This is a genomic window from Arthrobacter pasteuri, from assembly GCF_054510955.1.
Map to the genome: position 1 here is coordinate 2,207,858 of NZ_JBTNDO010000001.1, position 55,748 is coordinate 2,263,605.

Genomic DNA, 55,748 nt, shown 5'->3' on the forward strand with positions numbered 1-55,748 from the left:
GGCCAAGGTGCTCCTTGCGACCCGCGGCTACGACCCCGCAATGGGAGCGCGGCCGCTGCGCCGCACCATCCAGCGCGAGATCGAGGACCAGCTCTCGGAGAAGATCCTCTTCGGCGAGCTGAAGTCGGGAGAGCGCGTCGATGTGGACGTCGAGGGCGAGGGCGTGGATGCACGCTTCACCTTCGTGGGACACGGCGCCCCCAAGGAGATCGAGGACGCTCCGGCCGCGCTCGAGGCCACCGTCCCGGAGTAACCAGCAGCATCTGAGATACGACGGAACCCGTCCTGGGCACCAGGGCGGGTTCCGTCGTTGACGGAAGCAGGAGAACTGGTGCCCTCGGCAACGGGATTTCCCCGAAAGGTGGAACGGTGGCCATCCGCGGTGGTAGAGATGACGCATGACCACCCCCTTCTCCTCTCTCGAGGATTTCGTCGCCCTGCCCCGCCTCAGCGGGCTCGTCCTCAACCGGGACGGCACGCGCCTCGTCACGTCCGTGGCCACCCTCAACCCCAAGAAGACCGCGTACCAGTCCGCGCTGTGGGAGGTCGACCCGGCCGGGGGACAGCCCGCCCGCCGTCTGACCCGCAGTTCCGAGGGCGAGTCCGGGGCCGCGTTCCTCCCGAGCGGAGACCTGCTCTTCACGTCCGCGCGTCCCGACCCGGACGACGCCGACGGCGAGAAGCGCCCAGCCCTGTGGAGCCTGCCCGCGTCCGGAGGCGAGTCCTCGCTGCTCCTGACGCGCGAGGGGGGTGTGGCAGGGGTGGCCGCCGCGGAGGCGGCCGACGTCGTCGTGGTCACCGCGGCCGTCCTGGCCGGTTCGGCGGACGAGGAGGACGACGCCGAGCGCCGGAAGGCGCGCAAGGAAGCCGGCGTCGCGGCAGTCCTCCACTCGGGCTATCCGGTCCGGTACTGGGACGCCGACCTCGGGCCGGAGGAGCCACGCTACTTCGGGCTGCAGGACCTCGGCGAGGACCGCGAACGGCCCCTCACGGACCTGATCCCCTCCGCGCGCGGCGGCCTCCGGGATGCCCATCCCGTCCTCAGCCCCGACGGTGCCCTGCTCTTCACCTCCCTCACCGTTCCTGAGGAGCGCGGCTCGCAACGCACGGTGCTCGTGCGGGTCGACATCGCCACGAAGGAATCCGTCGTCCTGCTGGACGACCGCGGGAACGACTACGCTCCCGGTCCCGTGAGCCCCGACGGCCGGTACCTCGTGGTGGTCAGGGACCGGCGCACCAGGGCAGACCTCGCGCCCCGCACGAGCCTGCTGCTGCTTCCCCTCGAGGGAGGCGAGCCCTCCGAACTCGCCGCGGAGTGGGACCGCTGGCCGTCTCCTGCGGCGTGGCTGCCCGACGGGTCGGCCCTCGTGGTCACGGCCGACGACGACGGGTCCGCCCCCGTGTTCGTGATCGACGTCGCCACCGGTGCCGTGCGCCGCGTGACGGAGGATGCTGCAGCCTACACGGACGTCCGGGTGTCCCCGGACGGCACGACCGCGTACGCCCTCCGCAGCTCCTACCTGTTCCCGCCCGAGGTCGTCCGGATCGACCTCGCCTCCGGAGCCACCGAACGGCTCCCCAACCCCGCGGAACGCCCCGAGCTCCCCGGTTCGCTCGAACGCGTGGAGTCGGCGGGGGAGGACGGCCAGCCGGTGAGGTCCTGGCTGGTGCTGCCCGACGGCGCCTCGGCGGAAGCCCCGGTCCCGGCGCTGCTGTGGATCCACGGAGGCCCGATCGGTTCTTGGAACGCGTGGACGTGGCGCTGGTCGCCCTGGCTCATGGCAGCCCGGGGCTACGCCGTCCTCCTGCCGGATCCCGCGCTGTCCACGGGATACGGCCAGCACATGGTGGACCGCGGGTGGGGCCAGTGGGGCGGCGTCCCCTACACCGACCTCATGGCCGCCACCGACGGCCTGGTGGCGCGGGACGACATCGATGCGACCCGCGTGGCTGCCATGGGTGGCAGCTTCGGCGGCTACATGGCGAACTGGGTCGCCGGGCACACCGACCGCTTCGCCGCGATCGTCACGCACGCGAGCCTGTGGGCGCTGGACCAGTTCGGGCCCACGACGGACGTCGCGTACTACTGGGAGCGGGAGATGACGCCGGACATGATGAACGAGAACTCCCCGCACCACCACGTGGCGAACATCAGCACACCGATGCTCGTCATCCACGGGGACAAGGACTACCGCGTGCCGATCGGCGAGGGGCTGCGGCTCTGGTACGAGCTGCTCTCCGCGTCGAAGCTCCCAGCCGACGACGAGGGCAGGACGCCCCACCGGTTCCTGTACTTCCCGGACGAGAACCACTGGATCCTCAAGCCGCAGCACGCCAGGATCTGGTACGGCGTCGTCGAGGCCTTCCTCGCCTCCCACGTCCTCGGGGAGGAGCGCGAACTCCCGTCGGAGCTGGGCCTGTAGGCACGGGCGGGGCGGTGGTTTGTAGAGTGGGTCGAATGACGCTGCCCTTCACCATCCGTCCCGCCCGCACCGCGGACGTCCCCGCCATCAAGTCGCTCGTCGCGCCGCTCGCCGAGGATCGCATCCTGATCGCGAAGGAGACGGTGGCCTACTACGAGGGGCTGCCGGAGTTCCGCATCGCGGAGTCCGACGGCGGTGAGGTGCTCGGCTGCGGGGCGCTGCACATCATCTGGGAGGACCTGGCGGAGGTGCGCACCCTCGCGACCTCACCGGAAGCCCGCGGCCACGGCGTGGGCCACGCGCTCGTGGAGGAACTCCTCGAGGAGGCGCGGGGCTTCGGCGTGAGCAGGGTCTTCTGCCTGACGTTCGAGGTCGATTTCTTCCGGCGCCACGGCTTCGAGGTCATGGCCGACCAGTCCGCCGTCGACCCCCAGACCTACTCCGAGCTCCTCCGGTCCCACGATGAGGGCATCGCCGAGTTCCTGGACCTTGCCAGGGTCAAGCCCAATACCCTCGGCAATACGCGGATGATCCGGCGACTCTGAAGACCCTCCCGCGGCAGGGTGGCATTCAGCAGGCCCGCATGCATATAGTAAGACTGCTTAGCATCGCGTTCGCGGTGCTGGCAGGCCATCGGAACCGGTGGCCGTACACCGAGCTGAAGGAGGTCCGCATCATGGGACTGGATGACAAGATCGGGAACAAGGGCGAAGGTCTGGGCGGAAAGATCAAGGAAGGCCTCGGCAAGGCGACCGGGGACGAGAACCTGGAAGCCGAGGGCCATAAGGACCAGGCGAGCTCGAGCCTCAAGGACGCCGGCGAGAACGTCAAGGATGCGTTCAAGCAAGGACGCTGATTCGTCCGGGCCGCACCGTTGATCGGGCGGTCCGGCGAGCTGAGGGAGGGCACCCTGCCGGGGCCCTCCCTCAGCCGTTCAACCGGTTCCCCGCAACCGCCCTCTAGCGGTGTGCGGCGGGGTCGTCGGGCCGGTCTTCGGCCCGGGCCGGGGCTGCCTCCGGGCTATAGGCAGCGGCAGGAACGGGCGGTAACGTGTCCAGTGGCCGGGGTGGTCCACGCGGGACGGGCTGCAGGCCGTCAGATGTCCGTTCCCAGTCAAGGAGCAGTCGCCGTGAAGAAGCTCATCAATGACCCCAAGGCCGTGGTCAACGAGTCCGTCGAAGGATTCGGGATCGCGCACGCCGACATCGTCACCGTCCACCCGGACCCCCTGTTCATCACCCGCAGGGATGCTCCCGTGCAGGGCAAGGTGGGTCTCGTGTCCGGAGGTGGAAGCGGCCATGAACCCCTCCACGCGGGCTTCGTGGGACTCGGGATGCTCGACGCCGCGGTGCCGGGTGCCGTCTTCACCTCTCCGACGCCGGACCAGATCATCCCCGCCACCACCGCCGTCGACGGCGGGGCGGGCGTCCTGCACATCGTCAAGAACTACACCGGTGACGTCCTCAACTTCGAGACGGCCGCGGAGATGGCCGAAGCGGAGGGCGTCACCGTGCGCTCCGTGCTCGTCGATGACGACGTCGCCGTCGAGGACTCCCTGTATACGGCGGGCCGGCGCGGCGTCGGTGGCACCGTCTTCGTGGAACGCATCGCCGGTGCTGCAGCAGAACGCGGCGACGACCTGGACGGCGTTGCGTCCGTCGCCCAGCGCGTCGTGGACAGCGTGCGCTCCATGGGTGTGGCCCTGGCCGCATGCACCGTTCCGCATGCCGGGGTCCCCAGCTTCGACCTGGCCGAGGACGAGATCGAGATCGGCATCGGCATCCACGGGGAGCCGGGCCGGCACCGGATCGCCATGGAGGACGCCGACGGCATCACGCAGCGGCTGCTGCAGCCGATCGTCGCCGACCTCAGGCTGACCGCCGGGGACAGGACGCTCGTGATGGTCAACGGCATGGGCGGGACTCCCGCCAGTGAGCTGTACATCGTGTTCCGGAAGGTCGCGCAACTGCTCGACGGGCTCGGCGTCACGATCGAGAGGTCCCTCGTGGGCAACTACATCACCGCTCTCGAGATGCAGGGCGCGTCGCTGACCATCCTGCGCGTCGACGACGAGATGCTCGAACTGTGGGACGCCCCCGTCCGCACGGCCGCCCTGCGGTGGGGGGCATGAGCATGTCCGCTGCCCTCGACACGCAGTGGGCCCTCCGGTGGATGCAGGAGACCGCCCGCGTGGTGGCCGAGAACCGCGCCCTCCTGATCGAGCTCGACAGGGTCATCGGCGACGCCGACCACGGTGAGAACCTGGACCGGGGCTTCAGCGCCGTCGTCGCCAAGCTCGACGCCGGTGATGCTCCCGCCACTCCGGCGGCCGTGCTCAAGCAGGTCGCCATGACCCTGATGTCCACCGTGGGTGGTGCTGCCGGTCCGCTGTACGGGACGGCGTTCCTGCGTGCGGCGGCCTCGCTCGGGGACGCGGGCGAGATCGACGCGGCCGCCGCGGCCGGGATGATCCGGGCCGCCCGGGACGGCATCGTGGCCCGCGGCAAGGCCGAGATCGGCGACAAGACCATGGTGGACGCCTGGACGCCGGCTACCGAGTCGGCCGAGACCGCGGCCCAGGCGGGAGCAACCCCGCCCGAGGTGCTCGCCGCCGCGGCCAACGCCGCCCACGCGGGAGCTGTTGCCACCGAGCCCCTGATCGCCCGCAAGGGCAGGGCGAGCTACCTCGGCGAGCGCAGCGCCGGTCACCAGGATCCCGGCGCCGTGTCGACCGCCCTGATCCTCCAGGCCGCCGTGGAGGCCGCGAGGGAGGGCATCGCATGAGCGTCGGCCTGGTCATCGTCTCGCACAGCGCGAAGATCGCGGAGGGCGTCGTCGAACTCGCTGCGCAGATGGCGCCCGACGTCGTCCTCGTCGCCGCCGGGGGAGCGGACGACGGCGGAGGTCCGGTACGCATCGGCACGAGCTTCGACCGCGTGCAGGCAGGCATCCAGCAGGCGTCCGGAGGCGACGGCGTCGTGATCCTGACCGACCTCGGCTCCGCCGTCATGACCGCCGAGACGGTGCTCGAGTTCCTCGAGCCCGACGAGCGCGCATCCGTTCGCCTCGCCCAGGCCGCGCTCGTGGAGGGCGCGGTCGCGGCAGCCGTCCAGGCCCAAGGAGGATCCTCCCTGGACGAGGTGGTCCGGGCGGCCGAGGCCGCCGTCGTCTCCATCCGGCCGGAGGAACTCGAGCCATTCGTCAGCCACGCGGCAGCGGTGCCGGGGAGCGATGCGGCTTCCGGCACGTCGCCGTCGCCCGGGGGCCGAGCGGTCAGCGGCTCCTGGACGCTGCCCAACCAGATGGGGCTGCATGCGCGGCCCGCTGCCACGCTCGCCACCGGGCTGGCAGACCTCGACGCGGAAGTCACGGTGAACGGCGTCGACGGGAAGTCGGTGATGCTGCTCATGAGCCTCGGACTCGGTCAGGGCCGCACGGTCACGGCCGAGGCGAGCGGCCCGGATGCGCAGGCAGCGGTCGACTTCATCGGGCAGGCGGTCGAGTCGGGCTTCGGCGAGCCCGCCTGACGGGCAGGTCCTGGCCCGGCAGGCGGATGCCCCCCTCCGGCATCCGCGCCTGGGCGCCCCGGTGTCAGCCCGGCAGGCGGATGCCGCCTTCGGCGTCCTCGGCGAGGCCGTCGGCCAGGAGCCCGGCCAGGGCGCGTTCCAGTTGCTCGGCCGGCGCCTGCAGGCCGTGCAGCGCGGTGAGGGCAGCCTGACCGGGGGCGGCCGGCACGCCCATGCTGAGGTCCACCGGGAACTCCAGGAGGACGGACCGCGGTACGGGCATCTCGGCATCGCGCAGCACGGCGACGATCGCGCCGCGCACCTGCCGGTCCGTGCCCGCCCACGACTGCCCCTTGGGGACGTACTCGGGAGCAGGCCGTCCCGCTGCGACCCAGGAACACGCGTCCAGGACGGGGCAGGCGTCGCAGAGCGGGGACCGGGCGGTGCAGATCACGGCTCCCAGTTCCATCACTGCTGCATTCCACCGCACCGACAGGGCGTCATCGGCGGGCAGGAGCTCCCCGGCGCGCTTCATCTCCGCGGCCGTCAGCGCCGGGGCCGGGAGCGCTTTCCCGCCGAAGACGCGGGCGTGCACGCGGCGGATGTTGGTGTCGACGACGGTCTCGCGCCGTCCGAAGGCGAACGCGGCGACCGCGGCAGCGGTATAGGTGCCGACACCGGGCAAGGCCAGCAGCTCGTCGTGAGTGGTCGGCACGGCGCCGCCATGGTCCGCGACCATGGCGGTGGCTGCGGCATGCAGGCGGAGGGCCCGGCGGGGATAGCCGAGGCGGCCCCAGTGCCGGACGGCGGCCCCCGACGGCTCCGCGGCGAGGTGGGCGGGGGAGGGCCATCGTTCGAGCCACTCACGCCACACCGGCAGGACGCGGACCACCGGGGTCTGCTGGAGCATGACCTCGCTGACGAGGACGCCCCACGGCGAGCAGTCGGCGTCGCGCCAGGGCAGGTCCCGTGCCGCCTCGGCGAACCAGTCCGCCAGCCGGGCATGGAGGACGTCGGGCCCCGATGCGATCCGGGTAGCACCGGTAGCACCGGTAGCACCGGTAGCACCGGCAGCACTTGCAGGGCACGCGGGATCCGTCGTGGGTCCGTTGCCGGGGATCATGGGTGGCTCCTGAATCATCGTCGTCAATACTCTATCCAGCGGCGTGGTGGCCGGAGTAATGCGGAGGGACTTCCCTAACCTTGATGGATGGCATCCACGGGCGATCGCGGAACGGGCAGGCGTACAGGCAGCAGGCGGGGGCACAGTCCCGCTGTCTACCGCCGAAGGCGCCTGGCGGTGACCATCCTCGCGCTCCTGGTGATCGCGGCCCTCGCCATCACGGGTCTCGTGCTGGCCGGCGTGCTCGGGAACGGCGCCGATGCTGCGGTGGGCGAACCACCCATGCCGGAGGCCGGTTCCTCCGCGACCACCAGCCCCGCCCCCTCGAGCCCGGCGCCGTCCAAGGCGCCTTCCGCATCACCGGCTCCCTCGCCGAGCGCCACCTCCGCTTCACCTTCCCCGTCGCCCTCCGCGTCGCCCTCGGCATCGGACGACGGCTGTGATCCGGCGAGGGTCGTGGTCTCCGCCGAGACCGACCGGCACAACTACGGGCCGGGTAAGGATCCTGTCCTGTCCCTCGTGGTCCGCAACGAGGGGCCGGAGGCCTGCACGGTGAACGTGGGTACGTCCCAGATGGAATTCGTGCTGACCAGCGACGAAGAGCGCGTGTTCTCCTCCACGGACTGCCAGCACGACTCACAGGACCTCGAGCGCACGATCGAGCCGGGCGGCGAGGAACGCGCGACGTTCGAATGGTCCCGCAACCGGACTGTGCCGGGCTGCATGGTCGAGGAGGACCCCGGGGCCGGGACGTATGCCCTGACCACCCGGCTCGGTGCCCGGAGCAGCAGCCCGGTGTCCTTCACGCTGCAGTAGGCCGTGGCCGAGGTCGCGGCCCAGCGTGCAGGGGGAGGCGCCGCCGGCCGGCGGAGGCGGTGCGTCAGCTCACATGAAGCGGTCGAGGAGGCTGGTCTCGGCGATACGGGAGAGCCCCTCACGGACGGTCCGGGCACGTTGCTCGCCGATCCCGTCCACCGCCATCAGGTCGTCGATGTTCGCGGCCATCAGGTTCTGCAGGCCGTCGAAGTGGTCCACCAACCGATTGGCGACGGCCGGTGGTACGGCCTTGATCCCGGACAGCAGGCGGTATCCCTTCGGCTGGATGACAGCCTCCAGCGAGTCCACGGACGGATTGAAGCCCAGGACGCTCGCGATGGTGCCGAGATCGATGAGGTCCGCCGAGCTGAAGCCCTGCAGGGTCGCCACCCGCTCGTCGAGCGACGCGGTGCTGGACCCGAGGTTCATGTAGTCGCGCAGCACCATCTCGCTGCCCGGTCCTAGACCCGTGGTGAGCTCCTCGACCTGGAGGGACAGCAGGCGGCCGTCGACGCCGAGTTCCAGCACGTACTGCGAGATCTCCTCCGAGATCCTGCGGACCATCTCCTGGCGCTGCAGCGTGACGGCGACATCCCGGATGGTGACCATCGCCTCGATCTCGAGGGCCGAGAGCGAGTTGGTGACCTGGTCGAGCCTGGCCCGGTAGCGCTCGAGGGTGGCGAGGGCCTGGTTGGCGCGTGCGAGTACGGGCTCGGAGCCTTCCAGGACGTGCCGCAGCCCGTCGATGTAGAGGGCGATGATCTGCATCGACTGGCTGACGCTGATCACGGGTAGGCCGGTCTGCTTCGCAACGCGCTCGGCGGTGCGGTGCCGGGTCCCGGATTCCTGCGTCTCGATGGTGTGATCGGGCACGAGCTGCACGGCGGCGCGGAGGATGCGGCTCGCATCCTTGTCGCACACGATCGCACCGTCCATCTTCGCCAGTTCGCGCAGTCGGGTGGGTGAGAACTCGATGCCGATGTCGAAGCCGCCCGAGCAGATGGAATCCACCGTGCGGTCGAAGCCGAGGACGATCAACGCACCTGTGCGTCCCCTCAGGATTCGCTCAAGACCGTCGCGCAAGTGTGTTCCTGGGGCTACTCTGGCAAGGGTGGCTTTGAGTGAGTCCTCCGGACTACGAACCATGGGCCTATCCTTTCAGCGCCCGCGCTGTTGAAGGCCCGGCGCAGTCGGGCGGCCGCCGTCGAGTCTCGGACGGTGGTCGGTGGCGGCGCCTCTAGCCGCGCAGCCGAACATAATACTACTGGCGCGCGCGAAATCCTCCGCACCGGTCCCCGTCGTAGACCAGTAACACCCCGCGGGCACCAGGAAAAGCGGCGCCTAGAACAGCAGGGCCAGCGCCTCCGCGAGGGTGGATACCTCCCGCACCGAGAATCCCTTCGGCACGGGACCCGTGCCGCCGGGGGACGCCGGGACGATCGCGTGGGTGAACCCGAGCCGCTCCGCCTCCTGAATGCGCCGTCCGATGCCGGGGACGGGACGCACCTCCCCGGCGAGGCCCACCTCCCCGAAGGCGATGAGCCGGGCGGGCAGGGGATGGTCGGTCTTCGCGGAGGCGATGGCGAGGGCGACGGCGAGGTCCGTGGCGGGCTCGGTCAGGCGGACGCCGCCCACCGTCGCCACGTAGCTGTCGTCCTTGTGCAGGCTGACCGAGGCACGGCTCTGCAGTACGGCCAGCAGCATGGCGACGCGGGAGCTGTCGAGCCCGCTCGTCGCCCGTCTCGGCTGCGCGTTGGGGGATTCCGCCAGCAGCGCCTGGACCTCGGCGAGCAGCGGGCGGCGACCCTCGAGCGTGACCGTGATGCAGGTTCCCGACACGGGGTCCTTGGTGCGGGACACGAAGAGCCCACTGGGATCGGCGAGTCCCTCGATGCCGCCGTCGGTCAGGTCGAAGCATCCCACCTCGTCCGTCGGGCCGTACCGGTTCTTGACGGCCCGCAGCAGGCGCAGGCGTGAGTGGCGCTCGCCCTCGAACTGGCAGACGACGTCGACGAGGTGCTCGAGCAGCCGGGGGCCGGCGATGGAGCCGTCCTTGGTGACGTGCCCGACGAGCAGGGTGGTCATGCCCCGTGCCTTCGCCGCCCCGATGATCGACGCCGCGACCTCCCGGACCTGCGTGACACCGCCGGCACTGCCATCCACCGCCGCACTGCTGAGTGTCTGCACGGAGTCGACGATCAGCAGCGCCGGATCGATCGTCTCGACCTGGCCGAGGGCCTGGCCGAGATCCGTCTCTGCGCTGAGGTACAGGGAATCGGCAACGGCGTCGATCCGGTCCGCGCGGAGTTTCACCTGGGCCGCGGACTCCTCACCCGTGACGTACAGGACGTCCTTGCCCAGGCGCGCCACCCGCGCGGCGACGTCGAGCAGGAGCGTGGACTTGCCGACGCCGGGCTCGCCGGCCAGGAGGATCACGGCCCCGGGGACCAGTCCGCCGCCGAGCACGCGATCCAGCTCGTCGATCTTCGTGGGCTGGAATCCGGACAGGGTGGCGTCGACCTCGGCGATCCGCCGGGCGGGGGTGGTGACCGCAGTGGCGGCCGTGGTGCGTGCGACGACCTGGCCCGTCTCCTCGACGGTGCCCCAGGCCTGGCATTCACCGCAGCGCCCTACCCACTTCGCCGTCGTCCAGCCGCATTCCGCACAGCGGTAGTTCGGAGCGTTGTTGCGCGCCGAGCGCGCGGCAGGGGAGGTCTTCGTGGCCATTCCTTCAGGCTACCGGCGGCCACCGACAGCGCAGGTCCACCGCCGGTGGTCAGAGCCGGGGGAGGTAGCCGGCGGCGTCGTCGTGGGAGAGGCCCGTGGCCTCGAGGAGGTCCACCACAAGGGGGCGCAGGAGGAGTACGAGCCCCTCACCCTCGAGGCCGCTGATGTCGAGGGTCTCGGGGTGCAGGTCGGTCGCGACGGCGGCGAGTTCATTGCGTGCCTGACGCAGGTTGAGGCGGCGCTCGGCAGGGTCACCGGCGGACAGCGCCCGGCTGAGCGCGTCCACGGCGTCGGCCGTGTCTTCGAGCGACTGGCCGAGGCTCTCGATCGCCTCGTCCGTGAGGGCCGCGTGGTTGATGGCGGAGGTCAGGCGGCGGGAGAAGACACGGCTGTTGCGGATGGCCAGGTCGATCGAATCGATGGCGGTGCGCAGGTCGCCGAGCTCGTCGCGGTGGCGCCGGTAGGCGGGCGAGATCCGGGCAACCTCCTGCGCGGCCCTCATGCTGCCCGTGAGGCCGTCGAGCCGGGACTGGGAGTTCCGTGCGCGGACCAGGGCGTGCCACGCCAGCGTGGAATCACTCTGGCGGAGTGCCGAGGCGCTCTCGCGGAGCACGCCGGACAGTTCGCCCAGCAGGCCCCGGACGTTCGTCTTCGGCTCGCGTCGCGGATCGCGGGGCAGCAGTACGGTGATCACGAGCGCGAAGAGCCCGCCCACGATGGCGTCCACGCTGCGTGTGAACGGCCCGCCCTGCGGTGCCGGGAGCAGGACCACGAGCAGGGACTGCAGTCCGAGCTGCGTGGTGAAGATGGTGCCGCTGTCCAGGAAGCGGGCCAGCAGGATCGAGACGAACAGCACGACGGCGGCCTGCCAGAGCCCCGTGCCGAACAAGGTGAGCAGGAGGTCTCCCACCGAGATGCCGAGGGTGCAGCCGATCGCCACCTCGAGGACGCGCCGCAGGCGCGGATCCCTCGAGAAGCCCAGGGAGATCATCGACGACGTCGCCGCGAACAGCGGACCGTTGTGCCCGAGGACCTCCTCGGCGAAGGCGTAGGCACCGACGGCGCACACGGTCATCTGCACCGCGTTGACGACCGAGTTCGAGCTGCGCTTCAGTCCGATGCGGGAGCGCTTGCGCAGGAAGGCGAGGGTTGCGGACACTCCCTGGCGCGGCGGCATGGACCCAGTCTAGAAGGTAGGACGGGTGGGCTCATTCGTCTCCTTCCGCCAGTGTCCACGGGCGCCGGAGGCCAATGGTCCCGCGCTGTTCACCTTCCGTTCACGTCCCTCAGCCACTCTCTTCACCTGCGGTACCTAGCTTCGAAGATGTACAAGAACGCGTACATCTCTCCCGAGTGCCGCTCGTGCACCGATGAAAGCATCCCTGGAAGGGGCAAAATTCAGTGAAGGTTCTTCGCATTGGCCGCGCTGCGGCAGTTATCTCCGTAGCTGCGCTGGCGCTGACCGCTTGTGGTTCCGACAACGCCACGGGCGAGCCCGCGGCGACCGGAGGTGCGTCCTCCGCTGCAGGCTCCGCCGTGACGGGGACCCTGACCGGCATCGGCTCGTCCGCGCAGAACTCGGCGATGGAAGCCTGGAAGGCCGGCTTCGAGGCCGCCAACCAGGGCACCATGGTGCAGTACTCGCCGGACGGCTCCGGCGCGGGCCGCAAGGCCTTCCTGAGCGGCGGCGCCCAGTTCGCCGGCTCGGACGCCTACCTCAAGGACGACGAGATGACCCAGGCCCAGGAGGTCTGCGGTCCCGAGGGTGCGATCGACGTTCCGGTCTACATCTCCCCGATCGCGATCGCCTTCAACCTCGAGGGCGTCACCGACCTGAACCTCGACGCTCCCACCATCGCGAAGATCTTCAAGAAGGAGATCACCACCTGGAACGATCCCGCGATCGCCTCCCAGAACGAGGGCGTCGAACTGCCCGACACCGCAATCACCGTCGTGCACCGCTCGGACGAGTCCGGCACCACCGAGAACTTCACCGAGTACCTCGCCGCTGCGGCTCCCGAGGACTGGACCTACGAGGCCGACGGCGCCTGGCCGGCCGAGCTCGAGTCCGAGAACGCCAAGGGCACCTCCGGTGTCGTCCAGACGGTCACCGCGACCGACGGCGCCATCACCTACGCCGACGCCTCCGCCGTCGGTGACCTCGGCAAGGCAAAGGTCAAGGTGGGTGAGGAGTACACCGAGATCAGCTCCGACGCCGCGGCCAAGGCCGTCGACATCGCGACGCCGGTCGAGGGACGCTCCGAGTCCGACCTGGCGCTCGACCTCGAGCGCGACACCACCGAATCCGGCGCCTACCCCGTCGTCCTGGTCAGCTACCACATCTACTGCACCACCTATGACAGCCAGGAGACCGTCGACCTCGTGAAGGCGTTCGGCTCCTACGTGATCAGCGAGGAAGGCCAGGCGGAGTCCGAGGCCTCTGCCGGGAACGCCCCGCTGTCGGAGACCCTGCGCGAGAAGGCCCAGATGGCCATCGAGTCCATCAAAGTCGCCTCCTAGCGAAGGCCCGCCGGTCCCGTCTGGTCTAATGGAGACCGGACGGGACCGTCCGCCGTTCACGGCTGGAATAGGCAGTGACCTTCCCTGTCGGCCCGGCACCCGGGCCGATCCTGCACCTGAAATCGACCGCCTGGAAGGCAAAGACGTGTCAACCAACTCGCTGAAAGCGTCGACCAGCTCGCTGAAGGCGCCGGCGGATCGAGGCCGCGCAGGCGACAAGATCTTCTCCGGCATCTCCCTGGCCGCCGGCATCCTGATCCTGGCCGTCCTCTTCAGCGTCGCAGTGTTCCTGCTCGTACAGGCTGCGCCGATCTTCACCGCCGACCCCACCGAGGTCACCGGCGGCAACGGCTTCGCCCCCTACATCCTGCCGATCGTCATCGGCACGGTCATCGCGGCCGCCATCGCGCTGCTGATCGCGACGCCCATCGGCATCGCCGTCGCGCTCTTCATCTCGCATTATGCCCCGCGCAGGCTCGCGAGGGCCTTCGGGTACGTCGTCGACCTGCTCGCGGCCATCCCCTCGGTCATCTACGGCGCGTGGGGCTACATCGTCCTCGCGCCGCAGCTCGCCCGGGTGTACACCTGGCTCGCCGAGAACCTCGGCTGGCTCCCGATCTTCACCGGTCCCGCCAGCCAGACCGGCAAGACCATCCTCACCGCCGGTATCGTCCTCGCGGTCATGGTCATCCCGATCATCACCTCGCTCAGCAGGGAGATCTTCCTGCAGACGCCCAACCTCCACGAGGAAGCCGCGCTCGCGATGGGAGCCACACGGTGGGAGATGGTCCGCATGGCGGTCCTGCCCTTTGCCCGGCCGGGGATCATCAGCGCGACGATGCTCGGCCTCGGCCGCGCGCTGGGAGAGACCATGGCGGTGGCGCTGGTCCTCTCGCCCGGCGCGCTCGTCGCGAGTCTCGTGAAGTCCGGCAACCAGACCATCGCAGCCGAGATCGCACTGAACTTCCCGGAGGCCTTCGGTCTCCGGCTCAACGAGCTGATTGCGGCCGGCCTCGTGCTCTTCGTCATCACGCTGGCCGTCAACATGATCGCCCGCTTCATCATCACCCGGCACAAAGAATTTTCGGGAGCGAACTAGATGTCAGCGAACCAGACGCTTCAGCGTCGCCAGTCCCACCTCACGCGAGGACGGCTCCCCTCGTACGCCGTGTGGGTCGTCCTGGCAGCTTCGGTCGTCCTCGGAGCCGCACTGGCCTCCCTCATCGGCTTCAGCGTCGTCGGCTGGGCCATCATCTCCGCCGTCGTCTTCGTCCTCGCGGCCACCCTGGTGACCGCCGTCGCCGAAGGCGAGCGCAAGGCCAAGGACCGGCTCGTCACGTTCCTCGTCTACGGCGCCTTCCTGGTCGCGCTGCTTCCCCTGGTGTCGGTGCTCTGGACCGTCCTGGAGCGCGGCGTGCCGGGGCTGAGCTACAACTTCCTCTTCACCTCGATGAACGGCGTGACGGGAGCCGTGGACAACGAGGCGGTCGAGGGGGGCGCTCCGGTCCTGGGCGGTGCGTACCATGCGGTGCTCGGCACGCTCCAGATCACCCTGTGGGCCACGCTGATCTCCGTGCCGATCGGCCTGCTCGCGGCCGTCTACCTTGTCGAGTACGGCTCGGGGAAGGGCCTCACCAAGGCCATCACCTTCTTCGTGGACGTGATGACGGGTATTCCCTCGATCGTCGCGGGCCTGTTCGCCGCGGCCCTGTTCGCCCTGCTGTTCGGCCCCGGGACCCGCACCGGCTTCGTGGCGGCGGTCGCGCTGTCCGTCCTCATGATCCCTGTAGTGGTGCGTTCCACCGAGGAGATGCTGAAGATCGTGCCGAACGAACTCCGCGAGGCGTCGTATGCGCTCGGGGTGCGCAAATGGCGCACCATCACGAAGGTGGTCATCCCGACCGCGATCTCCGGTATCGCCTCTGGCGTAACCCTGTCGATCGCACGCGTCATCGGTGAGACCGCACCTATTCTGGTGACGGCGGGATTCGCGAGCTCCATCAACTGGAACGTCTTCAGCGGGTGGATGAGCACCCTCCCCACCTTCATCTATTACCAGATCCTCACCCCGACCTCCCCGACGTCGCCGGATCCGAGTACCCAGCGTGCCTGGGCCGCAGCGCTCCTGCTGATCCTCATGGTGATGCTGCTCAACCTTGTCGCCCGCCTCGTCGCCCGCATCTTCGCCCCCAAGACCAGCCGCTGAGCATCCGCGGAAACGACCCATAAGGAAGCAATGTCCAAGCGAATCGACGTCAAGGACCTGAACGTCTACTACAGCAAGTTCCTTGCCGTGGAGGACGTGAACATCAATATCGAAGCGCGCTCCGTGACCGCGTTCATCGGCCCGTCGGGCTGCGGCAAGTCCACGTTCCTCCGCACGCTCAACCGCATGCACGAGGTCATCCCCGGTGCACGGGTGGAGGGCGAGGTGCTGCTCGACGGCGACAACCTGTACGCCGACGCCGTGGACCCCGTCACCGTGCGCGGCCAGATCGGCATGGTCTTCCAGCGGCCCAACCCGTTCCCCACGATGTCCATTCGGGACAACGTGCTGGCCGGCGTCAAGCTCAACAACAAGCGCATGAGCAAGTCCGACGGCGACGACCTCGTCGAGAGGTCCCTCCGCGGCGCGAACCTGTGGAACGAGGTGAAGGACCGCCTGGGACGCCCCGGCTCGGGCCTCTCCGGCGGCCAGCAGCAGCGCCTCTGCATCGCCCGCGCCATCGCGGTGTCCCCGCAGGTGATCCTGATGGACGAGCCCTGCTCGGCCCTGGACCCCATTTCCACCCTGGCCATCGAGGACCTCATCAACGAGCTCAAGGCCGAGTACACCGTGGTGATCGTGACGCACAACATGCAGCAGGCGGCGCGCGTCTCGGACAAGACGGCGTTCTTCAACATCGCCGGTACGGGCAAGCCGGGCAAGCTCATCGAGTACGGCGACACCACCACGATCTTCAACAAGCCCGCGCAGAAGGCGACCGAGGACTACGTCTCCGGCCGCTTCGGGTAGACACCTACTCCCGCCGCCGGAATGGGCGGCATGGCGACGGCGGCTCCCAAGGGGGGGCCGCCGTCGTCGTTCCGGGAGGGTGCGGGTGGCCGGACGGGTGCCGAACGCGCAGACCCGTGGCGGCGGCTCGGACCCGGTTAAGCGCCGCCCCGGGTCCGGTCACGCGGCGCGGCGGCACCCGAACGGCGAACTTGCGGCATTCGGTCGCGGGTGCCGGACGCGCAGACCCGTGGCGGCGGCTCGGACCCGGTGGAGCGCCGCCCCGGGTCCGGGCACGCGGCGCGGCGGCACACTCGACGGAAGGCCACGCGCTCCCGACGGCTACAGCAGCGGGCTCAGCGCCAGGAAGAAGACGGCTCCCACCAGTGCGGTGAGCGGCGCGGTGCCGAGCCAGACGGCGAGGATACGCACCACCCGCGGCCGCTGGACGGAGGCGAACCGCTGGTTGGCCCCGGCCCCCACGATCGCGGACGTCATGGTGTGTGTGCTGGACAGCGGGAAGTGCAGGGAGATGGCGCCGACGAACAGCATCACCGAGCTCACGCCCTGGGCGGTCATGCCGCGCAAGGGGTCGATGTGCACCAGCCGGTTGCCGAGGGTGTGCGTGATGCGCCAGCCGCCGAACAGGGATCCGGCGGCCAGCAGGACGGCGGCGAACACCTGGACCCAGAGGGGTATACCGGACCCCACCGCGTAACCCGAACCCGCGAGGGCGAGCAGGATGACTGCCATGGTCCGCTGGCCGTCCTGGAGCCCGTGGCCGAGGGCGAAGGCACCCGCCAGCACCGACTGTGCCATGCGGTTGCCCCGGTTGACCCTCGTCGGCGAGCCGTGGCGCAGCAGCCACGTGGCCGGGAACACCGCGGCGTACGCCAGGAGGTAGGCGACGACCGGCGAGAGCACGAGCGGCAGCACGATCTGCAGCAGGAGGGTTTCCCCCGCACCGCTCATCGCGGGGCCGTTGGTCAGCTGCGAGGCCGCGCCGGCACCGATGATCCCGCCCAGCAGCGCGTGGGTCGACGACGACGGCTTGCCGCGGTACCAGGTGACGAGGCTCCAGAGGCAGGCGGAGAGCAGCGCGGAGACGAGGATCCCCAGCCCCGTCGACCCCGGCGGGAGGCCGATCGCGGCATCGGTGAAGAAGAGCGCCAGCGACGTGCTGAGCAGCGCGCCCACGAGGTTGAACAGCGCGGCGAGCAGGACGGCGACGGTCGGCGTCAGCGCCCGCGTCCGGACCGCTGTGGCCACGGAGTTCGAGACGTCGTGGAAGCCGTTGAGGAAGGCGAAACCACCGGCGATGACGACCACCATACCGAGGAGGAGGGACTCCACCTACGATTCCTTGACGAGGATGCTGCCCACCTGGGTGGCGACCCTCCTGATGTCCTTGGTGACGTCGACGAGCTGGTTCGCCACGTCGCGGTGCCGCGCGTAGACGAGGGGCTTGTGGTCGTTCAGGAGTTCGGCGCACCAGCTGCGGTGCGTGCGCTCGGCACGCCGGGCCAGGCGCAGGATCTCGATCCAGTACTCCTCGAGGTCCTCCATCGACGTCAGCCGCTGCATGGCGACCGCCGTCAGCTCGGCCTGCCGGTTGATGACCTCGAGCTGATCGGCAGCCCGCTGGCTCAGCTTGCTCAGTTTGTACAGGGCGATGAGCTCTCCGGCGCCGTCGAGCTTCTCGATCGCCTCGTTGAGCAGCCGGGACAGCACGTAGAGGTCCTCGCGGGGGAGAGGGTTGATGAAGGAGGTCCGCATGGACGTCAGGAGGGCGAAGTGCAGGTCCGTCGACGCCGATTCGTGCTGGTGCAGTTCCTCGGAGAGGCGGTCGTACTCGTCGGTGGACGCGCCGAGGATCGCGGACATCGTCCCGACGCCGAGCACGAGCTGCCGGGCCATGCGGGAGAGCAGTTCGAGCCCAGCGTTCTCCTGCGGGAAGAGGCGTAGTTTCACGGAGTCTTCCTCGGAGGATATGAACGGAGCGACGGCCGAACAGAAGCCGCGCTGTTTGCCGGTGGGCATAGTAGTGGCGTCGAACCGGGAGCGCCTCTCGGCGGAAGGCCGCTCGAAGCGGCTGAGTGTTGAAGCCCGGGGGTTCCACGGTCCGACGCCGTATTAAGTCTTGCCCTCCCCGGAGCTGCTGTCAACATCGGCCACAGCGGGCGGTTCAGTCGAGCTCTCCGCGCCGCCAGGATTCCGCGGCGTGTTCGAGGTCCTCCGCGGTCTTGATGAGCTGATGCGAATTGCGGGTCAGCTTGGAGGCGTGCGGGCCGTTGGCGAGTTCGGCGTCGTCGGCGTGGTTGGCTTGGCCCAGGGCGACGACGCGGCAGAACGCGGCGAAGCGTTCGAGGGCGACGTCGAAGTCCCCCTCGAAGGCGCCGGACAGGATGGTATCCGCCATTGTGGCCATCTCCACTGCGCCCGGCGGCTCGGCGACGCCGGCGACGACCTTCGACACCTGGGCCACTTCCTTACCGGAGGCGAAGTAGGCGGCGATCCGCTCGGGGTTCTGCTGGGTGGCCGCCCGCAGCGCATACAGTCGCCACAGGGCGCCGGGCAGGGACCGAGCTGGGCTCTCGGCCCACATCTCGGCGATGGCTTCGAGGCCCTGCTGGTCGGCGAGTTCCACGAGGCGGCGCGTCACGTCCGGATCGTCGGCGTCGCGCCCGTGGTGCACCAGGGCGTGTGCCGCCATGTGGGCGGCTTCGGAGACCCGCGACGGATCGACTCCACCCGCGAAAACCTCGAAGTCCGCGGGAGCGAATGGCTTCGGCTTGTGGGGCCGCGGGCTGTTGTTCGTGTATTCGCCGTCCATGGAACGAGGATACTCCTGCGGAATTTCGGGCCGTACGCCGCGGCCCTGCGCTGTCTCCGGAGCAGGGGTGATTGCGATAAAGTAAGCGGGTCATCGCACCACGACGGCCGTCTTCGGATGCGCCGGGCGTGGACGGTGGAGTGGGCCCTTAGCTCAGTTGGCTAGAGCAACGGACTTTTAATCCGTGGGTCGTGGGTTCGAGCCCCACAGGGCCCACCTGTGCAGAAGACCCCGGGACGTCGGTCCGGGGTCTTCTGCGTCCTAGCCGGACACCTCGTGGACGACGAACGCGGTGAGGAAGCCGAGCGCGGCGATGAGTCCCGTGAGCATGTGCTGGCGCTCGAAGGCTTCGGGGATCATGGTGTCGGCCACCATCGCGAGGATCGCCCCGGCGGCGATGGCGGTGATGAAGGCGACCGTCACCCCGGAGGCACCCGCCAGGAGCGAGTACCCGGCGAGCGCCGCGAGGCCGGAGATCAGCGCAATCCCGCCCCACAGCCCGAAGACATAGCGCGAACTGCGTCCGGCGTTCCTCATGCCGGCGGTGCTCGAGAGACCCTCGGGCACGTTCGAGATGAAGATCGCGACGAGGACGGCAGGATTCACGGCGCCGCCCGCCACGAGCCCCAGACCCAGGACCACGGACTCCGGGATGCCGTCGAGCAGCGCCCCGAGAGCTATGGCGTTGCCGCTGCCGGCGTCCTCCTCCTCCGAGGGCTGCTGGCCGCCCGATCGCTTCCGGTGCTGGGCGCCCTGCCGGGCGAGGAGGGCGTTCGCGCTGACATAGATCACCGCTCCGGCGAGGAACCCCAGTGCCGTGGGCAGGAGCCCGCCCGCCTCCTGCGCCTCACTGACGAGCTCGAACGCGAGGGCCGAGATCAGGACGCCGGCTCCGAAGGCCATCACGAAGGCCACGATGCGCGGCGGCACCTTCCACTTCCATGCGATCGCCGACCCGACGAGCAGCGCTCCTCCGGCGATCGCTCCCCACAGGAATGCTTGCAGCCACAGCGGCACGGGACCTTGCTCCTTCTCGGGACGACGACGACAAAAACTCCGCCAAGCCTGCCACAGGAAGGACTGGAGGCCGGCAGCTGAAGTTCCGGGCCGGAGGGGATTGACTCGCCGTCGTCCCTCGTCTGCACTGGTACCAGGAACTGGAGAACTTCGGGCGCAACGACGCCCCGGACGGAGGGGAATCCATGGACGCCGCCGCCCTGGCCGGAAGCCTGGCCGCATGCGCCGTCATGGCCGGGGCTGCTGCCCTGACCGGCTGGCGGGTCGATGCCGCCTCCCGCCGCGGTGGAGGGGCCGACGACTACTTTTGGACCGCCTTCGGCGGGATCCTCGTCATCCTCGGAGCGGGAGTCGTGGCCGGAGCGCTGGGCGGAGCGGGAGCGGTGATGGCGGTGGGAGTCGGCATCGTCTCCCCGCTGGCGGCCTTCACCTGGGCCCGGCGCCGCCACGTGCGAAGGGTACGTGCCGTCCGGGAGTCTGCGCGTACGGCCGTCTGGGAGCGCCTGTGCCGGCGCCACGACGCGGTCGTGCAGCGCTGGGCGGAGTACGACGTCGATCCCGCCAAGGCGATCCGCTACCCGGGCATGCATGATCCCACCCACCCCGCAGCGAGGTCGGTCATCCATGCGCTGCGGGCAGCCGGTGCCGAGCGGCGGGCCGGGCCCGGTTCCACAGCGGAGCCCGGGGCGGACCACCAGGCGGATCCCGAGGAGATGCGGGGCTACGCGGACGCCGTGGGCCGGCTCGAGCGCGCTCTCGTCCTCGCCGAGCAGGACATCGGTGCGTACCCCCTCGGGTGCCACCGGGCTGTCCCGAGTCGACCTTGAATCGTTACACTCCAGTCCGCCCTGAAGTGATCCCCGCGCTTAGGCTTAAGTTTCCACAGCGAACTACCGCTGCTGTCCGTCTGCCGCTTGCCGGCCCCGCGATCCAAAGGAGGGAAGCATGCGAATACCGGTGCGATGCTCGGCCGGCCTCCTGGCCGCATCCCTGCTCGTCGCTGCCGCGCCGGCTGCCCTCGCAGGTCCTCCGGACGACACCCGGACCCTCGTCCCGGTCGGTGACGAGGGGAACATGCAGAACGTCCGCTTCGCCACCTACAACGCAAGCCTCAACCGGTCCGCCCCCGGCGACCTGGTTCGGGACCTGAGCACCCCGGCGAACGCCCAGGCCCGTGCCATCGCCGAGGTCCTGCAGGTCACCCGGCCCGACGTCGTCCTCCTCAACGAATTCGACTACGCCCCGGGCAACAGGGCCGCCGACCTGTTCGACCAGAACTACCTCCGCGTCAGCCAGAACGGCAAGGCGCCGCTGGACTACCCCTACGTCTACACCGCTCCCTCCAACACCGGTGTCCCGAGCGGCTACGACCTCGACAACGACGGCGCGGTGGGCGGCGCCGGCGACGCCCTCGGCTTCGGCGCGTTCGAGGGGCAGTACGGCATGGTGGTCTACTCGAAGTACCCCATCCAGACGGGGGCGGTCCGAACGTTCCGGGACTTCCTCTGGAAGGACATGCCGGGCGCACTGCTCCCGGACAACCCCGCCACGGAGGCGCCGGCCGACTGGTACTCCTCCGACGAACTCGCCGTCCTTCCCCTCTCCAGCAAGTCCCACTGGGACATCCCGGTGAGCGTCGGCGGCAAGGCCGTCCACGTCCTGGCCAGCCACCCCACTCCTCCCGTCTTCGACGGCGAAGAGGACCGCAACGGCAGACGGAACAGTGACGAGATCAGGTTCTGGTCCGACTACGTGACCGGCGGCCCCGACGCGTCCTACATCCAGGACGACGACGGTGCCGCGGGCGGACTCAGGCGTGGGGAGCGCTTCGTCGTACTGGGCGACCAGAACAGCGACCCCCTGGACGGGGACTCGCGGGACGGAGCGATCGGACGGTTGCTGGGCAACAGGCTGATCCAGGATCCGCTGCCGTCCTCGAGCGGTGCAACCGAAGCATCGGCGCTCCAGGGTGGAGTCAACGCGGAGCACCGCAGTGACCCGCAGTTCGACACCGCCGACTTCGAGGACCGGAACGCGGGCAACATCCGCGCCGACTACGTGCTGCCGTCACGCAACCTGCGGGTCTCCGCCTCAGGTGTGTTCTGGCCTCGGGCCGGTACGCCCGGCTCCGAATTGACGGGCATCTTCCCCTTCCCCACCAGCGACCACCGGCTGGTCTACGTGGATGTCACCGTGAGCGGCGTCAGGCAGCGCTAGCCGCGGCGTGCGTGTCCCGACGTCGATCGGTGGACCTTGTCGCGGTACTGCGCCGGGTGTACGGTCCAATCCATGGAGACGATCCCTTCCCAGTAATCGCGCCGGCTCCTGCCGGCCCAGCACTTGTCGATGACACCCGCTCCAAGCGCGCCTCCTCGATTACTCCGGTCCTCGCAGTCCTCCGCACGTCTCGGTGCGTCCTGTTCCGACCGGTGCCGCGCACACCTCCCGAAAGGAACACCATGACCAGCACACCCCAGAACGATCCTGTCCCTACCGACGGTCCCGGCGACGCGGACCCGACGCCGGCCACGGGCACCGCGTCCCGGAAACTGCAGGACGACCCGCGCGCAAAACTCGCACTCGCGAAGAAGAACCAGGCCGGGAATCCCGCAGCGGCGCCCGGCGGAGGCCACGCGAAGGCGGCCCATGAGAGCAGCAAGCAGGGCAAGAAGGAGAAGAAGGTGCGCTGGTAGGCGCACCGCCCCGCCCACTGCAGGGCGCTGGACGGCCGTTAAGATGGAGCTGGCTCCGAGTTCTGCGTATGGGGGAATCGCAGAAATCGGAGCCAGCGATCTCAGTATACTTCGACAACAGCCCGAAAAGTCCAATCGAAAGGTGATGATGTCCGTCACAGCCAAGGCTTTCCAGCTGTGGCGTTCCCAGGTCGCTCCGCAGGACACCGTGTCCGACGTCTGCAGGGTCGCCGGCATCAAGCGGTCCACCCTTGCGCAGCAGCTCGTCCGGGGCAAGGTGTCGGTGCAGACCGTCGTCGCCATCGCCCGCGGATACGGCATCCCGCCCGTTGATGCGCTCGCCGTGTTCCAGGGCTACGAGGACCTGCCCGAGGGGATCCGACAGCCCACGGACGCGGAGCTCGTCAGCCAGGTCTCGCACATCGACATCCTGCGCCTGCTGGTGGCCCGCAGCGAGGACAGGGAGGAGGCGGGAACCGATCTGCACCTCGGCCTCGCGCCCTTCCCCCATCACAACTCGGTCCGCGCCTGGATCGAGGCCATCGACCCCGGTGACCTCCGCCAGCAACTGGCAGCGAGCACCGGCGTGGCCCGGCAGAACCTCTCGGCCCAGCTCACCGCCGGCCGGCTCGCCCCCGCGATCGCCGTGCAGGCCGCACGGATCGGCGGGGTCTCGTTGACCAGTGGGCTGGTGGTGACCGGGCTGCTCACCTCCGAGGAGGGTGGCTGGCCCGAGGACGGCCGTTCCCGGGCCCTGTGCGCCCTGTCCGACCTCGACCTCGTCTTCCTTGCGCGCGACCGGCTCGACGTCCTCGGCAAGCAGATCCGGCGAGCGGAGCTCGACGACGGCAAGGACCGCGCACTATGGGAGAACCTGGGATGACCGCGACGACCATTCAGTGGGTTGCCCTCTGCCTCTGTGCCGTGGGGGCCGCCGTACGGGTACCCGAGGTACGCAACGGGCGCGGACGCGCGGTGTTCACCGCCCTGGTGCTGCTCACGGTCGCCGTCGGCCTGTCGATCGGCCCCATCTATACGGCGGTGGACGGTGTGCTCGGCGGGATCAACGTCGCGAACCTCCTGCTCCGGCTGGCCCTGTATGCGGTCTTCGTGCTCCTCGGCGCCAGGATGGCCGCGGCGTTCGATTCGCCGCTCGCCCGGCGCCTGGTCGTCGGTCCGTTCGGTCTCGCGATCCTCGGCCTGACTGTCGCGGCGACACTGTACTTCTTCGTCGCCAGTGAACTGCCCGGCAGCTCGACCGCCCTGCGGGACTTCAACGATCAGGACACGGTGCAGCAGTACGCCGCCCTGGGACGGCTCTACCCGGGATATGTCGCCGCGTGCCTTGTGGCACCCGCGACGGCGTCGGCCCTGGATCAGCAAGCCCGGATCATCCACCGGGTCGCCTGCGCGTTCCTGGCGGGTGGATTTTCGCTCGTCGTGGTCTTCGTGCTGCTGAGGACGACGCCGATCCAGCTCGGCCCCTGGGACATCATCCTGCCGTTCTCGGCGATCATGATGACGGTGGTGGGCCTTGGCCTGATCTGGTTGAGCCATACCCGCAGCAGGAGACGCCGCGCGCGTTCCAACAAGCTCGCCTAGGACCGCTGCTGTGCGTACCCCGGGACGGATGCGGATCCGAGCCGGCAAAAGAAACCCGATTGTGTCCTCAGGGGCATTCACGTTTTCATGTTGGTATGTAAAAATAATGATTATGTAACTGCCGCTGTCCGTGGGGGGTCAGCGGATCGTTATCCGGCAGGCAGGTGAGTCCATTAGAACGGGTGGACCCACCTGCTTGCAGCGCTGGGGACGCGAAAGGGCACCATCCGCCAGGTATCGACGGCGGATGGTGCCCTTTGTGGTTGGTGCTACTCGGCGTCGTGATCCGTCTCGATGATCCGTGCCAGGCTCTCCAGCGCGTCCTCTGCACCGTCGGCCTCGGCGCGCAGGACGATGATGTCACCGTGTGAGGCTCCGAGGCTCATCAGCGACAGGATGCTCGAGGCGTCCATGGCTTCCTCGGCAGGCTCGCCGTCCATGGCGATGGTGACCTCGAACGGCAGGTCACCTGCCGCTTCCGCGAAAATCGAGGCCGGGCGGGCATGGAGTCCTACGCGACTCGCCACGGTTGCCTTGCGTTCTGCCATGATGTGCTCCTTCTTGTAGATGGGTTCCCGATACAGCCAACCGGACTGGAGGTCAGGCTGCAACCGGCTGGGCGGTGGCGGTGCTCTTCTTGCTCGCGGCGTAGCGCTTGAGGGCGATCACGGCGAGGGCCGAGATGATCGTGCCCACGAGAATCGCGAGGACGAACATCAGTACGTTCCCGATGGCGAAGAAGACGAAGATGCCGCCGTGAGGAGCCTGCGACGTGACCCCGGTGCCCATGACGATCGCCCCGGTGACAGCCGATCCGAGGAGTGACGCGGGGATGACGCGCAGCGGGTCGGCTGCCGCGAAGGGGATGGCGCCTTCCGAGATGAAGGCGGCGCCGAGCAGCCAGGCCGCCTTGCCGTTCTCGCGTTCCGCCAGGGTGAAACGGCGGCGGTCGAGAGAGGTGGCGAGCGCCATCGCCAGGGGCGGCACCATGCCGGCCGCCATGACGGCGGCCATGATCTGCCAGGGAGCCTGGTTGTCCACGGATCCGGCACCGAGGCCGGCGACCGCGAAGGAGTAGGCGACCTTGTTGACGGGGCCGCCCAGGTCGACGGCCATCATGAGCCCGAGGATGACGCCGAGGCCGACCGCCGCGGTGCCCGTCAAGCCGGAGAGCCAGCTGTTGAGCCCGGCAGTGAGGGCCGCGATCGGGCCGCCGAGGAGGAGGAACATCAGGCCCGAGGCGACGATCGATGCCACGAGGGGGATGATCACGACCGGCATCAGGCTGCGCAGCCAGCGCGGCACCGAGAGGTGCCCGATCGACATCGCGACGTAGCCGGCGAGCAGACCGCCGACGATGCCGCCGAGGAAGCCCGCATCCATGAAAGCGGCGACCGCACCGGCGACGAAACCGGGAGCGATGCCCGGCCGGTCGGCCAGCGCGTAGGCGATGTAGCCGGCGAGGGCGGGCACCAGGAATCCGAGGGACAGCTGGCCGATCTTGAAGGCCACCGCCCCGAGGTATTCACCCAGGCCTCCCGCGGGCAGGTTCACCAGGCTGTTCTCGAGGACGACAGTGTTCGCGGTCTCGGTGATCAGGTAGCCGCCGAGCAGGAAGCCGAGTGCGATCAGGAGGCCACCTCCGGCGACGAAGGGGATCATGTAGCTGACGCCGGTGAGGAGCGCCCGCTTGAGCGTCCCGCCGATGCTGTCCCGGCCGCCGTCGTCGTCGGTCTGGTCGCTGCCGGTCCCGGCGACCCTGCGGGCGTTCGGGTTCTGTGCGGCTGCGAGGGCTTCGTCGACCATCTCGCCCGGCTCGTCGATGCCGCGCTTGACGGGCGCACTGATGACGGGGAGGCCGGCGAAGCGGTGCTTGTCACGGACGTCGACGTCGACCGCGAAGATGACGGCATCCGCGGACGCGATCACGGCAGGGTCCAGGGGAGTGGCTCCGGACGAGCCCTGCGTCTCCACCTGGAGGTCGACGCCGCGCTCCTTGGCAGCCGCGACGAGCGAGTCGGCGGCCATGTAGGTGTGCGCGATGCCGGTGGGGCAGGCGGTCACGGCGACGAGGCGGCGCACCTTCGTGTCCGTGGTACCGCCGGCGTCGAGCGCGGGTCCCGTGGTGTCCGTTCCGCTGGGCGAGGTGCCGAGGGTCGCCGCGGCTTCGCTCGCCCGGGCGCCGGCGGAGTGCTCGGCGGACCCGGCTGCGTGGGCTCCGGCACCCGCGGTCCCGGCGGGGGCGTCACCGAGTCCGAGGGCGCCGTTGACGAGTGCGACGACGTCCGCCGGGGTCTGTGCGGCGCGCAGTGAGGCGGTGAAGTCCTTCTTGATGAGCGAACGGGCGAGCTTCGACAGCAGCTTGAGGTGCTCCTGGTCGGCCCCGTCCGGAGCGGCGATGAAGAAGACGAGGTCCGCCGCGCCGTCCTTGGCGCCGAAGTCCACGGGCGGGGACAGCCGTGCCATGGCGAGGGTCGCGACGGTGACGGCCTTGGACCGGCAGTGCGGGATGGCGATGCCACCGGGAACGCCGGTCGAGGTCTTCTGCTCCCGGGCGAGCGCGTCGGCGTAGAGGCCGTCGACTTCCGTGGAGCGGCCCTGCGCGGCGACCTGCTCCGCGAGGTAACGGATCACCGAGGAGCGCTCGGTCCCCAGGTCCTTGTCCAGAGTGACAAGCTCCGGGGTGATGAGATCGGACATCAGAATTCCTCCTGTGCGAGGGGCCCTGCGGCGGACCCGGTTGCGCTTGGTTCGGTCACGGGCAGCGTGACCCTGAGGGGGGTGACCGCGACGGCGGCCGGCGTTGTTTGGTCGAGCGATGGGACGGTGGAACCGGGAAGGGCGGCGGCCGCCGATCCGTGGGCAACTGCCTGGCGCAGGCAGTTCTCCGGGAGTTCGCCTGCGCTGTGCGCCAGCAGGTAACCGGCCAGGGCGGAGTCTCCCGCACCGACGGTGGAACGCGCGATGACGGGCGGGTGCACGGCGTGCCAGGCCCCCGCATTCGTCACGAGCAGGGCGCCCTTGGATCCAAGGGTCGCCAGTACCGCTCCCACCCCCGCGGCGATGAGCACCGCGCAGGCCTTCGCGGCCAGTTCATGGTCCTGCTCGAGCTCGTCCCCCGTACCGATGCCGGTGAGCTCGCTGAGCTCCTCGGCATTGGGCTTGAGCAGGTCCGGCGCCGGGATACCGGCGGCGGCCTCGGTGAGCGGTTCTCCCGAGGAGTCGATGGCCACCAGGGGCGCGGACGGTCCGTAGGCTTCGCGGACCGCGGCCGTGACCCTGGTGTAGAAGGTCGGGGGAACGCCCGGTGGAAGGGACCCGGCGAGGACCAGCCACCCGGCGCCGTCACTCTCGGCGACGACGACGGCGAGCAGTTCCTCGAGCTGGGCGGATGACAGTTCGGGGCCGGGTTCGTTGATCTTCGTCGTCGTGCCGTCGGGTTCGGTGATCGCCGTGTTGGTCCGCAGGCCCGCGCCGATGGGCACGTTGTGGAACGGGACGGAGACGCTGCGCAATCCCGCGAGCACGGCGTCGTCGTCGTCGCCCGGAAGGATGGCGAGGGTCCGGCTGCCGGACATCGCCAGGGCGCGGCTGACGTTGACGCCCTTTCCGCCTGCCTCCTGCACCACGTGGGTTGCGCGCTGGACCGCGCCGCGGGTGAGGGGGGCAGTGATCTCGACGGTGCGGTCGATGCTGGGATTCGCTGTGAGGGTCAGTATCACGCGACGATCACCTCCACGTCGGCATCGGAGAGTGCATCCGCCAGGGAGCCCCGGGGTGCGCGGTCGGTGATGAGTGCATCGATATCCTCCAGATTTGCGAAGCTGATCAGGGTTTCCTCGCTGAACTTCGACGAGTCGGCAAGAAGCACCACGCGCCGGGCCGAGCGGACGATCGCGGTCTTCACGGCGGCCTCGTCGACATCGGGGGTGCTGAGGCCGAAGCCGGCGGCGATGCCGTTCGCTCCGACGAAGGCGATGTCGGCGCGGAGGCGGGAGAAGTGTGCCACGGTGCTGCTGCCGACCGCCGCACTGGTCAGCGCCCGTACGCGGCCACCCACGAGTTCGACGCTTCCGCCTGCGCCGGAGACGAGGGCCGCGATCTGGACGGAGTTGGTGACCACGGCGAGCCCGGGTCGGGCTTCCTCGGCCAGCATTTCGGCGAGCATTCCCGTGGTGCTGCCGGCATCGAGCACGACGGCACCGGTCACGGGTGTCATGGCCAGGGCGGCCTGCGCAATGCGCTTCTTCTCGAGGGAGTGCTGGGACGACCGGCTCGACAGGCTCGGCTCGTTCGTCGTCGCGCCGCTGCCGGCGATGGCGCCTCCATGGACGCGGCGGAGCACGCCGTCGTTCTCGAGGAGGGCGAGGTCCCGGCGGACCGTTTCCTTCGTGATGCCGAAGCGTGATGACAGGCCTGCCACTGTGACGCGGCCGTCGGCGGAGACCAGGCTGCTGATCTGGCGATAGCGCTCTTCCGCGAACATGAGGACCCCGTTGTCTTCAGCTGGGGACGGATCCCGCAGCATGTGGCTTTATCTGTGTTTGAGTGACTCTATCCCCGCTTTTACCCCTCGGTCAAGGGTTTTACGTGCTGGACAAAAGCAAACACAGATGGAGCGGGGCGGGGGCGAAGGTCAGGCCTCCTGGTCCCCCGGGCCTGACGGGGCATGTCGGGCACGAGGGAGTGGGGGGCGGTAGGAGGGAGCGTCCGGGCGGCCAGGTGCAGGTCCATCCGACCGGAAAAGCGGGAATTACACGAGTGCAATTGCGAAATCGGTCAGACGATTCTTATTAGGGGAAATTTGGGGGATTGACCGGTATCGGGCTGGGACTAATTCTCCGCGCGGTGCGCCCGCAGTTGCCGTCCGCCGGCTCCCTCCTGCGCGCGGCGCGCCTGCAGGATCCCCGCGATCCCGCGATTTTGCCGCGCTTTCACCGCCTCTTCGCCGTCACGCTCCCGGGAGGGCGCGCCCGGCAACAGTTCGGAAAAGATTCACCGGAGGGACTTGATAAGCAGGGTTAGCATGGTGTTAGGATTGCACCCTAAGCATGCTGATGAAGTACAGTTGGCAAAAGCTGCACTCCGGTGCATCGGAACATTGGCCAGTGGCCCGTCCCTGGACGGGCGGCTGAAATCACTCAAGGAGCATCTTATGAGTTTCATCGGTTTTCTTATCCTCGGCCTCATCGCAGGCGCCCTTGCCAAGCTGATCATGCCCGGTAAGCAGGGCGGCGGCATCCTGATCACGATGCTGCTCGGCGTCATTGGCGCCTTCCTCGGCGGTTTCATCGGCGGAAGCATCCTCGGTGTCAACCTCGGCAGCACCTTCTCGCTGATGTCCATTCTCTTCGCCGTCATCGGCGCCCTGATCGTGCTCGCCATCTACGGTGCCGTCACCAAGCGCCGTGGATCGCGCGTCTAACCAGCGCTGCCCGCTGAACCCCGCGGGGAACAGCTGCCGAAGGGCGCCACCGGATCCCGGTGGCGCCCTTCCGCTGTTTCCCGCCCCTGCCGCGCGTGGTCGCACCAGCGTCCGCGCCAGTAGGAGAACCTGACCCACGGGCCTGCGCCCCACCTAGACTCGATCCAGACGGCAGACGATCCAGCCGCGGAAGGACCATGATGTTTGGCCGAAACAAGGAGAACCCAGCCGTGAAGGCTGCCAACGGAACGCTCTTCGACAAGGACGGCAACCCGAAGCCCGGGATCCTCCGGGGCATCGAACGGGCCCTCGACGTCCAGCGTCCCCTCATCCTCTCGAACCTGAATCGGCTCCGGCGCCGGCACCCGGAAGCCTCCCCGGCCGAACTGGCGCGATTCCTGGAGCGCGACTACCTGCGGGCGACGACGGCCGCCGGAGCTGCTGTCGGAGCTACCGCCGCCGTGCCGGCAGTGGGCACGATCGCCTCCCTGGGGCTCTCGGCTGCTGCGACCATCGGATTCCTCGAGGCGACGGCCCTGTACGCAGAGTCCGTCGCCGAACTGCACGGCATCAACACCGAGGACCCGGAGCGCTCGCGGGCCATGGTGATGGCGATCCTCATGGGGGAGGAGGGGACGGCGCTCATCCGGTCCATCCTCGGTGCCTCCGCGGGTCAGGGCGCCCCGCAGTACTGGGCCCAGATGGTCAGCAATTCGGGGTCCACCTCGCTCGTCAAATCCATTACCAAATCCATCCAGCGGCGCTTCCTCAAGAAGTTCCTCGCCCGGCAGGGCGGCTTCATGCTCGGACGGGCACTGCCCTTCGGGGCCGGAGCGATCGTCGGCGGAACCGGCAACCACCTCATGGGCAAGGCGGTCATCCGTACCACCCACGAGGCGTTCGGGCCATTGCCCCACACCATCCCCGGCGAACTGGCCGACGAACTGCAGCTTCCAAAGTCGGGAGACGGCGGGAAGCGGGCCTAACCGAAGATCGCGTGGGCGACGGCGAAGATGAGCAGGCCGGCCAGTGAGCCGACCACGGTGCCGTTGATGCGGATGAACTGGAGGTCCTTGCCGACCTGCAGCTCGATCTTCCGCGAGGTCTCCTCCGCGTCCCAGCGGCCCACCGTCTCGGAGATGACGCCCGCGATCTCGCTGCGGTACGTGCGGACCGCGTAGGAGGCGCCGTCGGCGATCCAGCGGTTCACCTTGCCGGCCAGTTCCGCGTCGCTCGCCAGGCGGGAGCCGAAGTCGCGCACGGCTGCCTTGAAATTCGAGGTCAGTTCGCTCTGCGGATCGTTGACCGCCTCGAGGAGGGCCGTCTTGATGGTGGCCCACGTGCGGGCCGTGAGGTCGCGCACGCGGGGGTCGTCGAGCAGCTGCCCCTTGATCTCCTCGGCCTTCGCGATGGTCTCGGGCTTGTGCTGGAGATCCTGGGCGAGGTCGCGGAGGTACCTGTCGATGGCGAGACGGACGTCGTGCTGCGGATCGTCCTGCACCGCCCGGATGAACTTGGAGAGTTCGGCGTGCACCCGGTCGCCGACGACGCCGTCCACGAGCCGGGGGACCCAGGTGGGCGAGCGCTGTGCGACGACCCTCGTGACCACGGCGTAGTTCGCGTCGACCCAGTCACCGGCGCGGTCCACGAGCAGGTCCACGAGGCGGTGGTGGTGGCCCTCCGCGAAGATGCGCTCCGCGATGCCGCCGATAGGCGGACCCCACGGCGGGTCGAGCAGGTGCTTGCGGACCATGGATTCGATCACGCCCTGCACGGCGTCGTCGTTCAGGACGGTGAACATGCCCCGGATCAGTGCGGCGCCCTCCACGGCGACGCGGTCGGCGCTCTCGGGCTTCTCGAGCCAGGCGCCGGCCTTCTGCGCGATCCGTGCGGAATCCAGCTTGGCGCGCACCACGTCCTCGGACAGGAAGTTCTCCTCGACGAACTGGCCGAGCGACTCTCCGATCTGGTCCTTCTTGCGCGGGATGATCGCCGTGTGCGGGATCTTCAACCCCATGGGGTGCTTGAACAGGGCTGTCACGGCGAACCAGTCGGCCAGGGCGCCGACCATGCCGCCTTCGGCCGCAGCCCGGACGTACTGGAGCCAGGGGTAGGCATCCTGCAGGGCGAAGGCCACCACGAAGATGACGGCCATCACCGCCAGCAGCCCGGTCGCCAGCAGCTTCATGCGACGGAGGGCGGCCGCCCGCTCCGCGTCTGGGCCGGTCATCTGAACATTCATCCTCCCGAGTCTATCGAGGCCGCCCTGCACGGCGGACCGGAGCGTCGATGGTGCGCGGATCCCGCCGTCGCGTACCGTGATAGGGACACCGCCGACGACCCGAAGGGATGGCTCGTGCCTCCTGTGATCTTCGCTCATCGAGGCAGCAGTGGAATTTATGCCGAGCACACGCGGGCCGCCTACCTGCAGGCGCTCGCGGACGGCGCCGACGGCGTGGAGTGCGACGTGCACCTGAGCCGCGACGGACACCTGGTCTGCATACACGACACCACGCTGGACCGCACCAGCAACGGGTCCGGCGACGTGGCCGACCTGACCCTGGCCGAACTGCGGCAGCTCGATGTGTCGTCCTGGAAGGGCGTGGAGCTGCCGTCGGAGTACGGGGACGTGTCGGACCAGTTCCTCTCCTTCGCCGACCTGCTGCTCCTCCTGCGCCGGGCCGGTCGGCCGGTCAAGCTAGCCGTCGAGCTGAAGCACCCCAGCCCCTTCGGCCTGCGGCTGGAGGAGGCCCTGATCGCCTTCCTCATGGACGAGGGCTGGAACCCGGAGTCGTCGATGCTGGGCAGTATCGAGGTCAGCTTCATGAGCTTCAATCCCGACTCGATGCGTCAGCTCGCGGAGTCGGTGCCGCACCACCTGCTGTGCCAGCTCGTCTCCGACGTCCGGCCGCAGGAGGTCCGAGACGCGCTGCGCCTCGGGTCGATCGCCGAAGGAGCCCTCATCAACCTCCTCCACAGGGCGCTGAAGGAGGGCGAGCAACTGATCGACCACCAGGAGGTCGGCATGGCGGGCCCGGGCGTTCGCTACGTCCGGGCCCATACCGAGCGGGTGCGGCGCTGGATCCGGGAGGGCGCGCGCGTGAGGACATGGACGGTCAACAAGGTGGAGGACGCCCTGTTCCTCGCGGAACTCGGCGTCCAGGAGATGACGACGGACTATCCGGCGCGCCTACGCAGAGCCTTCGAGGGCAACGGCGAGTAACCGTACGAGCGCGCCGGTCGGTGTGGTTGAGTGGGAAAATGCAATCGCCGATCGAGGATTACGCGCTCGTCTCCGACCTCCACACCGGAGCCCTCATCTCCCGGCGCGGCAGTGTGGACTGGCTCTGCTTCCCCCGGTTCGACTCGGAGTCGGTGTTCGGCGCGTTGCTCGGCACTCCGGATCACGGCAGGTGGCTCGTCGCCCCGTCGTCGGACGACGCCGAGATCGTCGAGCGGAGCTACATCTCCTCGACCTTCGTCCTCCAGACCCACTGGAGGACCGCGGAGGGCGAGGTGCTGGTGACCGACTTCATGCCGGTCACGGACCGCCGGGCCAACGTCGTCCGGCGCATCCAGGGGCTGCGGGGCACGGTCACCGTGCGCCAGGAACTCGAGATCCGCTTCGGCTACGGCGACATCGTCCCGTGGGTCAGCCAGGGCCTGGAGGACGGCGTCCCGGTACTGCTGGCCATCGCGGGACCCGATGCGCTGCTGCTCCGCGGCCCCCGGCTGAAGGCCGCCAACCACCGCCATGAGGGAACGTTCGAGGTGTCCGAAGGCGACACAGTCGACCTGGAACTCGTCTGGTACCCGTCCCACCGGGAAAAGCCGCCGGCACAGGACGTCGACGACGCCCTGGACGGGGCCATCAGCTACTGGCGGGCCTGGGCCGCCAGCTACCTGAAGGACGGCGAGTACGCCGAGGCCGTGCAGCGCTCGCTCCTCGTCCTGCGCGCGCTCACGCACGAGGACACCGGCGGCATCGTCGCAGCCCCCACGACATCGCTGCCCGAGCAGTTCGGCGGTGTCCGGAACTGGGACTACCGCTTCTGCTGGCTGCGGGACGCGGCCCTGACCCTCGAGGCGATGATGACGCACGGCTTCGCCGACGAGGCGCTGAGGTGGCGCAACTGGCTGCTGCGGGCAGTCGCAGGAGATCCGGAGGACCTGCAGATCATGTACGGGCTGGCCGGTGAGCGGCACCTGCCGGAGCGGGAACTCGGCCACCTGCCGGGATACGCGGACTCGGTCCCCGTCCGGGTGGGCAACGGCGCGGTGAAGCAGTACCAGGGCGACGTGGTCGGTGAGGTACTGGTGGCGCTCGAGAAGCTCCGCGGCCACGGCGTCACGGAGGACAACTTCTCCTGGCCGCTGCAGCGTGCCCTGCTGGTCTTCGCCGAGAACCACCTCCACGACCGGGACCACGGCATCTGGGAGATGCGCGGCGATCAGCAGTACTTCACGCATTCGCGCGTGATGATGTGGGCCGCGTTCGACTGCGCCGTGCGCGCCGTGCGCGACCACGGGCTGACGGGTCCCCTGGATCGGTGGACGAAGATCCGGGACGAGCTGCGCGCGGAGATCCTGGAGCGCGGGTTCAATCAGGAACTGAACTCCTTCACCCAGGTCTACGGTGGCACGGAGGTCGACGCCGCACTGCTGCAGCTGCCGCAGGTGGGGTTCACCGAATTCGATGATCCAATGATGCTGGGCACCCTGGAGCGCATCGAGCAGGACCTGCTGACCGAGCAGGGACTGCTGCTGCGCTATCGGACCGCCAGTTCCGACGACGGACTGGAACCGGGGGAGCACCCCTTCCTCGCGTGTTCCTTCTGGCTCGTCGAGCAGTACGCGCACAGCGGCCGGCTGGACGATGCGAAGCGGCTCATGGACCAGCTCGTGGGCTACTCCAACGAACTCGGCCTCCTGTCCGAGGAGTACGACCCCGTCTCCCACCGGATGGCGGGGAACTTCCCGCAGGCGTTCTCGCACCTGGCCCTCGTCCGGGCGGCCGACGCCCTGCAGATGGCCCGCGGCCAGGCGGGAGCCCACGAGTCGATGGCCCGGGAGTAGTCCCGGGCCATCGGCGGTCGGACCGGACTAGACCGTGACGCCCTGCGGCTTCAGCACCACCTTGATGGCGCCGTCCGTCTTCTTCTGGAAGTTCCGGTAGGCAGCCGGGGCCTCATCGATCGAGACCTGATGGGTCATGAGGTCCGTGACGCCCAGCGGATCCGAGGGCTCCTCGACGATGGGCAGGAGCTCGTCCGTCCAGCGGCGCACGTTGCACTGGCCCATGCGGAACTGGATCTGCTTGTCGAACATGCTCAACATCGGCATGGGCGTGGCCGAGCCGCCGTAGACGCCGCTGAGGGACACGGTGCCACCGCGCCGGACGGCGTCGATCGCCGAGTGCAGGACGGCCACACGGTCACTGCCGCCGGTCTCCATGACCTTCTGCGCGAGCTTGTCGGGGAGGAAGCCGACGGCGTTCTGGGCGAAGGCGCCGACCGGTGAGCCGTGCGCTTCCATCCCCACGGCGTCGACCACCGCGTCGGGGCCGCGGCCGTTGGTCATGCTGCGCAGTTCCTCGGCCGTGTCCTTCGTGAAATCGATGGTCTCGATCCCGTGGCGCTTGGCCATGGCGCGGCGTTCGGGTACCGGTTCGACGGCGATCACGCGGTGCCCGAGGTACTTGCCGATGCGGGCGGCGAACTGCCCCACCGGGCCGAGGCCGTACACCGCCAGGACGCCGTCCTGGGGGACATCTGCGTACTTCACGCCCTGCCAGGCCGTGGGCAGGATGTCCGAGAGATAGAGGTAGCGCTCGTCGGGCAGTTCCGACCCCACCTTGACGGGGCCGTAGTCGGCGAAGGGCACCCGCAGGTACTCCGCCTGGCCGCCGGGGACGGATCCATACAGTTCGGAAAACCCGAACAGGGCCGCTCCCGAGCCCTTGTCGTGGACCTGCGTGGTCTCGCACTGCGACTGCAGACCCCGTGTGCACATGTAGCAGTAACCGCAGGAGATGTTGAACGGTACGACGACGCGGTCGCCGACCTTGAGGTTGGTGACTCCTGCTCCGACCTCCTCGACGATGCCCATCGGCTCGTGTCCGAGCACGTCGCCCTTGTGCATGTACGGGCCGAGGACCTCGTAGAGGTGCAGGTCCGAACCGCAGATCGCGGTCGAGGTGATGCGGATGATCGCGTCCGTCGGTTCCTGGATCGTAGGATCAGGGACGTTCTCCACGCTGACGTTGCGCTTGCCCTGCCATGTCACTGCCTTCATGGGGCGCTCCTCCGTTTAGTAAGTAGGCTTTCCTTTCCTACTATTCACCCCTTCGACACGAATGGGAAGCGGGGCGACAGGTCACCTAGCCTTGAGTGGTGGTTCTCACCCAGTCCCCCGCAGTGCGCGTCGCCCTGTCCGTGGCCATCGCCACCGGGCTGTACGGGCTGTCCTTTGGCGCGCTGTCCGTCGCCGCCGGGCTCGATCTCGCGCAGACCATGGCGCTGAGCCTCCTGCTCTTCAGTGGCGGTTCCCAGTTCGCGTTCATCGGTGTGATCGCCGGCGGTGGCAGTGGGATCTCGGCGATGTCCGCGGCGGCCCTGCTCGGGATCCGCAACGGCGTGTACGGGATGCAGGTCAATGTGCTGTTGCGTCCCTCGCGCTGGCGGAAACTGGCGACGGCGCACCTCACCATCGACGAGTCCGTGGCCACCGCGACAGGCCAGACCGATCCGGACGAGCAGCGCCGGGGCTTCTGGGCCGCCGGCATCGGCGTGTTCGTGCTGTGGAACCTCTTCACGCTCGTCGGTGCGCTCGCAGGCAACGCCATGGGCGACCCCGCGCGGTGGGGGCTCGACGGCGCCGCGGTCGCCGCGTTCCTCGGGCTGCTCTGGCCCCGGATCCGGGCGAAGGAGCCGGCGGCCATCGCCGTCGTCTGCGCTGTGGTGACACTGCTGGCGGTTCCCCTCGTGCCGCCGGGAGTCCCGATCCTTCTCGCCGCCGTCGTGGCAGCCACCCTCGGGCTCGCAGGCTTCGGCCCCGCGACAGAGGGCCTCGAGCCCGATGTGGAGCCGTACCACGCGGAGGCCGAGCACCGCGGGACCAAGGGGGCGGCATGACACTCTGGGGATGGATCCTGCTGGCGTGCGCGGTGTCGATCGCCACCAAGCTCCTCGGGTTCCTGGTGCCCGCGAAGCTGCTCGACAACCCCAGGATGCTCAGGGTGGCCGGGTCCCTGACGATCGGCCTGCTCGCCGCGCTGACCGCAGTGAACGCGTTCGCGTCCGGTCAGTCGGTGGTGCTCGACGCACGGCTGGCAGCCCTCGCAGCGGCCGCCGTCGCGCTCTGGCTGCGGGCGCCGTTCCTCCTGGTGGTCGCGATCGGTGCCCTTGCGGCCGGGCTCGCGCGGCTGCTGGGGGCCGCATAGGGCTTCCGGGCAGCGCGAGCGGGGTGAAACCTCCCGGAGGGCCGGATCAGGTGCTGGAGCGCGGGACGAACATGATCAGGGCGACGCCCAGCAGGCAGACGGCCGAGCCGACGAGGTCCCAGCGGTCGGGTCGGAATCCGTCGGCAAGGACGCCCCACGCCAGCGATCCGGCCACGAAGACCCCGCCGTAGGCAGCGAGGATCCGCCCGAAGTTCGGGTCCGGCTGCAGCGTCGCCACGAAACCGTACGCCCCGAGCGCCACGATGCCGACACCGGCCCACCACCACGGCTTCCCTTCACGGACGGCCTGCCAGATGAGCCAGGCGCCTCCGATCTCGGCCGCCGCAGCCAGCGCGAACAGGAGGGTCATGCGGAGGATCGTCATGGCTCCAGTCTGCCGGAGGTCCCCGGTGGCAGGCACCCGCCGACAGGACGCGGCCTGCGATGGCACGGGCGGGCAGCGACCGCGCAGGCGGGACCGGACCGGGCCCTGCCCGGGCGCTGATCGGAGACGCTAGGGCCCGCTCACGACGCCGGCGGTCGCCTCGGCGAGGGCCGCCTCCTCGTCGGTCGGCACGACGAGGACGGGAAAAGCCGACGACGGGGTGCTGATCACCCGGGCCTCCCTGCTGCGCTCGCCGTTGATGTCCTCGTCGAGTTCGAGGCCGAGGGCGCCGAGTTTCGTCACGACGGCGCTGCGGAAGGCTGCGGCGTTCTCGCCGATCCCCGCGGTGAAGACGAGTGCCTGCGCGCCGCCCACGGCCACGTGATAGCTTCCGACGTACTTCGCGAGGCGGTAGGAGGCCACCTCGATGGCGAGCTTCGCGCGGTCCTCACCGGACTCGGCGGCCTCGGTCACCGAGCGCATGTCATTGGTGCCCGAGAGACCTTTCAGCCCGCTGTTGCGGTTGAGGAGCGTGTCGAGGTCCTGCTCCGAATACCCCTCCCGCATCAGGAACAGCAGGATCGACGGATCGATGTCCCCCGAGCGCGTGCCCATCACGAGTCCTTCGAGGGGAGTGAAGCCCATCGACGTGTCGATGCTCCGGCCGTCGCGCACGGCCGTCACGGAGGCACCGTTGCCGAGGTGCGCGATGATGCCCGTGAACGTGTCCGCGCCGAGGAGTTCCGCTGCAGCGCGGGCCACATAGGCGTGCGAGGTCCCGTGGAATCCGTAGCGCCGGATGCCGAACCGCCGGTACAGTTCGTCCGGCACGGCGTACCGCCAAGCGTGCTCGGGCAGGGTGCGGTGGAATGCCGTGTCGAAGACGGCGACCTGCGGCATACCCGGCCACTTCTCGGTGATGGCCCGGATGCCCGTGACCGCCGCGGGGTTGTGGAGGGGAGCCAGTGGATTGAGGCGCTCGATGGCGCGCGTGATCTCGTTGTCGATCAGTACCGGCTCGCTGAAGCGCTCCCCGCCGTGCACCACGCGATGGCCGACGGCGTCGATGCTCCGCCCACCGAGTGCCGTGGCGACCTCCCCGGCCACCCGGTCGAGGGCGGCCGCGTGGTCGGGCACCTCGGCTTCGCCGATGCGCTCCACGAGGCCCTCCGCCAGGACGTCGTCGCCCTCGCGTACCTGGTACTTGAGTGAGGATGAGCCGGAATTGATGACGAGGATGATCATGGGGTCCTATCCTGGGAGGGGGCGGAAGAGCGGGAAGCGGGGCGGACGGGGGAGCTAGGCCGGCTGTTGCTGGGCCTGGACCGCGGTGATGGCGACCGTGTTGACGATGTCCTCCACCGTGCAGCCGCGGGAGAGGTCGTTGACCGGCTTGCGGAGGCCCTGCAGGACGGGTCCGACGGCGACGGCGCCTGCGGACTGCTGCACCGCCTTGTAGGTGTTGTTGCCGGTGTTGAGGTCCGGGAAGATGAAGACCGTCGCCTGGCCGGCCACCGACGATCCGGGAAGTTTCGACGCGGCGACCGACGCATCCACGGCGGCGTCGTACTGGATGGGGCCTTCGACCGCGAGGTCGGGGCGCTTCTGCCGGACGAGTTCGGTGGCGCGCCGCACTTCGTCCACGGCTCCGCCGCTGCCGGACTCACCCGTGGAGTAGGAGAGCATCGCGACGCGGGGCTCGACGCCGAACTGGGCTGCCGTCTCCGCCGAGGCCACTGCGATGTCGGCGAGCTGCTCCTCGTTGGGATCGGGATTCACCGCGCAATCCCCGTAGACGAGGACGCGGTCCTGCAGGAGCATGAGAAACACCGAGGAGACGATCTTCACGCCGTCCTTGGTCTTCACGAATTCGAGTGCGGGCCGGATGGTGTTCGCCGTCGTGTGGGCGGCGCCGGACACCATGCCGTCCAGCTTGCCGAGCTGCACCATCATCGTCCCGAAGTATGCCCCTTCGAGCATGCGTTCGCGGGCCTGGTCGAGGGAGACGTTCTTGTGGGCCCGGACTCGTGCATACTCCGCGGCGAATTCATCCCGCAGCTCGGAGCTCGCCGGGTCGACCAAGGTGATGCCGGTCAGGTCGACGCCCTGGCCCGCGGCTAGTTCCCGCACCCGGGCCTCGGGTCCGAGAATCGTGAGGTCGCAGACATCGCGGCGGTGCAGGATCTCGGCGGCCTTCAGGACGCGGATGTCCTCGCCCTCGGGCAGCACGATGTGCCGCCGCTCGGACCGTGCGCGCTGGATCAGCTCGTGCAGGAAGCGCAGCGGGGTCATGCTGACGGGCCGGGGGAGCTCGAGCCGCTCCAGCAGTTCGCTCTCGTCCACCTGCCGCGACCAGGCGCCGAGGGCTGCCGCGGCCTTGCGACGCAGTCCGCTCGCGATCTCGCCCCGCACCTCACTGACGCGCCGGGCGGCGGTGTAGGTGTCGTCGTCGAGCGCGAAGACGGGGAACGGCGCCTGCGCCAGGAGGGCGAGGATATTGGGGTCCGGTGCCAGGCCGCCGGTCAGGAAGAGGGCCGACGGAACGGGGAACTCGGGGGAGAACGACGACGCCAGCGTCGCCACGAGGACGTCGGCGCGATCTCCTGGCACGATCACCAGGGCGCCGTCCCTGAGCAGGTGCAGGAAGTTGCCGACGTTCATCGCGGCCACGCGCACGCTGGTGACGTCGCGTTCGAGGTTGGAGTTGCCGGCGATCTGGCGGGCGCCCAGGTCGGTGGCCACCTCGGAGACGGTGGGCTGGGAGATCTCGGCCAGTTCGGGGATCACGTAGACGGGACGGCCCGAGCGGCCGGGCCGCACGTGCTCGCTGATGGCGGCGACGGCGTCGTCCGCGGCCCGGTTGACCATGATCGCGAGAAGGGACACCTTGGCGGCGTCGAGCTCGCGGCGTGCGACGTCGACGCCGTCCGCTGCCTCGTCGACCGACATGTCCTTGGCGCTGATGACGGCGAGCACCATGGCGCCGAGGTTGTTGGCGAGGCGCGCGTTGAGGTCGAACTCGACGGCGGCGTCGTTTCCGGAGAGGTCCGTGCCTTCGACGATGACGACGTCGCACTCCGCGGCGATCTCGCTGTAGATCGCGACGCAGCGGGCATCGATCTCGGCCCGGTCGCCGGTGACCAGCAGGGCGCGGGCCTCGGCGCGGGTCAGGCCCCCGCGCGCCCGGCTGTCCGGCAGGTCGAACGCGCGCTGCATGAGGCGCACCATCGGATCCGCACCGGGATCGTCGCCCTCCACGATGGGTCGGAAGAATCCCACGCGGTCGGCGTGCCGGTGCAGCATGTCCGCAAGCCCCAGGGAGATCAGGGACTTGCCGGAGCCGTTGGTCATGGCGCTCACATATATTCCGCGGGTCATGGGCCCAGTCTTGCAGGGTCCCTGGGCCCCCGCCATAACGGGTGTCACGCCGTGGGGGTGGGCTTCACGCTGTCGAGAAGGCAGAAATGACCGGTCGACGGCGTCCAGGATGGTCTTTTCTGTCGTCTGGGCGGAGGCCCTTGACCCGGGTGGGTGGCGGGCGTAACGTACAACAATATGGTTGTAGATCAGATGAGTGCGGACGAGGTGGACCGCCTGTTCCAGGCGCTCGCCGACGCGACACGGCGGGACATCGTGGCGCGCGTCCTGGTCGCCGAGTATTCGGTATCCGGCCTGGCCGAGCAGTACGACATGAGTTTCGCAGCGGTACAGAAGCACGTAGCCGTGCTCGAGCGGGCCTTCCTCGTCACCAAGGAGAAACGCGGACGGGAGCAGATCGTGCGGGGACAGGTCGACGGCGTGCACAGGGCCCGCCGCCTGCTCGACGACTACGAAAGGATCTGGCGACAGCGGGTCGAACAGATCGAAGAGATTCTGGATGAGGACTAGGAAGGCATCATCATGGCTGTGATCAGTACGGAGAAGGACACCGAGGCGCTCAACTTCCGGCTCGTCGCGGAGTTCGACGCGGGTGTGGAGCGCGTCTGGCGGATCTGGGCGGATCCGCGGCAGCTCGAACGGTGGTGGGGCCCGCCGACGTGGCCCGCGACCTTCGACTCCCTGGAGTTCGTCCCCGGCGGGCGGGCGGCCTACTACATGACCGGTCCCGACGGCGAGAAGGCGCGGGGCTGGTGGCGCATCACCGGCGTCGAGGCACCGCATCGGTTGACGTTCGACGACGGTTTCACCGACGAGAACGGCAGTCCGGTGCCGGAGATGGGCGAGACGCACGCCGTGGTCACCGTCGAGGATCTCGGCGGTCGGACGCGCATGACCATGACGACCGCGTTCGAGTCCCTCGAACAGCTCAACCAGATGGTCGAGATGGGCATGGAGGAGGGCCTGAAGCTCGCCCTCGGGCAGGTCGACGCACTCCTCGCCGAGGACGCATCGGTCTGATCCGGCCGCGCTGCCCGACCCCTCCGGTGAGGCGCCGGGAGAACAGGAATGACCGCCGAAAGACGATTTCGGCGGTCATTCCTGTCGGCTCGGGGGATTACTCGCCGGAGTAAGAGACGCCTTAAGCCGTCGCGGTCCTGGGCTTGCGGCTCGGCAGGGCGAGCTTGAAAATCTTGCCCCAGGTGGAGGCGACCTGCTTAGGCAGGGGCCCGGTGGTGTAGGGCAGGTTGTAGCGCGAGCAGATGTCGCGGACCTTCACGGCGACCTCGGCGTATCGGTTGGACGGCAGGTCGGGGAAGCAGTGGTGCTCGATCTGGTGCGACAGGTTGCCGGTCATCAGGTGCATGAACTTCGAGCCGGAAATGTTGGCGGAGCCGATCATCTGCCGGACGTACCAGTCGCCGCGGGTCTCCCCCTCGACCTCCTCCTCCGTGAACGTGTCCGTGCCCTCGGGGAAGTGGCCGCAGAAGATGACGGCGTGTGCCCAGAAGTTGCGGATGGCGTTGGCCGCGAGCGTCCCGTAGAGGGCCTGCTTGCCGGAACCCGTCAGCATGGCGACGGCCGGGGTGGCGGCGTAGTCCTTGGAGAACTGCGTGAGGACCTTCTTGCCGACGGCCTTGAGGTCGCGGTTCATGTCCTCCTTGGACTTCAGGCCTTCCTTGTACTCGGGGATCTCGAGGTCGTACAGGGCGATGCCCCACTCGAAGACCGGCGCCAGGATGGCGTTGTACAGGGGGTTGCCGAGGTTGAAGGGGCGCCACGGCTGGTCGGGGTCCATGCGGAGCAGGTTGTATCCGACGTCCCTGTCCTTGCCGATGACGTTGGTCCAGCGGTGGTGCAGGTCGTTGTGTGTGTGCTGCCAGGAGCGGGCAGGGGTCACGAAGTCCCACTCCCACGTGGTCGAGTGGATGTCCGGATCGCGCATCCAGTCCCACTGGCCATGGAGCACGTTGTGGCCGATCTCCATGTTCTCGAGGATCTTGGCGACGCTCAGCATGGCCGTGCCGGCGACCCAGGCGGCCTTGTACTTGCTGAAGAGGAGGGTGCCGCGGCCTGCGAACTCGAGACTGCGCTGGACCTTGATGACGCGGCGGATGTATGCGGCGTCGGTCGCCCCCCGCTTGGCGAGGATCTCATCACGCACGGCGTCGAGCTCGCGGCCGAGTTCCTCGACCTGCTCGTCCGTCAGGTGCTTGGCGGCGTCGGGGCGGACCAGGGGGTGGCCCGACGCCGCAAGGGCGCCCGGGCGGGTCAGCGTGGTGGTCATGGAGACTCCTCTGATGGGGGTTAAAGGTCGAGGTTCACGGGCCCGGCGGCCGCCGAGACGCAGGTTTGGATGAGCTGGCCGGGTTCGTTGTGCAGTTCACCCGTCCGGAGGTCCCGGACCTGCCCGGCACGCAGCGGGATGAGGCAGCTGTGGCAGATGCCCATGCGGCAACCGCTCGGCATGAGGATGCCGGCATCCTCGCCGATGTCCAGCAGCGGGGTGTCGCCGTCGGCCTGTACCTCGCGGTCGGACTGCTCGAAGGTGACGAGGCCGCCGTCGTGCCCGGCGCCGGCGGTGAGGTCGGTGGTGAACCGCTCGATGGTGAGGGTGCCCGTGCTGGCCTGCGCCTCGGCTCCGGCCGTGATGCTCGGGGCGGTGCGGGCGGTCTCGAGGGCTGCCTCGCGGTTCCAGAGTTCCTCGGCCGAGTTGAGGAAGCCCTCCGGGCCGCAGGCGTAGGCGGCGCGGGACCGCCAGTCCGGGCAGAGGTCCGCGATGGTCTTGGCCGTGAACTCCAGCCTGCCACGGGCGCTCGTGAACCAGTGGCGGACCGTGAGGTTGGGGAACTGGTCGGCGAGCTCGTCCAGTTCCTCGCGGAACAGGCTCTTCTCCGGCGTGCTGTTCGAGTTGATGAGCACCACGTCGGCGTCCGGGCGTCGGGGGACCAGCGTGCGGATCATGGACATGACCGGAGTGATGCCGCTGCCCGCCGTGAGCATGAGCAGGGACCGCGGGTGCTCGGGAAGGACGAAGTCGCCCTGCGGCGGCGCGAGGAACAGGACGTCCCCGGGCTTGGTGTCCCGGACCAGGACGTGCGACACCGCGCCGGCGTCCTTGACCGTGATGGCTGGATCGTGTCCGGCGGCGTTGCTCAGCGAATAGGAGCGCCAGTGGCGGACGCCGTCCAGTTCGACGCCGATGCGCGCCCACTGCCCGGCCTGGTGGCCGTGCCAGCCGTGGCCGGGGCGGAAGTAGATCGTGGCGGAGTCCTCGGTCTCGCGCACCACGCGGGTGACGACGCCCCGGAGCTGGCGGGAGGAGTACACCGGATTGAACAGGGCGAGGAAGTCTTCCGGCGTGAGCGGGGTGATGAGCGCGGAGGCTACACGCGCCAGCTTCGTGAACCGGATCATTTCACTAACGATATAGCCTCTCCCGCTAAAATTCTTCACTCTTCGCATACAGTTGACGGAGTTGCATTGTCGTGGAGAGATAGATCGGGGCCGTCCGGATGAGTTCTGACGAGGTTGTGGGAAATCCTCCCGAGCCGCCCTGGCTCGCCCTCCCGCCCGAGGTGAGCGACCGCCTCCGGCCGCTCACGGGCGATCTGGTCGAGGCCATCATCCAGACCGTCCCCCAGCTGGTGCCGGCATATGCGCGTCCGATCGAAGGGGGCTTCGGCCACGCACTGCGCCTCGGGGTCGCCGTCGCCCTGGAGCGGTTCCTCGAGTTGCCGGGCACGAGCCTGCCCGCCCTGTCCGACCAGAGTCGCCAGCTGGTGGCCGGCCTGGGCCGCGGCGAATTCCGCCAGGGACGCAGCATGGATTCGCTGCTCGGGGCCTATCGGATGGGTGCGCGCGTGACCTTCCGGGAGATGTCGCGCCGCTCGATGGAGGAGGGCCTGGGCTCCGCGGTGGTGGTGGACCTCGGGGAATCGATCATGGCTTACATCGACGAACTCTCCGCGGTCAGCGCCGAGGCCTACGCCTTCGAGCAGTCCGAACGGGCCGGGGCCGTCGACCGCCGTCGTGCGGAACTGCTGGAACTACTGCTCCTCGGGCAGGCGGACGAGACGTCGCTGCGGCAGGCGGCGTCGCTCGCCGACTGGGCCGTGCCGGCCCAACTCGCCGTCGTGACGCTGCCGCTCGAGCGCGCGCAGGGACTGCGCCAGAGGCTCGCACCGGGTGGGATCGTCATCGAGCGTGAGACGGACGCCGTCGCCCTGGTCCCCGAGCGGGGGGTGGCGTCCCGCGCGGACCTGCAGCGGGTCCTGACCGGCAGGAGCGCGTCCATCGGACCGGCCGGCGGGCTCGAGCAGGTCGCCGAGTCGCTGCGGCTGGCGGTCCTGGCGGCGTCCATGTTGCCGCCGCGCGAGGGCGAGGACGACCCTCCCGTCTGGGCCGACGAGCACCTGACCGAGGTGGTCCTGGCCGCGGAGCCGTCCGCCGTGGGGGAGCTCGCCCAGCGGAGGCTCGCACCGCTGGCCGGGCTGCCGGCCGGTCAGCGCGAGAAACTCGAGGAGACCCTGCTCGCCTGGCTGCGGCACTGGGGCCAGCGCGCCCCGATCGCGGACGAGCTCGGTATCCACGCGCAGACGGTGGGCTACCGGGTACTGCAGCTGCGCGAGCTGTTCGGTGAGGACCTCAGGGACCCGAAGGTGCGTTTCGAGCTGGAGATCGCGCTGCGTAGCGGCCGGAGAGTTCCCGCCCGCGCCAAGTAGGAGGCGGCCCTCCATCGGGAGAGGGAGCAGGCATCTACCACGTGGAAGCTGTCGCGTCACAAAGAGGTGCGAATCCGCGTGCTTGCGGTGCGGGGAGAAAAGTATCACCCGAAGCGGGTATATTGCACCCGTTATATGGAATACTTCCGCCTCTGCCGAGGTTGAGAGTGGCATCTGGGCGTCATACCCGCCCACAGAAGGAGATCTACCCCCATGGCAACCGATTACGACGAGCCACGCGTTCGCCCGGAGGACCAGCCGGCCAACGAGTCCCTCGAGGCGATCCAGGCACAGCGCAGCGCGACCACGCAGACCGCGCTGATCGATGTCGAGGACGGCGAAACCGCCGAAGGCATCGACCTCCCCGGGGCCGACCTCTCGCACGAGGAACTCCTGATCCAGGTGATCCCGCAGCAGGAAGACGAGTTCACCTGCATGTCCTGTTTCCTGGTGCATCACCGCAGCCAGCTTGCGCGCGAGAAGAACGGCGACAAGTTCTGCACCGAGTGCGAGGGCTGACAGGCCCTCAGTACGAGAACGCCCCTGGCTCAGCCAGGGGCGTTCTCGTTTAAGCGGCGCGCGTCGGTCCGCCTGCACGCGCATGCCCCGGGTTCATCCCTGGCCACAGTTCTCCTCCTGCCGCCCTGGCTGCCGGGCCACAGTACGGTGGTGGCATGGAGTCCTCGCATGTCATCGTCCTGCCGGGAGGCGGCTACGCCATGCTGTCCGACAACGAGGGGGAGGTCGTGGCCGAAAGGCTGCGCTTCTTCGGACTGTCGGCCGGCGTCTTTTCCTACCCGGTGCAGACCCGGCATCCCGCGCCGCTCAACGCCCTACGTGCCGAGATCCGCCGCGTCCGCGCCGCCGGCGTCGAACGGCTGGCGGTCCTCGGCTTCTCGGCCGGAGGCCACCTGGCAGGACATGCGGCACTTGCACCGGGTGTCTCCGACGACGAGCGTGTCGACGCGGCCGTCCTCTGCTATCCCGTGGTGTCCATGGAACTCGCGACGCATCGCGGCTCGCAGGACGAGTTGCTCGGGGCCGACGCCGGAGGAGTGATCCGCGCGGAAACCTCCTTGGACCGCCTGGTCTCGGCTGATGCTCCTCCGTTCTTCGTCTGGCACACCGCCGCGGACGAGGCCGTCCCCGTGGAACACGCGTACCTCCTCGGGCAGGCTCTCGCCGCGCGGGCGGTCCCCCACGCCCTGCATGTCTTCGCCGAGGGGGAGCACGGCCTCGGCCTGGCCGAGGGGAGCGGCGCCGCGGAACAGTGGAGCAGCCTGGCCGCCGAGTGGCTCCTGGCGCGGGGCTGGTGAACCGGCTCCTGCCCGCCGGCGCGGCCCGGTGATCGCCCAGACCCTGGTGGCGCTCGGTCCGGTGATCGGGCTGATCGCTCTCGGATATGCCCTCCGCGCCCGTAGCTTCGTGGTTCCAGCCTTCTGGCCGCCGGCTGAGCGGCTCTGCTACTTCATCCTCCTGCCTGCGCTGTTCATCCACGGCACGGCGACGGTAGACCTCGGGGGCCTGCCGATCGCGCTGATGGCACCGATCCTCGCCGGACCGGTCATCCTGACGGCTGCGGGCCTGGTGATCGTCCAGCGCTGGCTCGACCTCGACGGGCCGGCCTTCACCTCGGTCCTGCAGGGCAGCATCCGTTTCAACAACTACCTCGGCCTGTCGATCGCCCTGGCCCTGTTCGGGTCCGGCGGCGTCGCGCTCGCCGCCATCGCGAACACGATCCTCGTCCCGCTCGTGAACGTTCTCTGCACGCTCGCCTTCGCGCGCTACGGGGCGGAGAGGCTGACGGCGGGCGGCACCATCCGGACCATCGCCACCAATCCGCTGATTCTCGGCTGCGTGGTCGGGATCTTCCTGAATGTCACCGGTGCGGGATTGCCGCCGGGCATCTCGGACTTCCTGCGGACGCTCGGCAGCGCATCGCTGCCGCTCGGCCTCCTGTGCGTGGGCGCAGCACTGGACCTGCGGAGCATGGGCTCCAACCTGGGGGCCGTGGCGATCGCCACTGGGGTCAAGTTCGCGGTGATGCCGGCCCTGGGGATCGCCGGCTGCCTGCTGTTCGGCCTCACCGGCGAACCCGCCGCGACCGTGATCCTCTTCCTGTCCCTGCCCACGGCGTCCTCCGCCTATGTCATGGCCCGGGCGCTCGGCGGCGACTCGAGGCTGATGGCCTCCACGATCACCCTGCAGACGGTGGCGGGGGTCCTCTACCTGCCGGTGGTATTCCTCGTCATCCGGATGCTCCCCGGCTGAGGGGATTCGCGACACCGGTAGTAAGCATGCTTGCTATCCGGTCGGGTGGCACCTACGGTGAAGGGAAGCCAACCTCTTCGAAAGGGCCATCATGATCTCGCTCGACCAGATGAAGGACTCGATGAACGCCGGTGCCAACGTGCTGAGCGAGGACGGAGCCGTCCTGGGCCCCATGGGCCAGCTCTATGTCGACGACGCCACCGGGGAGCCGAGCTGGGTCACCGTCGCTACGCACAAGGTCGGGAACCCGGAGTCCTTCGCTCCCCTGAGCGGCGCCACCCTCGAGGGTCGCGACGTCCGCCTGCCCTACACCCACGCCAAGGTCTACGACTCCCCGAAGATGTCCCAGGACGGGCACCTCAGCCCCGAGGAGGAGCAGCACCTGCTCCGCTACTACGGCCTCATGGCAGCGAAGGACGACGACGTCGCGACCGACGAGCGCGCCTCCGACACGGCCCGGGTCCGCACGCAGGCGTCGCGTCCCGAGGGCGACTACGCCATGACGCGCTCCGAGGAGCAGCTGCGCGTGAGCACGGAGATCCGGGAGACGGAGCGCGTGCGCCTCGTCAAGCGCGTGGTCACCGAGGACGTCACCATGACCGTGCAGATCCGGCGCGAGGAGCTCGTGGTCGAGCGCGTGCCCGTCAAGGACGGCACGCCGTTCTACGACGACGGCAAGGGATCGTACACGGACGCCGAGCGGGAGCGGCTGTACTCGGCGGTGGAGACCGCCTTCAACGGCGACACCGTCGAGGTGGTCCTCTACGAGGAGAAGCCGCGCGTCGAGATGGACGTCGTCCCCATCGAGCGTGTCCGGGTGAGCCGCGAGGTGCGCACCCAGGACGAGGTCGTGGGTGGACAGGTGCGCAAGGAAGTCATCGAGACGGAGCGCGTCGAACTGTAACCCGCTCCGCCGGACGGCAGAAGGTACCGCGACGGCGACCCCGGAGCGGTATCTTCCGCCGTCCGAGCCGTAGCTCTCCGGGCTCCTAGTACTCCCGCGACGACAGCACGCAGAACTCGTTGCCGTCGGGGTCCGCAAGGACTTCCCAGCTGACGTCCGGTCCCTGTCCGATGTCGATGCGCTTCGCCCCGAGGGTGATGAGGCGCTCGATCTCCGCGTCACGGTCCTGGCTGGTGTGCGGAGCGAAGTCGAGGTGCAGGCGGTTCTTCCCCTGCTTCCTGTGCTCCACGGGCACGAAGACCAGCCCCGGTGGGACCTGCTCGAACCTCAGGGTGGGTCCCAGTTCGCGTGCCCAGGGCGGCACCACCACGGCCTCGTCGTCGGTCTCGAACATCACGTCCCAGCCGAGCGCGTCGGCCCACCAGTGCGCGAGGGTGCGGTGGTCGATCGATTCGATGACGGTTGAATACCAGCGCAGAGTCATGCCCTGATTCTGCTCCGATGGAGCCTTCTGCGCTCGGTGTCTGCGGACAGGATCTGTCCGCAGAGGGAGGGAACGACGGGACGAGGGCAGCCATCGTGGGCGCCACCACACCGCGACGGCCTAACGATCGGCCCCGCTCGGGCGGGCCTCCTCCTAGGGAGTGGTCCTCGCCGGTACCGGACAAACCACGTCGCCGGGCAGGAGCCAGGCATAATGCCGGTCCCGATCGTCGTCGTCCCCCGCGGGACGCACCCCCCACCAGCGTGGAAGGATCCGCCACCCGGTTCCGGCCTTCCCGTCGTTCATGCCGCTCGTGCCCGCCGGAGATGCCACAGCTACTGGCGCCCGCTGTCGGCGTAGCTGCCGCGCCCGAGCGCGGTCACGAGGAAGTCCCGGACGGCGCCATGGGACCGCTGTCCCGTGGCTTCCGGCCCTGTAGCTCCCGGCCCTGAATTCTCCGGCCCGGGCGGGGCTGTCGCCGCGAGCCAGTCGCCGATGTGCGTGATGTCCCTGCCTGCGGCGGCGGCGACGGCGTCGCAGGCGAACCCGACGGCACTCGTGCCGTCGTTCAGGCGCACCGATCCGAGCAGCATGGGCTCGGGCAGGGCCGCCAGGAAGTGCCCGAGTGCCGCCTCGGAGAGGATCCACCGCTCACCCACGAGTTCCGCGCCGTCGTCCGAACGGTACACACCCGGTTTCGGCGGCTGCGTATCCAGCGCCACCATGCGGTAGCGGGCGGCCGTGCGGACCGGGCCGTCCCAGAAACCGCCGAGCTCCTCGAGTTCCCGCGCCAGCACCTGACCGCGGCGGTGCGCACCGACGACGACGAGCGGGACGCCGGCTGCTCCGGCAGCCAGCGGCCAGGGGCCCGCGGTGTCCGTCGGGCCGACTGCCCCGGGGGCGAACAGTGCAGGAGGAATCGGTGTCCGTTCGATCCGGCGGGCGATGTCCGCCACGACGGCGTCGTCGAAGGTGCGCCCGACGACCGTCACACCGAACTGGGCGCCCTCGACCTCGCCCACGGGCACGGCGACCGCGCACATGTCGAAGAGGTTGCAGAAGTTGGTGTACGTCCCCATACGGGAGTTGACCCCGATCGGGTCCGCTGCCACCTCGGCGAGGAGGGGATGCAGGGGAGCCGTGGGCACCAGGAGGGCGTCGAAGCCCTCGAGCTGCGCGAGCGCGTCCCGCTTGAGGTCGGCCAACCGGGCTGTGTCCGCCACGTACTCGTGGGCCGCCAGCCTCCCGGCGCGGTGGATGATGCCGGCCACGGTGGGATCGAGGCCTGCGGGATTGCCGTCCGCGGTGGCGCCGTCGACGAAGGCTCCCACGGCGGCATGACGCTCCGCCACGAGGGCGCCGTCGTAGAGCAGCCGGGCGGCCTGCAGGAATCCATCGATCGGAAGGGGCTGGACGTCGACGCCGGCAGCCTCGAGCCGGCTGACCTGACGGCCGAATTCCGCGGCCCAGGCCGGGGACAGCTCGGGCAGGTCGGCGGGGTAGGCGACGCGGGGCCGGCTCGGAGCCGCGAGGCGCACCTCGGAAGGCCACGGACGCGCCCCGCCGGCCATGACGCCCATCGCGCGCTCGGCTGTGGACAGGTCCCGCGCGAGGATCGTCACGGCATCCCAGGAGCGGCAGGCGGGCACCACACCGCCGGTGGAGACCACGTGCAGCGTAGGCTTGATGCCCACGATTCCCTGCAGCCCGGCGGGGACCCGTCCGGACCCGGCGGTGTCGGTGCCGATCGCGATGTCCGCGAGGCCCAGCGCGACGGCGACAGCCGAGCCGGAACTCGATCCGCCGGAGATGTACTCCGGGCGGCGGGCATCGCGCACCGCTCCATGGGGACTGCGGGTTCCCACGAGGCCGGTGGCGAACTGATCGAGGTTCGTCGCACCCAGGACCACGGCACCCGCGGCCCGCAGCCGGCGCACTGATTCCGCGTCCTCCCCCGGGAGGTAGGAGAAGCCCGGGCATCCGGCGGTCGTCGGGATTCCCGCCACGTCCACGTTGTTCTTCACGGCGAGGACGAGTCCCGCCAGGGGAAGGTCCTCGCCGCCGCTGACCCGGGCGTCGACGTCGGCGGCTTCGGCGAGGAGGTTCTCCGCCGTCCGGACGGTCACCCAGATCTCGGGCCGGTCCACGGCGGCGAGGGCCGTGAGTGCGGCGCGTACGCGGTCCGTTGCCTGGGTGCTCATGCCGCTACCTCTTCCGTTTCGCTTGCTGCGGGTTCCTGCCCCGGCCGGGGCGATGTTCCGGGCTCGAGCTCCGGCGATGCGCCCAGGACCACCAGTGTCTCGCCGGCCACGACCTGGGACCCGGCGACCGGCAGGACCTGCAGCACCAGTCCGTCGCAGGGGGCGGTGATGACGGTCTCCATCTTCATGGCCTCGAGCGAGACGAGGGGCTGTCCCTTCAGGACGGTCTCGCCCTGTGCCACGTCCACTTTCCAGACGCTGGCCGCGAAGGGCGCGGAGACCAGGGAGGCGCCGTCGGGCACCACCAGATCCTCCGTGTCCGGAACGACGGCGGCGGCGGCATCGGCGCGGTCGAACTCACCGGCGTCGGCCCACGCCTGGCGTTCGACGGCGAAGGCAGCGGACTGCTGCACGCGGAACTCCGCGATCGATGCGCTGTTCTCCTCGAGGAAGCGTTCGTGCTCGGCGAGGGAGAAAGTCCCCTCCTCGATCTCGACGCCGCGACCACGGCCTGCGGCCATGTCGGCGCGCAGGTCCAGCAGCTCCTCCGGGCTGACGGGGTACCAGGAGATGCGGTCGAAGAACCGGAGCAGCCACGGAGATCCCGGCTCGAACGGTGCGGAGTCGGCGTAGCGCGACCAGACCTGGGTGGTGCGGCCCACGAACTGGTAGCCGCCGGGTCCTTCCATGCCGTAGATGCACATGTACGCGCCGCCGATACCCACGGCGTTCTCCGGCGTCCACGTCCGGGCCGGGTTGTACTTGGTGGTGACGAGGCGGTGCCGGGGATCGAGGGGCGTCGCGACGGGCGCGCCGAGGTACACGTCGCCCAGGCCGAGGACCAGGTATTCGGCGTCGAAGACGGTGTCGAAGACGTCGTTCACCGAGTCCAGCCCGTTGATGCGCCGGATGAATTCGATGTTCCACGGGCACCAGGGGGCGTCGTCGCGCACTCCGGCCATGTACCGCTCGATCGCCTCGCGGGTCGCGGGGTCGTCCCAGGACAGGGGCAGGCGCACCGAGCGGCTGGGTACCACGAGTTCCGAACTGGCCGGCAGGGCGCTCTCGATGTCCTGCACCACCTCCAGCAGTCGGCGGCTGGACAGGACGGAGGGGTCCACCTTGATCTGCAGGCTGCGGATGCCCGGCGTCAGGTCGACGACGCCGGCAAGCCGCATCTGCCCGATGGCCTGGTGCAGGGCATGCACCCGCGCGCGGAGGCCGAGGTCGAGGACCATGTCGCCGTACTCCACGAGGAGGTTGTCGTCCCCGGACCGCCGGTACGTCACGGCGGGTCTGCCCGGTTCCTCCGCGACACGTGCCAGCACGCCGTCGTCGCCGTATCCGCCGCGGACCAGATGCTTGTGCAGGGCCGAGGTGTCCGTGCCGGACGGGAGTTCGGGGGCGTCGGGCAGGATCAGCTGCCGCCCGGGACCGAGGTCCTGCAGCGAGGGTGCCTGGACCGTTCGGACCGGGACGAAGCGCACGGTGTCGCCCGGGCGGAGCTGCCCGAGCTTCCAGCGGTCGGCCGTGACGACGGTCACGGGGCAGACGAACCCGCCGAGGCTGGGTCCGTCCGGTCCGAGGAGGATGGGCGTGTCCCCGGTGAAGTCGAGCGCACCCACGGAGTAGGCGGTGTCGTGGATGTTGGAGGGGTGCAGGCCCGCCTCGCCGCCGTCGTTCCGTGCCCAGCGGGGCTTGGGCCCGATGAGCCGGACGCCGGTGCGTGCGGAGTTGAAGTGCACCTCGTAGTCGGTGGCGAGGAGGTCGTCGATGTCTTCCCGCTGGAAGAACTCGGGCGCCCCGTGCGGGCCCTCGACGACGGTGAGTTCCCACCGGGACGTCAGGGCCGGCCGGGCGTCGAGTGCCACCGGGGACGATCCCGCGGGGGAATCCGTGGGCACGGTCCTCAGCACGTCCCCGGTGCGGAGGACGCGCCCGGCGTGCCCGCCGAACTGGCCCAGGGTGAACGTGGATGCGCTGCCGAGGTACAGCGGGATGTCGAGGCCGCCCGCGAAGAGGATGTAGCCGCGCAGGCCGGCACCGTCCGCGGTCCCGACGTCGAGCGTTCCCCCGGCGGGGACCGTGACGGGCTCCCAGGCCGCGACCTCGACGCCGTCCACCGTCACCCGGACCTCAGCGCCGGTCACGCACAGGGTCGTGGCGTGCGAGAAGGTCAGGCTGGGCCCGGTCATGGTGAATTCGAGGCCCGGAGCGCCCTCCGGGTTCCCGAGGGCCTGGTTGCCCAGCCGGAAGGAGAGGTCGTCCATCGGGCCGCTCGGCGGGACGCCCACCTGCCACAGGCCGGTGCGGCCGGGCCAGTCCTGCACGCTCGTCTGCAGCCCGGGCCGCTCCACCGTGATGCGCGGTTCGGGGTCACCGACCGTATCGAGGGTGCTGGTCGAGTGTCCGGCCGCGCGGACGACGTCGAGGGTGCTGACTGCGCGCAGCATGCCGAGGTTGGTCTCGATGCCGTCGATCCGCGTGCCGGTCAGTGCGCCGGCCAGCCGGTCGAAGGCCTCGCCGCGGCTGGTGCCGGAGGCGATGATCTTCGCCAGGAGGGGGTCGTAGTTGGTGGAGACCTCGCTGCCGGTCTCGGCCCAGGTGTCCACCCGGATGGAGTCCGCCTCGGGGTAGGCGGCGTTGGTGATCGTGCCGGCGCTGGGCTGGAAACCGCGGGCGGGGTCTTCGGCGTAGACCCGCGCCTCGACGGCGTGGCCGGAGACGGGGACGCTGTCGGGGACACCGGCGAGGACGGCCTCGGCGTCGGGTCCGCCCTGGGCGAGGCGGAGCATCCACTCGACCAGGTCGACGCCGGTCACGGACTCCGTGACCGGGTGCTCGACCTGCAGGCGTGCGTTCACCTCGAGGAACGAGGCCTCCTGGCGGACGGAGTCGTAGACGAACTCCACGGTCCCGGCGGAGCGGTAGCCGAGCGATGCGCACAGCGCCCGCGAGCTGCGGTGCAGTTCCTCGCGGAGGGCGTCCGGCAGGTCCGGCGCAGGTGCTTCCTCGAGGACTTTCTGGTGTCGGCGCTGCAGCGAGCAGTCGCGGTCGCCCAGGCTGACCACCCGGCCTTCGCCGTCGCCGAAGACCTGGACCTCCACGTGGCGGGCGTTCTCCACGTACCGCTCTGCGAAGACGCCGGCGGTGCCGAAGCTGGCGCCGGCGAGGCGGGCCACGCGGGGGAAGCTCTCCGCGAGTTCCTCCTCGGTGCGGCAGACGGTCATCCCGATGCCGCCTCCGCCGCCCGTCGCCTTGAGCATGAGGGGGAAGCCGATGGTGGCACCGGCTGCCAGGGCGTCGTCGACGCCGTCGAGCAGGCCGGAACCCGCGATCATGGGGACGCCGGCGGCGGACGCGGCGTCGCGGGCGGTGTGCTTGGTGCCGAAGGTGCGGAGCTGGTCGGGCGTGGGACCCACGAACACGAGTCCGGCCGCCTCGACGGCCTCCGCGAAGTCGGCGTCCTCGGACAGGAAGCCGTAGCCGGGGTGGATGGCGCCGGCGCCGGTGGACGCAGCGGCGGCCAGCAGGGCCTCGACGCGGAGGTAGGACTCCTTGGCGGGTGCCGGGCCGAGGAGCACGGCCTCGTCGGCGAGCCGGACGTGGCGGGCGCCGCGGTCCGCCTCGGAGAACACGGCAACCGTGCGCAGGCCGAGCTTGCGGGCCGATTCGATGATGCGGCAGGCGATCTCGCCGCGGTTGGCCACCAGCAGGGTGTCGAAGCGGTTCATGCGGCAGTCTCCGGGCGTGTGACGATCATGCGGACGGGCGTGGGGTTGAAGCCGTTGCAGGGGTTGTTGACCTGCGGGCAGTTCGAGACGAGCACGAGGGTGTCCACCTCGGCCTGGAGGGCGACGCGCTTGCCGGGAGCGGAGAGGCCGTCGACGATCCCGAGGGCGCCGTCGGGATCGACGGGGACGTTCATAAACCAGTTGATGTTGGAGACGAGGTCCCGCTTGCCCAGCCCCCAGCGGGAGCCCTCGATGAGGAAGTTCTCCACGCAGGCGTGCTGTTCGCGCGTGTGCTGGCCGTACCGGAGGGTGTTGGACTCCTGCGAGCATGCGCCGCCGATGGTGTCGTGCACGCCCACCTCGTCCGCGACCACCGTCATGAGGGCGAGGCCCGTGTCGGCGCGGAGCGCTGAGCCGGTGGTGAGGACGATGGAGCGCTGCTGCGCGATGGTGACCGGTGCCGAGTACCGGACGGTGGTGTCGCCGGCGGCGTAGAGGAGGCAGTCGACCGCCTGGTTGCCGTCGAGGTCCACGATGGTGAGGACG

The 55,748-nt window shown here is 69.5% G+C and carries 53 protein-coding genes and 1 tRNA gene (2 of these 54 running past the window's edge); 31 read left to right on the plus strand and 23 right to left on the minus strand.

The features are described from left to right. The 7 genes from ACX80H_RS10550 to dhaM form a co-directional block, all read left to right on the plus strand. Positions 1–253, plus strand: the end of a protein-coding gene (locus ACX80H_RS10550; protein WP_459313141.1) for an ATP-dependent Clp protease ATP-binding subunit. 2,255 nt of this gene lie to the left of the window's left edge; 253 of the gene's 2,508 nt are visible here — the last part of the coding sequence; its start codon lies beyond the left edge, outside the window; its stop codon occupies positions 251–253. 145 nt (positions 254–398) lie between these two features. Continuing rightward, positions 399–2,423: a S9 family peptidase gene (locus tag ACX80H_RS10555; protein WP_459313142.1), complete on the plus strand. Its 2,025-nt coding sequence runs from the start codon at positions 399–401 to the stop codon at positions 2,421–2,423. Positions 2,424–2,458: 35 nt separating this feature from the next. After that, on the plus strand, positions 2,459–2,968 hold the full coding sequence (locus tag ACX80H_RS10560) for an amino-acid N-acetyltransferase (RefSeq protein WP_459313144.1): 510 nt from the start codon (positions 2,459–2,461) through the stop codon (positions 2,966–2,968). 131 nt (positions 2,969–3,099) lie between these two features. Beyond that, the gene (locus ACX80H_RS10565) at positions 3,100–3,279 is read left to right on the plus strand and encodes a CsbD family protein (protein ID WP_459313145.1); all 180 of its coding nucleotides are present in this window, start codon (positions 3,100–3,102) and stop codon (positions 3,277–3,279) included. Between the two features lie 273 nt (positions 3,280–3,552). Then, positions 3,553–4,554 (plus strand): dihydroxyacetone kinase subunit DhaK, encoded by a 1,002-nt coding sequence (gene dhaK, locus ACX80H_RS10570; protein ID WP_459313414.1) that lies wholly within the window; start codon positions 3,553–3,555, stop codon positions 4,552–4,554. Positions 4,555–4,556: 2 nt separating this feature from the next. Then, a complete protein-coding gene (dhaL, locus tag ACX80H_RS10575) occupies positions 4,557–5,207 on the plus strand; it encodes a dihydroxyacetone kinase subunit DhaL (protein WP_459313415.1) in 651 nt (216 codons plus the stop codon). Next, positions 5,204–5,950 (plus strand): dihydroxyacetone kinase phosphoryl donor subunit DhaM, encoded by a 747-nt coding sequence (gene dhaM / locus ACX80H_RS10580; RefSeq protein ID WP_459313146.1) that lies wholly within the window; start codon positions 5,204–5,206, stop codon positions 5,948–5,950. Before dhaL ends, dhaM begins: the two co-directional genes overlap by 4 nt. A gap of 64 nt (positions 5,951–6,014) precedes the next feature. Here dhaM and ACX80H_RS10585 read toward each other — a convergent pair whose 3' ends face one another. Further along, on the minus strand, positions 6,015–7,052 hold the full coding sequence (locus ACX80H_RS10585; protein ID WP_459313148.1) for an iron-sulfur binding domain-containing protein: 1,038 nt from the start codon (positions 7,050–7,052) through the stop codon (positions 6,015–6,017). A gap of 177 nt (positions 7,053–7,229) precedes the next feature. Here ACX80H_RS10585 and ACX80H_RS10590 point away from each other — a divergent pair, with 177 nt between their 5' ends. After that, entirely contained in the window at positions 7,230–7,868 is a 639-nt protein-coding gene (locus ACX80H_RS10590; protein ID WP_459313149.1) for a hypothetical protein, read from the plus strand. 69 nt (positions 7,869–7,937) lie between these two features. On the opposite strand, the gene disA is transcribed toward ACX80H_RS10590, so the two are convergent. From disA to ACX80H_RS10605, 3 genes are all read right to left on the minus strand, one after another. Further along, positions 7,938–9,014, minus strand: coding sequence for a DNA integrity scanning diadenylate cyclase DisA (gene disA, locus ACX80H_RS10595; RefSeq protein WP_459313151.1), 1,077 nt, complete (start codon positions 9,012–9,014; stop codon positions 7,938–7,940). A gap of 195 nt (positions 9,015–9,209) precedes the next feature. Continuing rightward, the gene (gene radA / locus ACX80H_RS10600) at positions 9,210–10,595 is read right to left on the minus strand and encodes a DNA repair protein RadA (RefSeq protein WP_459313153.1); all 1,386 of its coding nucleotides are present in this window, start codon (positions 10,593–10,595) and stop codon (positions 9,210–9,212) included. A 49-nt stretch (positions 10,596–10,644) separates the two neighbouring features. Next, positions 10,645–11,772, minus strand: a complete 1,128-nt coding sequence (locus ACX80H_RS10605; protein ID WP_459313155.1) for an FUSC family protein — start codon at positions 11,770–11,772, stop codon at positions 10,645–10,647. 224 nt (positions 11,773–11,996) lie between these two features. On the opposite strand from ACX80H_RS10605, the gene pstS reads away from it, so the two are divergent. The 4 genes from pstS (at position 11,997) to pstB (ending at position 16,131) form a co-directional block, all read left to right on the plus strand. Next, positions 11,997–13,115, plus strand: a complete 1,119-nt coding sequence (gene pstS / locus ACX80H_RS10610) for a phosphate ABC transporter substrate-binding protein PstS (RefSeq protein WP_459313157.1) — start codon at positions 11,997–11,999, stop codon at positions 13,113–13,115. Positions 13,116–13,296: 181 nt separating this feature from the next. Then, the gene (pstC, locus tag ACX80H_RS10615) at positions 13,297–14,214 is read left to right on the plus strand and encodes a phosphate ABC transporter permease subunit PstC (protein WP_459313416.1); all 918 of its coding nucleotides are present in this window, start codon (positions 13,297–13,299) and stop codon (positions 14,212–14,214) included. After that, positions 14,215–15,321 (plus strand): phosphate ABC transporter permease PstA, encoded by a 1,107-nt coding sequence (gene pstA / locus ACX80H_RS10620; protein WP_459313158.1) that lies wholly within the window; start codon positions 14,215–14,217, stop codon positions 15,319–15,321. Positions 15,322–15,351: 30 nt separating this feature from the next. Further along, a complete protein-coding gene (gene pstB / locus ACX80H_RS10625; protein ID WP_459313160.1) occupies positions 15,352–16,131 on the plus strand; it encodes a phosphate ABC transporter ATP-binding protein PstB in 780 nt (259 codons plus the stop codon). A 321-nt stretch (positions 16,132–16,452) separates the two neighbouring features. Here pstB and ACX80H_RS10630 read toward each other — a convergent pair whose 3' ends face one another. From ACX80H_RS10630 to ACX80H_RS10640, 3 genes are all read right to left on the minus strand, one after another. Continuing rightward, complete coding sequence (locus tag ACX80H_RS10630) at positions 16,453–17,463, minus strand: inorganic phosphate transporter (protein ID WP_459313161.1); 1,011 nt, start codon at positions 17,461–17,463, stop codon at positions 16,453–16,455. Beyond that, positions 17,464–18,081 (minus strand): DUF47 domain-containing protein, encoded by a 618-nt coding sequence (locus tag ACX80H_RS10635; RefSeq protein WP_459313163.1) that lies wholly within the window; start codon positions 18,079–18,081, stop codon positions 17,464–17,466. Between the two features lie 214 nt (positions 18,082–18,295). Further along, positions 18,296–18,943, minus strand: a complete 648-nt coding sequence (locus ACX80H_RS10640; RefSeq protein ID WP_459313165.1) for a hypothetical protein — start codon at positions 18,941–18,943, stop codon at positions 18,296–18,298. A gap of 142 nt (positions 18,944–19,085) precedes the next feature. Here ACX80H_RS10640 and ACX80H_RS10645 point away from each other — a divergent pair. Continuing rightward, positions 19,086–19,159, plus strand: a tRNA-Lys gene (locus tag ACX80H_RS10645). A 45-nt stretch (positions 19,160–19,204) separates the two neighbouring features. Here the strand turns inward: ACX80H_RS10645 and ACX80H_RS10650 are convergent. Then, positions 19,205–19,960, minus strand: a complete 756-nt coding sequence (locus tag ACX80H_RS10650) for a ZIP family metal transporter (protein WP_459313167.1) — start codon at positions 19,958–19,960, stop codon at positions 19,205–19,207. A gap of 185 nt (positions 19,961–20,145) precedes the next feature. Between ACX80H_RS10650 and ACX80H_RS10655 the strand changes: the two genes are divergently transcribed. The 5 genes from ACX80H_RS10655 (at position 20,146) to ACX80H_RS10675 (ending at position 24,255) form a co-directional block, all read left to right on the plus strand. Then, a complete protein-coding gene (locus tag ACX80H_RS10655; RefSeq protein ID WP_459313169.1) occupies positions 20,146–20,787 on the plus strand; it encodes a hypothetical protein in 642 nt (213 codons plus the stop codon). A 118-nt stretch (positions 20,788–20,905) separates the two neighbouring features. Next, positions 20,906–22,177 carry an endonuclease/exonuclease/phosphatase family protein gene (locus ACX80H_RS10660; RefSeq protein WP_459313171.1) on the plus strand — a complete coding sequence of 424 codons (1,272 nt, stop codon included), beginning with the start codon at positions 20,906–20,908 and terminating at the stop codon, positions 22,175–22,177. Positions 22,178–22,419: 242 nt separating this feature from the next. After that, on the plus strand, positions 22,420–22,653 hold the full coding sequence (locus tag ACX80H_RS10665; RefSeq protein WP_459313173.1) for a hypothetical protein: 234 nt from the start codon (positions 22,420–22,422) through the stop codon (positions 22,651–22,653). A 148-nt stretch (positions 22,654–22,801) separates the two neighbouring features. Continuing rightward, positions 22,802–23,536, plus strand: coding sequence for a hypothetical protein (locus tag ACX80H_RS10670; RefSeq protein ID WP_459313175.1), 735 nt, complete (start codon positions 22,802–22,804; stop codon positions 23,534–23,536). Beyond that, the gene (locus ACX80H_RS10675) at positions 23,533–24,255 is read left to right on the plus strand and encodes a hypothetical protein (RefSeq protein WP_459313176.1); all 723 of its coding nucleotides are present in this window, start codon (positions 23,533–23,535) and stop codon (positions 24,253–24,255) included. The genes ACX80H_RS10670 and ACX80H_RS10675 overlap by 4 nt, the downstream gene beginning before the upstream one ends. 269 nt (positions 24,256–24,524) lie before the next feature. Here ACX80H_RS10675 and ACX80H_RS10680 read toward each other — a convergent pair whose 3' ends face one another. The 4 genes from ACX80H_RS10680 to ACX80H_RS10695 are packed head-to-tail and all read right to left on the minus strand — an operon-like array spanning position 24,525 to position 28,741. Then, positions 24,525–24,803, minus strand: coding sequence for an HPr family phosphocarrier protein (locus ACX80H_RS10680; RefSeq protein ID WP_301224348.1), 279 nt, complete (start codon positions 24,801–24,803; stop codon positions 24,525–24,527). Positions 24,804–24,855: 52 nt separating this feature from the next. Continuing rightward, on the minus strand, positions 24,856–26,955 hold the full coding sequence (locus ACX80H_RS10685) for a PTS fructose transporter subunit IIABC (RefSeq protein ID WP_459313178.1): 2,100 nt from the start codon (positions 26,953–26,955) through the stop codon (positions 24,856–24,858). Further along, positions 26,955–27,977 (minus strand): 1-phosphofructokinase family hexose kinase, encoded by a 1,023-nt coding sequence (locus ACX80H_RS10690; protein WP_459313180.1) that lies wholly within the window; start codon positions 27,975–27,977, stop codon positions 26,955–26,957. Before ACX80H_RS10690 ends, ACX80H_RS10685 begins: the two co-directional genes overlap by 1 nt. Next, positions 27,974–28,741 (minus strand): DeoR/GlpR family DNA-binding transcription regulator, encoded by a 768-nt coding sequence (locus tag ACX80H_RS10695; protein WP_459313182.1) that lies wholly within the window; start codon positions 28,739–28,741, stop codon positions 27,974–27,976. The genes ACX80H_RS10690 and ACX80H_RS10695 overlap by 4 nt, the downstream gene beginning before the upstream one ends. A 669-nt stretch (positions 28,742–29,410) precedes the next feature. Between ACX80H_RS10695 and ACX80H_RS10700 the strand changes: the two genes are divergently transcribed. Both ACX80H_RS10700 and ACX80H_RS10705 read left to right on the plus strand, forming a co-directional pair. Further along, positions 29,411–29,680, plus strand: a complete 270-nt coding sequence (locus ACX80H_RS10700; protein WP_459313184.1) for a GlsB/YeaQ/YmgE family stress response membrane protein — start codon at positions 29,411–29,413, stop codon at positions 29,678–29,680. A gap of 197 nt (positions 29,681–29,877) precedes the next feature. After that, entirely contained in the window at positions 29,878–30,666 is a 789-nt protein-coding gene (locus ACX80H_RS10705; protein ID WP_459313186.1) for a hypothetical protein, read from the plus strand. On the opposite strand, the gene ACX80H_RS10710 is transcribed toward ACX80H_RS10705, so the two are convergent. After that, complete coding sequence (locus ACX80H_RS10710) at positions 30,663–31,922, minus strand: DUF445 domain-containing protein (RefSeq protein WP_459313188.1); 1,260 nt, start codon at positions 31,920–31,922, stop codon at positions 30,663–30,665. The genes ACX80H_RS10705 and ACX80H_RS10710 overlap by 4 nt on opposite strands. 114 nt (positions 31,923–32,036) lie before the next feature. Between ACX80H_RS10710 and ACX80H_RS10715 the strand changes: the two genes are divergently transcribed. Both ACX80H_RS10715 and ACX80H_RS10720 read left to right on the plus strand, forming a co-directional pair. Further along, positions 32,037–32,903, plus strand: a complete 867-nt coding sequence (locus tag ACX80H_RS10715; protein ID WP_459313190.1) for a glycerophosphodiester phosphodiesterase — start codon at positions 32,037–32,039, stop codon at positions 32,901–32,903. A 20-nt stretch (positions 32,904–32,923) separates the two neighbouring features. Next, complete coding sequence (locus tag ACX80H_RS10720) at positions 32,924–34,756, plus strand: glycoside hydrolase family 15 protein (RefSeq protein WP_459313192.1); 1,833 nt, start codon at positions 32,924–32,926, stop codon at positions 34,754–34,756. 27 nt (positions 34,757–34,783) lie between these two features. Here the strand turns inward: ACX80H_RS10720 and ACX80H_RS10725 are convergent, their stop codons facing one another. Then, positions 34,784–35,974, minus strand: coding sequence for a zinc-dependent alcohol dehydrogenase (locus ACX80H_RS10725; RefSeq protein ID WP_459313194.1), 1,191 nt, complete (start codon positions 35,972–35,974; stop codon positions 34,784–34,786). A 98-nt stretch (positions 35,975–36,072) separates the two neighbouring features. Between ACX80H_RS10725 and ACX80H_RS10730 the strand changes: the two genes are divergently transcribed. Both ACX80H_RS10730 and ACX80H_RS10735 read left to right on the plus strand, forming a co-directional pair. Further along, positions 36,073–36,813, plus strand: a complete 741-nt coding sequence (locus ACX80H_RS10730; protein WP_459313417.1) for an AzlC family ABC transporter permease — start codon at positions 36,073–36,075, stop codon at positions 36,811–36,813. Continuing rightward, positions 36,810–37,121 (plus strand): AzlD domain-containing protein, encoded by a 312-nt coding sequence (locus ACX80H_RS10735; protein WP_459313196.1) that lies wholly within the window; start codon positions 36,810–36,812, stop codon positions 37,119–37,121. Before ACX80H_RS10730 ends, ACX80H_RS10735 begins: the two co-directional genes overlap by 4 nt. A gap of 46 nt (positions 37,122–37,167) precedes the next feature. Here the strand turns inward: ACX80H_RS10735 and ACX80H_RS10740 are convergent, their stop codons facing one another. From ACX80H_RS10740 to pta, 3 genes are all read right to left on the minus strand, one after another. Beyond that, a complete protein-coding gene (locus tag ACX80H_RS10740; RefSeq protein ID WP_459313198.1) occupies positions 37,168–37,506 on the minus strand; it encodes a YnfA family protein in 339 nt (112 codons plus the stop codon). A gap of 129 nt (positions 37,507–37,635) precedes the next feature. After that, complete coding sequence (locus ACX80H_RS10745) at positions 37,636–38,751, minus strand: acetate/propionate family kinase (RefSeq protein WP_459313200.1); 1,116 nt, start codon at positions 38,749–38,751, stop codon at positions 37,636–37,638. A gap of 54 nt (positions 38,752–38,805) precedes the next feature. Then, positions 38,806–40,884 carry a phosphate acetyltransferase gene (gene pta / locus ACX80H_RS10750; protein ID WP_459313202.1) on the minus strand — a complete coding sequence of 693 codons (2,079 nt, stop codon included), beginning with the start codon at positions 40,882–40,884 and terminating at the stop codon, positions 38,806–38,808. Positions 40,885–41,061: 177 nt separating this feature from the next. Here pta and ACX80H_RS10755 point away from each other — a divergent pair, with 177 nt between their 5' ends. After that, positions 41,062–41,394, plus strand: coding sequence for an ArsR/SmtB family transcription factor (locus tag ACX80H_RS10755; RefSeq protein WP_459313204.1), 333 nt, complete (start codon positions 41,062–41,064; stop codon positions 41,392–41,394). Between the two features lie 12 nt (positions 41,395–41,406). Beyond that, positions 41,407–41,904: an SRPBCC family protein gene (locus ACX80H_RS10760; RefSeq protein ID WP_459313206.1), complete on the plus strand. Its 498-nt coding sequence runs from the start codon at positions 41,407–41,409 to the stop codon at positions 41,902–41,904. Positions 41,905–42,025: 121 nt separating this feature from the next. Here the strand turns inward: ACX80H_RS10760 and ACX80H_RS10765 are convergent, their stop codons facing one another. Beyond that, positions 42,026–43,171: a fatty acid desaturase family protein gene (locus ACX80H_RS10765; RefSeq protein ID WP_459313208.1), complete on the minus strand. Its 1,146-nt coding sequence runs from the start codon at positions 43,169–43,171 to the stop codon at positions 42,026–42,028. Positions 43,172–43,191: 20 nt separating this feature from the next. Continuing rightward, positions 43,192–44,301, minus strand: coding sequence for a ferredoxin reductase (locus ACX80H_RS10770; protein WP_459313210.1), 1,110 nt, complete (start codon positions 44,299–44,301; stop codon positions 43,192–43,194). A gap of 98 nt (positions 44,302–44,399) precedes the next feature. Here ACX80H_RS10770 and ACX80H_RS10775 point away from each other — a divergent pair, with 98 nt between their 5' ends. The 5 genes from ACX80H_RS10775 to ACX80H_RS10795 all read left to right on the plus strand — a co-directional run bounded on the left by ACX80H_RS10775 (position 44,400) and on the right by ACX80H_RS10795 (position 48,783). Continuing rightward, entirely contained in the window at positions 44,400–45,608 is a 1,209-nt protein-coding gene (locus tag ACX80H_RS10775; RefSeq protein WP_459313211.1) for a PucR family transcriptional regulator, read from the plus strand. 213 nt (positions 45,609–45,821) lie between these two features. Beyond that, on the plus strand, positions 45,822–46,127 hold the full coding sequence (locus tag ACX80H_RS10780) for a DUF4193 domain-containing protein (protein WP_087072246.1): 306 nt from the start codon (positions 45,822–45,824) through the stop codon (positions 46,125–46,127). A gap of 155 nt (positions 46,128–46,282) precedes the next feature. After that, positions 46,283–46,924, plus strand: a complete 642-nt coding sequence (locus ACX80H_RS10785) for an alpha/beta hydrolase (RefSeq protein ID WP_459313213.1) — start codon at positions 46,283–46,285, stop codon at positions 46,922–46,924. Between the two features lie 28 nt (positions 46,925–46,952). Then, a complete protein-coding gene (locus tag ACX80H_RS10790; RefSeq protein ID WP_459313215.1) occupies positions 46,953–47,879 on the plus strand; it encodes an AEC family transporter in 927 nt (308 codons plus the stop codon). Between the two features lie 91 nt (positions 47,880–47,970). Next, positions 47,971–48,783, plus strand: coding sequence for a YsnF/AvaK domain-containing protein (locus ACX80H_RS10795; protein WP_459313217.1), 813 nt, complete (start codon positions 47,971–47,973; stop codon positions 48,781–48,783). Between the two features lie 85 nt (positions 48,784–48,868). Here ACX80H_RS10795 and ACX80H_RS10800 read toward each other — a convergent pair whose 3' ends face one another. From ACX80H_RS10800 to ACX80H_RS10815, 4 genes are all read right to left on the minus strand, one after another. Further along, on the minus strand, positions 48,869–49,267 hold the full coding sequence (locus ACX80H_RS10800; protein ID WP_459313219.1) for a VOC family protein: 399 nt from the start codon (positions 49,265–49,267) through the stop codon (positions 48,869–48,871). Positions 49,268–49,602: 335 nt separating this feature from the next. After that, positions 49,603–51,468, minus strand: coding sequence for an allophanate hydrolase (gene atzF / locus ACX80H_RS10805; RefSeq protein WP_459313221.1), 1,866 nt, complete (start codon positions 51,466–51,468; stop codon positions 49,603–49,605). Next, positions 51,465–55,202 (minus strand): urea carboxylase, encoded by a 3,738-nt coding sequence (gene uca, locus ACX80H_RS10810; RefSeq protein ID WP_459313223.1) that lies wholly within the window; start codon positions 55,200–55,202, stop codon positions 51,465–51,467. The genes atzF and uca overlap by 4 nt, the downstream gene beginning before the upstream one ends. After that, positions 55,199–55,748, minus strand: partial view of an urea amidolyase associated protein UAAP2 gene (locus ACX80H_RS10815; RefSeq protein WP_459313225.1) — the 3' portion only. 116 nt of this gene lie beyond the right edge of the window; only the last 550 of its 666 coding nucleotides appear in the window; its start codon lies beyond the right edge, outside the window — the gene reads right to left on this strand; it ends in the stop codon at positions 55,199–55,201. The genes uca and ACX80H_RS10815 overlap by 4 nt, the downstream gene beginning before the upstream one ends.

Coding starts and splice junctions, on each gene's coding strand:
- ACX80H_RS10680 (WP_301224348.1), bottom strand. CDS start 24,803: ATGGCAGAACGCAAGGCAACCGTGGCGAGTCGCGTAGGACTCCATGCC.
- ACX80H_RS10710 (WP_459313188.1), bottom strand. CDS start 31,922: ATGAATGTTCAGATGACCGGCCCAGACGCGGAGCGGGCGGCCGCCCTC.
- ACX80H_RS10775 (WP_459313211.1), top strand. CDS start 44,400: ATGAGTTCTGACGAGGTTGTGGGAAATCCTCCCGAGCCGCCCTGGCTC.
- ACX80H_RS10740 (WP_459313198.1), bottom strand. CDS start 37,506: ATGACGATCCTCCGCATGACCCTCCTGTTCGCGCTGGCTGCGGCGGCC.
- ACX80H_RS10770 (WP_459313210.1), bottom strand. CDS start 44,301: ATGATCCGGTTCACGAAGCTGGCGCGTGTAGCCTCCGCGCTCATCACC.
- pstA (WP_459313158.1), top strand. CDS start 14,215: ATGTCAGCGAACCAGACGCTTCAGCGTCGCCAGTCCCACCTCACGCGA.
- ACX80H_RS10725 (WP_459313194.1), bottom strand. CDS start 35,974: ATGAAGGCAGTGACATGGCAGGGCAAGCGCAACGTCAGCGTGGAGAAC.
- ACX80H_RS10660 (WP_459313171.1), top strand. CDS start 20,906: ATGCGAATACCGGTGCGATGCTCGGCCGGCCTCCTGGCCGCATCCCTG.
- ACX80H_RS10795 (WP_459313217.1), top strand. CDS start 47,971: ATGATCTCGCTCGACCAGATGAAGGACTCGATGAACGCCGGTGCCAAC.
- ACX80H_RS10755 (WP_459313204.1), top strand. CDS start 41,062: ATGGTTGTAGATCAGATGAGTGCGGACGAGGTGGACCGCCTGTTCCAG.
- disA (WP_459313151.1), bottom strand. CDS start 9,014: ATGGTTCGTAGTCCGGAGGACTCACTCAAAGCCACCCTTGCCAGAGTA.
- ACX80H_RS10585 (WP_459313148.1), bottom strand. CDS start 7,052: ATGATCCCCGGCAACGGACCCACGACGGATCCCGCGTGCCCTGCAAGT.
- ACX80H_RS10675 (WP_459313176.1), top strand. CDS start 23,533: ATGACCGCGACGACCATTCAGTGGGTTGCCCTCTGCCTCTGTGCCGTG.
- ACX80H_RS10685 (WP_459313178.1), bottom strand. CDS start 26,955: ATGTCCGATCTCATCACCCCGGAGCTTGTCACTCTGGACAAGGACCTG.
- ACX80H_RS10655 (WP_459313169.1), top strand. CDS start 20,146: ATGGACGCCGCCGCCCTGGCCGGAAGCCTGGCCGCATGCGCCGTCATG.
- ACX80H_RS10665 (WP_459313173.1), top strand. CDS start 22,420: ATGACCAGCACACCCCAGAACGATCCTGTCCCTACCGACGGTCCCGGC.
- ACX80H_RS10745 (WP_459313200.1), bottom strand. CDS start 38,751: ATGATCATCCTCGTCATCAATTCCGGCTCATCCTCACTCAAGTACCAG.
- pta (WP_459313202.1), bottom strand. CDS start 40,884: ATGACCCGCGGAATATATGTGAGCGCCATGACCAACGGCTCCGGCAAG.
- ACX80H_RS10560 (WP_459313144.1), top strand. CDS start 2,459: ATGACGCTGCCCTTCACCATCCGTCCCGCCCGCACCGCGGACGTCCCC.
- ACX80H_RS10565 (WP_459313145.1), top strand. CDS start 3,100: ATGGGACTGGATGACAAGATCGGGAACAAGGGCGAAGGTCTGGGCGGA.
- ACX80H_RS10735 (WP_459313196.1), top strand. CDS start 36,810: ATGACACTCTGGGGATGGATCCTGCTGGCGTGCGCGGTGTCGATCGCC.
- ACX80H_RS10695 (WP_459313182.1), bottom strand. CDS start 28,741: ATGTTCGCGGAAGAGCGCTATCGCCAGATCAGCAGCCTGGTCTCCGCC.
- ACX80H_RS10785 (WP_459313213.1), top strand. CDS start 46,283: ATGGAGTCCTCGCATGTCATCGTCCTGCCGGGAGGCGGCTACGCCATG.
- ACX80H_RS10760 (WP_459313206.1), top strand. CDS start 41,407: ATGGCTGTGATCAGTACGGAGAAGGACACCGAGGCGCTCAACTTCCGG.
- ACX80H_RS10555 (WP_459313142.1), top strand. CDS start 399: ATGACCACCCCCTTCTCCTCTCTCGAGGATTTCGTCGCCCTGCCCCGC.
- atzF (WP_459313221.1), bottom strand. CDS start 51,468: ATGAGCACCCAGGCAACGGACCGCGTACGCGCCGCACTCACGGCCCTC.
- ACX80H_RS10780 (WP_087072246.1), top strand. CDS start 45,822: ATGGCAACCGATTACGACGAGCCACGCGTTCGCCCGGAGGACCAGCCG.
- ACX80H_RS10765 (WP_459313208.1), bottom strand. CDS start 43,171: ATGACCACCACGCTGACCCGCCCGGGCGCCCTTGCGGCGTCGGGCCAC.
- radA (WP_459313153.1), bottom strand. CDS start 10,595: ATGGCCACGAAGACCTCCCCTGCCGCGCGCTCGGCGCGCAACAACGCT.
- pstB (WP_459313160.1), top strand. CDS start 15,352: ATGTCCAAGCGAATCGACGTCAAGGACCTGAACGTCTACTACAGCAAG.
- ACX80H_RS10640 (WP_459313165.1), bottom strand. CDS start 18,943: ATGGACGGCGAATACACGAACAACAGCCCGCGGCCCCACAAGCCGAAG.
- uca (WP_459313223.1), bottom strand. CDS start 55,202: ATGAACCGCTTCGACACCCTGCTGGTGGCCAACCGCGGCGAGATCGCC.
- ACX80H_RS10800 (WP_459313219.1), bottom strand. CDS start 49,267: ATGACTCTGCGCTGGTATTCAACCGTCATCGAATCGATCGACCACCGC.
- dhaM (WP_459313146.1), top strand. CDS start 5,204: ATGAGCGTCGGCCTGGTCATCGTCTCGCACAGCGCGAAGATCGCGGAG.
- ACX80H_RS10670 (WP_459313175.1), top strand. CDS start 22,802: ATGTCCGTCACAGCCAAGGCTTTCCAGCTGTGGCGTTCCCAGGTCGCT.
- ACX80H_RS10700 (WP_459313184.1), top strand. CDS start 29,411: ATGAGTTTCATCGGTTTTCTTATCCTCGGCCTCATCGCAGGCGCCCTT.
- ACX80H_RS10605 (WP_459313155.1), bottom strand. CDS start 11,772: ATGCCGCCGCGCCAGGGAGTGTCCGCAACCCTCGCCTTCCTGCGCAAG.
- ACX80H_RS10705 (WP_459313186.1), top strand. CDS start 29,878: ATGATGTTTGGCCGAAACAAGGAGAACCCAGCCGTGAAGGCTGCCAAC.
- dhaL (WP_459313415.1), top strand. CDS start 4,557: ATGTCCGCTGCCCTCGACACGCAGTGGGCCCTCCGGTGGATGCAGGAG.